36 protein-coding genes, 1 tRNA gene and 1 pseudogene are annotated in these 45,661 nt (G+C 71.1%); 23 read left to right on the forward strand and 15 right to left on the reverse strand.

Translation table 11 applies throughout. The annotated features are described in order from the left end of the window. Window positions 1–204: 204 nt before the first annotated feature. Entirely contained in the window at window positions 205–3,669 is a 3,465-nt protein-coding gene (locus VFW79_RS00265; RefSeq protein WP_329675322.1) for an error-prone DNA polymerase, read from the forward strand. A 12-nt stretch (window positions 3,670–3,681) separates the two neighbouring features. On the opposite strand, the gene VFW79_RS00270 is transcribed toward VFW79_RS00265, so the two are convergent. Then, window positions 3,682–4,923, reverse strand: a complete 1,242-nt coding sequence (locus tag VFW79_RS00270; RefSeq protein ID WP_329675323.1) for an AI-2E family transporter — start codon at window positions 4,921–4,923, stop codon at window positions 3,682–3,684. A 125-nt stretch (window positions 4,924–5,048) separates the two neighbouring features. Here VFW79_RS00270 and VFW79_RS00275 point away from each other — a divergent pair. After that, window positions 5,049–5,131 (forward strand) — tRNA-Leu (locus VFW79_RS00275). A 187-nt stretch (window positions 5,132–5,318) separates the two neighbouring features. Here VFW79_RS00275 and VFW79_RS00280 read toward each other — a convergent pair. The 4 genes from VFW79_RS00280 to VFW79_RS00295 form a co-directional block, all read right to left on the reverse strand. Continuing rightward, on the reverse strand, window positions 5,319–6,686 hold the full coding sequence (locus tag VFW79_RS00280) for a sugar ABC transporter substrate-binding protein (RefSeq protein WP_329675324.1): 1,368 nt from the start codon (window positions 6,684–6,686) through the stop codon (window positions 5,319–5,321). A 62-nt stretch (window positions 6,687–6,748) separates the two neighbouring features. After that, window positions 6,749–7,696, reverse strand: coding sequence for a carbohydrate ABC transporter permease (locus VFW79_RS00285; RefSeq protein ID WP_414647832.1), 948 nt, complete (start codon window positions 7,694–7,696; stop codon window positions 6,749–6,751). Further along, window positions 7,693–8,643: a sugar ABC transporter permease gene (locus VFW79_RS00290; protein WP_329675325.1), complete on the reverse strand. Its 951-nt coding sequence runs from the start codon at window positions 8,641–8,643 to the stop codon at window positions 7,693–7,695. Before VFW79_RS00290 ends, VFW79_RS00285 begins: the two co-directional genes overlap by 4 nt. 52 nt (window positions 8,644–8,695) lie before the next feature. Next, window positions 8,696–10,867 carry an alpha-galactosidase gene (locus VFW79_RS00295; protein ID WP_329675326.1) on the reverse strand — a complete coding sequence of 724 codons (2,172 nt, stop codon included), beginning with the start codon at window positions 10,865–10,867 and terminating at the stop codon, window positions 8,696–8,698. A 214-nt stretch (window positions 10,868–11,081) separates the two neighbouring features. Here VFW79_RS00295 and VFW79_RS00300 point away from each other — a divergent pair, with 214 nt between their 5' ends. The 5 genes from VFW79_RS00300 (at window position 11,082) to VFW79_RS00320 (ending at window position 16,339) form a co-directional block, all read left to right on the forward strand. Beyond that, window positions 11,082–12,221, forward strand: coding sequence for an ROK family transcriptional regulator (locus tag VFW79_RS00300; RefSeq protein WP_329675355.1), 1,140 nt, complete (start codon window positions 11,082–11,084; stop codon window positions 12,219–12,221). 230 nt (window positions 12,222–12,451) lie between these two features. Continuing rightward, window positions 12,452–13,972, forward strand: coding sequence for an aldehyde dehydrogenase family protein (locus VFW79_RS00305; protein WP_329675327.1), 1,521 nt, complete (start codon window positions 12,452–12,454; stop codon window positions 13,970–13,972). 8 nt (window positions 13,973–13,980) lie between these two features. Continuing rightward, window positions 13,981–14,340: a DUF779 domain-containing protein gene (locus VFW79_RS00310; protein ID WP_329675328.1), complete on the forward strand. Its 360-nt coding sequence runs from the start codon at window positions 13,981–13,983 to the stop codon at window positions 14,338–14,340. Window positions 14,341–14,679: 339 nt separating this feature from the next. After that, window positions 14,680–15,081, forward strand: a complete 402-nt coding sequence (locus VFW79_RS00315) for a DUF1003 domain-containing protein (protein WP_329675329.1) — start codon at window positions 14,680–14,682, stop codon at window positions 15,079–15,081. 31 nt (window positions 15,082–15,112) lie between these two features. Further along, window positions 15,113–16,339 carry an MFS transporter gene (locus VFW79_RS00320; protein ID WP_329675330.1) on the forward strand — a complete coding sequence of 409 codons (1,227 nt, stop codon included), beginning with the start codon at window positions 15,113–15,115 and terminating at the stop codon, window positions 16,337–16,339. 88 nt (window positions 16,340–16,427) lie between these two features. On the opposite strand, the gene VFW79_RS00325 is transcribed toward VFW79_RS00320, so the two are convergent. The 7 genes from VFW79_RS00325 to VFW79_RS00355 form a co-directional block, all read right to left on the reverse strand. After that, window positions 16,428–17,264, reverse strand: coding sequence for a universal stress protein (locus tag VFW79_RS00325; RefSeq protein ID WP_329675331.1), 837 nt, complete (start codon window positions 17,262–17,264; stop codon window positions 16,428–16,430). Window positions 17,265–17,395: 131 nt separating this feature from the next. Then, window positions 17,396–20,014 carry a cation-transporting P-type ATPase gene (locus tag VFW79_RS00330; protein ID WP_329675332.1) on the reverse strand — a complete coding sequence of 873 codons (2,619 nt, stop codon included), beginning with the start codon at window positions 20,012–20,014 and terminating at the stop codon, window positions 17,396–17,398. A 51-nt stretch (window positions 20,015–20,065) separates the two neighbouring features. Beyond that, complete coding sequence (locus tag VFW79_RS00335) at window positions 20,066–20,998, reverse strand: ABC transporter permease (protein WP_329675333.1); 933 nt, start codon at window positions 20,996–20,998, stop codon at window positions 20,066–20,068. Further along, the gene (locus tag VFW79_RS00340) at window positions 20,998–21,933 is read right to left on the reverse strand and encodes an ABC transporter permease (RefSeq protein ID WP_329675334.1); all 936 of its coding nucleotides are present in this window, start codon (window positions 21,931–21,933) and stop codon (window positions 20,998–21,000) included. The genes VFW79_RS00335 and VFW79_RS00340 overlap by 1 nt, the downstream gene beginning before the upstream one ends. After that, window positions 21,930–23,072: an ABC transporter ATP-binding protein gene (locus VFW79_RS00345; protein ID WP_329675335.1), complete on the reverse strand. Its 1,143-nt coding sequence runs from the start codon at window positions 23,070–23,072 to the stop codon at window positions 21,930–21,932. The genes VFW79_RS00340 and VFW79_RS00345 overlap by 4 nt, the downstream gene beginning before the upstream one ends. 2 nt (window positions 23,073–23,074) lie before the next feature. After that, a complete protein-coding gene (locus tag VFW79_RS00350) occupies window positions 23,075–24,325 on the reverse strand; it encodes an extracellular solute-binding protein (RefSeq protein ID WP_329675336.1) in 1,251 nt (416 codons plus the stop codon). Window positions 24,326–24,390: 65 nt separating this feature from the next. Further along, window positions 24,391–25,404 carry a LacI family DNA-binding transcriptional regulator gene (locus VFW79_RS00355; protein ID WP_329675337.1) on the reverse strand — a complete coding sequence of 338 codons (1,014 nt, stop codon included), beginning with the start codon at window positions 25,402–25,404 and terminating at the stop codon, window positions 24,391–24,393. Between the two features lie 283 nt (window positions 25,405–25,687). Here VFW79_RS00355 and manD point away from each other — a divergent pair, with 283 nt between their 5' ends. The 9 genes from manD (at window position 25,688) to VFW79_RS00400 (ending at window position 36,594) form a co-directional block, all read left to right on the forward strand. After that, a complete protein-coding gene (gene manD / locus VFW79_RS00360; protein WP_329675338.1) occupies window positions 25,688–26,914 on the forward strand; it encodes a D-mannonate dehydratase ManD in 1,227 nt (408 codons plus the stop codon). Between the two features lie 67 nt (window positions 26,915–26,981). Then, window positions 26,982–28,535 carry an altronate dehydratase family protein gene (locus VFW79_RS00365; RefSeq protein ID WP_329675339.1) on the forward strand — a complete coding sequence of 518 codons (1,554 nt, stop codon included), beginning with the start codon at window positions 26,982–26,984 and terminating at the stop codon, window positions 28,533–28,535. A gap of 53 nt (window positions 28,536–28,588) precedes the next feature. Continuing rightward, window positions 28,589–30,010, forward strand: coding sequence for a glucuronate isomerase (gene uxaC, locus VFW79_RS00370; RefSeq protein WP_329675340.1), 1,422 nt, complete (start codon window positions 28,589–28,591; stop codon window positions 30,008–30,010). A 17-nt stretch (window positions 30,011–30,027) separates the two neighbouring features. Then, on the forward strand, window positions 30,028–31,368 hold the full coding sequence (locus VFW79_RS00375) for a mannitol dehydrogenase family protein (protein ID WP_329675341.1): 1,341 nt from the start codon (window positions 30,028–30,030) through the stop codon (window positions 31,366–31,368). Window positions 31,369–31,417: 49 nt separating this feature from the next. After that, window positions 31,418–32,059 (forward strand): bifunctional 4-hydroxy-2-oxoglutarate aldolase/2-dehydro-3-deoxy-phosphogluconate aldolase, encoded by a 642-nt coding sequence (eda, locus tag VFW79_RS00380; protein ID WP_329675342.1) that lies wholly within the window; start codon window positions 31,418–31,420, stop codon window positions 32,057–32,059. Window positions 32,060–32,076: 17 nt separating this feature from the next. Beyond that, complete coding sequence (locus VFW79_RS00385; protein ID WP_329675343.1) at window positions 32,077–33,180, forward strand: sugar kinase; 1,104 nt, start codon at window positions 32,077–32,079, stop codon at window positions 33,178–33,180. Between the two features lie 103 nt (window positions 33,181–33,283). Then, a complete protein-coding gene (locus VFW79_RS00390; protein ID WP_329675344.1) occupies window positions 33,284–34,672 on the forward strand; it encodes an MBL fold metallo-hydrolase in 1,389 nt (462 codons plus the stop codon). 363 nt (window positions 34,673–35,035) lie between these two features. Then, entirely contained in the window at window positions 35,036–36,004 is a 969-nt protein-coding gene (locus VFW79_RS00395; protein WP_329675345.1) for an aminoglycoside phosphotransferase family protein, read from the forward strand. Window positions 36,005–36,042: 38 nt separating this feature from the next. Further along, window positions 36,043–36,594 carry a dihydrofolate reductase family protein gene (locus VFW79_RS00400; RefSeq protein ID WP_329675346.1) on the forward strand — a complete coding sequence of 184 codons (552 nt, stop codon included), beginning with the start codon at window positions 36,043–36,045 and terminating at the stop codon, window positions 36,592–36,594. 15 nt (window positions 36,595–36,609) lie between these two features. Here the strand turns inward: VFW79_RS00400 and VFW79_RS00405 are convergent, their stop codons facing one another. Beyond that, window positions 36,610–37,146, reverse strand: coding sequence for an Lrp/AsnC family transcriptional regulator (locus tag VFW79_RS00405; RefSeq protein ID WP_414647833.1), 537 nt, complete (start codon window positions 37,144–37,146; stop codon window positions 36,610–36,612). A gap of 126 nt (window positions 37,147–37,272) precedes the next feature. Here VFW79_RS00405 and ald point away from each other — a divergent pair, with 126 nt between their 5' ends. From ald to VFW79_RS00425, 4 genes are all read left to right on the forward strand, one after another. Further along, window positions 37,273–38,394, forward strand: coding sequence for an alanine dehydrogenase (gene ald / locus VFW79_RS00410; RefSeq protein ID WP_329675347.1), 1,122 nt, complete (start codon window positions 37,273–37,275; stop codon window positions 38,392–38,394). Between the two features lie 54 nt (window positions 38,395–38,448). Then, on the forward strand, window positions 38,449–39,015 hold the full coding sequence (locus VFW79_RS00415; protein WP_329675348.1) for a GNAT family protein: 567 nt from the start codon (window positions 38,449–38,451) through the stop codon (window positions 39,013–39,015). Between the two features lie 66 nt (window positions 39,016–39,081). Continuing rightward, on the forward strand, window positions 39,082–41,172 hold the full coding sequence (locus VFW79_RS00420) for a M3 family metallopeptidase (RefSeq protein WP_329675349.1): 2,091 nt from the start codon (window positions 39,082–39,084) through the stop codon (window positions 41,170–41,172). Window positions 41,173–41,193: 21 nt separating this feature from the next. Further along, window positions 41,194–42,570 carry a M20/M25/M40 family metallo-hydrolase gene (locus tag VFW79_RS00425; protein ID WP_329675350.1) on the forward strand — a complete coding sequence of 459 codons (1,377 nt, stop codon included), beginning with the start codon at window positions 41,194–41,196 and terminating at the stop codon, window positions 42,568–42,570. Between the two features lie 2 nt (window positions 42,571–42,572). Here VFW79_RS00425 and VFW79_RS00430 read toward each other — a convergent pair whose 3' ends face one another. Continuing rightward, window positions 42,573–42,824, reverse strand: a complete 252-nt coding sequence (locus VFW79_RS00430; RefSeq protein WP_329675351.1) for a DUF5703 family protein — start codon at window positions 42,822–42,824, stop codon at window positions 42,573–42,575. A 95-nt stretch (window positions 42,825–42,919) separates the two neighbouring features. Here VFW79_RS00430 and VFW79_RS00435 point away from each other — a divergent pair, with 95 nt between their 5' ends. Then, complete coding sequence (locus tag VFW79_RS00435) at window positions 42,920–43,234, forward strand: primosomal protein (RefSeq protein WP_329675352.1); 315 nt, start codon at window positions 42,920–42,922, stop codon at window positions 43,232–43,234. 3 nt (window positions 43,235–43,237) lie between these two features. Here the strand turns inward: VFW79_RS00435 and VFW79_RS00440 are convergent, their stop codons facing one another. Then, window positions 43,238–44,200 (reverse strand): aldo/keto reductase, encoded by a 963-nt coding sequence (locus tag VFW79_RS00440; RefSeq protein ID WP_329675353.1) that lies wholly within the window; start codon window positions 44,198–44,200, stop codon window positions 43,238–43,240. A gap of 86 nt (window positions 44,201–44,286) precedes the next feature. Between VFW79_RS00440 and VFW79_RS00445 the strand changes: the two genes are divergently transcribed. Together VFW79_RS00445 and VFW79_RS00450 are read left to right on the forward strand one after the other, a co-directional pair. After that, window positions 44,287–45,180 (forward strand): undecaprenyl-diphosphate phosphatase, encoded by an 894-nt coding sequence (locus tag VFW79_RS00445; protein WP_329675357.1) that lies wholly within the window; start codon window positions 44,287–44,289, stop codon window positions 45,178–45,180. A gap of 88 nt (window positions 45,181–45,268) precedes the next feature. Beyond that, a pseudogene (locus tag VFW79_RS00450) lies at window positions 45,269–45,661 on the forward strand (cysteine--1-D-myo-inosityl 2-amino-2-deoxy-alpha-D-glucopyranoside ligase); the annotation flags it as partial.

The following is a 45,661-nucleotide window of genomic DNA, read 5'->3' on the forward strand; positions in this document are numbered from 1 at the left end:
GGTGGTGGTCGGACGAGCCGCGGTGCCGCACCCACCTCCAGGTGGCTCTGGAGGACGGCTCGGCGCTGCTGCTGGCGCACACCGCGGAGACCTGGACGTGCGAGGCCGTCTACGACTGACGGCGCGACGCGAGGCGTTTGACAACGCCGAACCACCGTCGTTCACCGATTCGAACACCTGTTCGAGCAAGAGAGGAACGTGACGATGAGCTCGTCCTCGGCGCCCCGGTACGCGGAGCTGCACGCCCACTCGGCGTTCAGCTTCCTCGACGGAGCAAGCCACCCCGAGGAGCTCGCCGCCGAGGCGGCCAGGCTCGGCCTCGCCGCGCTCGCCGTGACGGACCACGACGGGCTGTACGGCGTCGTCCGGTTCGCCGAGGCGGCCCGGGCGGTCGGGCTCCCCACGGTGTTCGGGGCGGAGCTGCACCTGCCGGCGCCCGGACGTCTCGGGTCACGGACCTCGGGTGCGACCGCAGGCGACGGCGTGACCTCCGGCGCAGCCCGGGCCACCCGGCCGGCGCGGCCCGGCCCTGATGTGCTCGATGCCCCGACGGGCGTCCCGGACCCCCGAGCCACACACCTGCTCGTCCTCGCGCGCGGACCCGACGGCTACCGCGCGCTGTCGAGCGCGATCGCGACCGCGCACCTCGCGACCGGGACCAAGGGCGCCGCGCGCTACCGCCCGGAGGAGCTCGCCGAGCAGGCCGCCGGGCAGTGGCTCGTGCTCACGGGCTGCCGCAAGGGGGCGGTGCGACGTGCGCTCGCGGGCGGGTCGCCCACCGGCGCCGCTGTCACGCCCGAAGGCTTCGTCGCGGCGCGCGGAGAGCTGGACCGGCTCGCCGCGCTGTTCGGTCGGGACAACGTCGCGGTGGAGATCACGGAGTCGGGGGACCCGCTCGACGGCGAGCGCAACGACGCCCTCGCAGCCCTGGCGGCCGCGACGGGGCTCCCGCTCGTCGCGACAGGCAACGTCCACTACGCGACACCCCGCGACGCCGACCTCGCGGCTGCGCTCGCGGCGGTGCGGGCGCGTTCGTCCCTCGAGGACCTCGACGGCTGGCTGCCCGGCGCCCCGACGGCGCACCTGCGCTCGCCGGCCGAGATGCTCGCGCGGCACCGTCGCCACCCCCAGGCGGTCGCGACGGCTGCGGAGCTGGGTGCCGAGTGCGCGTTCGACCTCGCGCTCGTCGCACCGAAGCTCCCGCCGTACCCCGTCCCGGCGGGCCACACCGAGGCGACCTGGCTGCGCGAGCTGGTCCGGCGCGGTGCCCTGGAGATCTACGGACCCCCCGAGGCCGAGCGGGTTCCAGGCGCGTATGCGCAGCTCGAGCACGAGCTGCGCATCATCGAGGACCTCGGCTTCCCGGGGTACTTCCTCGTCGTCTACGACCTCGTCGACTTCTGCCGTCGCAACGGGATCCTCGCGCAGGGCCGCGGCTCGGCCGCCAACTCCGCGGTCTGCTACGCGCTGCGGGTCACGGCGGTCGACGCGGTCAAGCACGGGCTGCTCTTCGAGCGCTTCCTCGCCCCCGAGCGGGACGGTCCGCCGGACATCGACGTCGACATCGAGTCGGAGCGGCGCGAGGAGGTCATCCAGTACGTCTACGCCACGCACGGTCGTACACATGCCGCGCAGGTCGCGAACGTCATCTCCTACCGGCCCCGCTCGGCGGTCCGGGACGCCGCCCGCGCGCTGGGTCACGACGTCGGGCAGCAGGACGCGTGGAGCAAGTCGATCGACCGGTGGGGGAGCCTGCGCGGACCGGACCCGGTCACCGCGGACGGGCGGGACGCCGTGACCGGCCGGGAGGAGCGCGCTCAGCACCGGGACGAGATGTGGGGGGCGGCACCCGAGCCTCCTGCGCACGACCTCGACGAGATCCCGGCGCCCGTGATCGACCTCGCCCAGCGGTTCCTGCGGCTGCCGCGCCACCTCGGCATCCACTCGGGGGGCATGGTCATGTGCGACCGGCCGGTCATCGAGGTGTGCCCGGTGGAGTGGGCCCGGATGCCCGGCCGCACGGTGCTGCAGTGGGACAAGGAGGACTGCGCCGACGCGGGACTCGTGAAGTTCGACCTGCTCGGGCTCGGCATGCTCACGGCGCTGCGGATCGCGTTCGACCTGATCCGGGAGCACGAGGGAGTGAGCCTCGACCTGCACGGGCTGCCGCACGAGGACCCGCTCGTCTACGACCTGCTGTGTGCGGCGGACACGGTCGGGGTGTTCCAGGTGGAGTCGCGCGCCCAGATGGGGACGCTGCCACGTCTGGAGCCCCGACGCTTCTACGACATCGTCGTGGAGGTCGCACTCATCCGGCCCGGACCGATCCAGGGCGGGTCGGTGCACCCGTACATCAACCGTGTCCACGGCCGCGAGCCGGTCACGTACCTGCACCCGAAGCTCGAGAAGTCCCTCGCGAAGACCCTCGGCGTGCCGCTGTTCCAGGAGCAGCTCATGCAGATGGCGATCGACGTCGCCGACTTCACCCGGACGGAGGCCGACCAGCTGCGCCGCGCGATGGGGTCCAAGCGGTCGACCGAGCGCATGGAGGCGTTGCACGGCCGCCTGCTCAAGGGGATGGCAGCCAACGGCATCACGGCCGCGGTCGGCGAGCAGATCTTCGACAAGCTCAAGGCGTTCGCTGACTTCGGGTTCCCCGAGTCGCACGCCTACTCGTTCGCCTACCTCGTCTACGCGAGCGCCTGGCTCAAGGTGCACCACCCGGCGGCGTTCTATGCGGGTCTGCTCGCCGCGCAGCCGATGGGCTTCTACTCCCCGCAGTCCCTCGTGGCCGACGCGCGGCGGCACGGTCTGACGGTGCTGCGTCCGGACGTGCAGGCGTCCGCGGTCCAGGCGACCGTCGAGCGCACGGCGCCGGCGTCGGGCGACGGTGAGCCCCGGCTCGTCCCCGCCCCGTCGGGCACCGCGCCGAGCGACCAGCACGCCGACGGGTCGGCGGGTCGGTCGCTCGGGGTGCGGCTCGGTCTCGCGTCGGTCCGCAACGTCGGCACGGAGGTCGCGGAGCGGCTCGTCGCCGAGCGCACGCAGGCCGGTCCGTTCACCGACCTGCGCGACCTGGTCCGCCGGGTGCGGCTGTCGACCAGCCACCTCGAGGCGCTCGCCACGGGTGGTGCGCTCGACAGCCTGGGTGCGACGCGTCGCGAGGCGCTGTGGGCCGCGGGGGCGCTCGCACAGGAGGGCCCCGACACGCTCCCGGGTGTGTCGGTCGGGGTCAGCGCACCCACGCTCCCCGGCATGAGCGACGTCGAGCTCGCGGTCGCGGACGTGTGGGCGACGGGCATCTCGGTCGACTCCTACCCCACGCAGCACGTCCGTGCCGGGCTCGACGCCGCGGGGGTCCTACGGGTCGAGCAGGTGTACCGCCACGAGGCGGGCCGACGGGTCGCGGTGGCGGGAGTGGTCACGCACCGCCAGCGCCCGGGCACCGCGGGCGGGGTCACCTTCCTGTCGCTCGAGGACGAGACGGGTCTGCTCAACGTGATCTGCACGACGGGCCTGTGGCAGCGGTTCCGCAAGGTGGCCCGCACGTCAGCGGCGCTCGTCGTGCGCGGGCGGGTCGAGCGGGCCGACGGTGCGACGAACCTGCTCGCCGAGCACCTGGCCCCGCTCTCGTTGCGGGTCCGGGCGACGTCGCGCGACTTCCGTTGAGCGGTCCTCGTGCTACTCGGCGTCGGCGGGCGCCGCGCGCCCGGGGTACTCGACGTCCTCGTCCGACTCGGCCTCCTGCTCCTCGTCCATCGGCGGGTCCATCCGCCGGAGCTTGGAGAACACGGCCCACGCGACCGCGACGAGCGGCACAGCGATGACGGCACCGAGGATGCCCGCGGTCAGCGTCCCGGCGGTGACGGTGACCGCGATGACGACCGGGTGCAGCGAGACCTGCCGGCCCATGACGAGCGGCTGGAGGACGTGGCCCTCGAACTGCCCGATGAGTGCGATGCAGATCCCGACGATGCCGGCCGAGATCGGGCCGTTGGCCGCGAGAGCGACGATCATCGCGACGACCATCGCCGCGGGTGCGCCGACGAGCGGGATGAACGCGCCGATGAGGACCAGCACGGCGAGCGGTGCGGCGAGCGGGACGCCGATGATCGACAGTGCGATGAACGCGAGGAAGCCGTCCGTCGTGGCGATGATCACCGTCCCGCGCGTGTACCCGGAGAACGTGTACCACCCCGCCCCCGCGGCGACCTGCCAGCCCTCGCGCACGCGCACGGGCAGCTGGTTGAGGAACCAGGTCCACAGCTCATGGCCCCGCGCGAGGAAGAACACGGTGCAGAAGACGGCGAGGGCGAGGGCGGTGAACACCTGGACGACGGAACCGGCGCTGGCCGCCGCCTGACTCGCGAGGTCGCCCGCGTGCTGCTGCACCCACGCCCGGCCGGTGTCGATCCACTGGGCGATCTGGGCGTTCGTGATCGTGAACGGGAGCTGGCCGTTCTCGAGGAACTTCGTGATCTCCCCGATGCCGTTGCCGAACTGCTTGGACAGCGCGTCCCACTGGCTCGCCACCGAGTACCCGACGTACGTGAGCAGGCCGGCGAAGACGCCGATGCCACCGAGCAGCGCGATGGCCGTCGCAAGGCCGCGCGGCATGGCCCGGGTGAGGAGGTCGACAACGGGTCGCAGCACGGCAGTGAACACGAAGGCGATGAAGACGGCGATGAAGAGCAGCGTCACGCGCGACGTCGCGTAGAACACGACGGCGATCGCGGCGGCGACGACGAGCAGCCGCCACGACACCCCGGCCATCTCGCGCAACCACTTGGGGGCGGTCTGCTCGTAGCCGACGACCGACGGGTTGCGGCGCGCACCTGCGACCTTCCGGGCTGCCGGACTGGCCCCTGCGAGGTGACGCAGCGATGCCGCGGCCTTGTCGCCCTGGTTGTCCTGATCCGTCATGGCGGCAAGTCTGCCCTGTCGTGCGAATTCCTGTCCGGCAGCGACGCCGTGCTATCTTTACCGCCGCACCTGACAGGTCGACAGGCAGTGCTCAGCACCGCTTGGCCAACCCGTCTGGTCCACCCGTCCGGGTGGCGGAATGGCAGACGCGCTAGCTTGAGGTGCTAGTGCCCGAAAGGGCGTGGGGGTTCAAGTCCCCCTCCGGACACTCGTTGAGACAGCGAACACTTGGGCCATGATCTGCGGAGACGCCGGTCATGGCCCTTCGTGTGCCCGCCAGTGCGTGCCGGTCGCAGACGCACGCGGCGTGTCTGCGCGCACCTGTCGGCGGGTCAGACAGGTGTGGGGGCGGTACCGGGTGACCCGGTACCGCCCCCACGAGCGCTGGCTCAGTGCTACTTGTCGTTGGCGAACAGCGCGTTGACCTGCTTGTTCGCTTCGGTGTAGACCTCGGTGCCGCCCTTGAAGGACAGGAACGTCTCGCCCGCGGCCTTCATCAGCGCATCGAGCTCAGGCCAGTGCTTCGCGATCGGCGCCAGGTGCGTCGTGCCGTCCGTGACGTGGACCGTGAACGCTGACATGTCGTAGCCCTTGGCAGTGAAGGCGGCCTCCGCCTTGGCGAGAGAGCTCTTGACGGCAGGGAAGACGACGGCTTCACCGGCGACGATGTCCTGGCACTGGGCGGATCCGAGGAACTTGACCCACGCCCACGACTCGTTCGGGTGCTTGGTGCCGACGTAGATCGAGTCGGCGAGGCCGTTGAAGACGCTCGCGCGCTTGCCGTCAGGTCCGACGGGTGTCGGGGCGACCGCGGACTTCACTCCCTTGAGGGTCATGTACGCGTTGGTGTTCCAGTCGCCCTCGGTGACCATGGCCGATCCGCCCGCGCCATAGGTCTCCTGCAGGCTCACGCCGGAGCTCGCGACCGCGAGGGACGGCATGTAGCCCTTCGTGATGAGGCTGCGCCACCAGGTCATCGTGTCGGCGAGCGCTGTGGAGTCGTAGTTCCACTTCGTGCCCCAGGGGTTCTTGTCGGCGTACTGGAACCCGTTGCTCATGGCGTACTCGGACCACTCGGTCTGTCCGAACCCAGCCCCCGAGCTGGCCAGGCCGAGGCCATAGGTGGCGACGTTGGTCTTGTCGAACCCGGGCTGGTTGCCGTGCACGCCGTTCTTGTCGATCGTGAGCGCGGCGATGGCCTTCTCGTACGTGCCGCCGTCGGTGGGGTTCCATGCGAGGTTCTTCATGTCGTCGGCCGTGAGGCCTGCGGCGGTGGCCATGTCGGTGTTGTAGAAGAGGCCGACGGTGTCCCAGTCCTTGGGGAGGCCGTAGCGCTTGCCGTCCGCGGTGACCCACAGGTCGGCAAGGCCTGGCTGGTAGATCGACAGGTCGACGTTGTCCTTCTTCACCAGAGGGGCGATGTCCAGGATCTGCTTCTGGTCGGCGAAGGTCGGGTACTGCGAGAGGTGGTCGGTGAAGACGTCGGGCGCAGTGCCGGCGACGAAGTCGTTCGTCAGCGTGCTCCAGTAGTCGTCCCAGCCGTACTGCTCGACCTTCACGTTGATGCCGGACTCAGCCGTGAAGGCATCAGCGCACTTCTGGTAGGCGCCGAGCTGGTTGGTGTCCCACAGCCAGTAGGTGAGGGTCGTGCCCTTGACGAGCGTGCTCGAGTCCGCGGCGGTGCCCGAGCTGGCGCTCGAGCAGGCGGCCAGCGCGAACGGGATGACGGCGAGTGTGGCGAGCGCGCGGAGATTTCGACGCATGAGGATTCCCTTTCGGTGGGGTGGTGCGTTCGTGCGGCCAGGGCGACGGTGCCGACCCGGTGTCATTTGATGCCGGTGAAGCCGATGGAGTTGATGATTCGTCGCCCGATCACGGCATAGAGGACGAGGATCGGGAGGGCCGCGATGAGGGTCGCCGCCATGAGGCCGGCCCAGTCGGGACTGCCTTGCGGCGTCTGGGAACGGAAGATGCCGAGGGCGACGGTGAGCACGCGCACCGACTCGGCCTTGCCGACGAGGAGCGGCCAGAAGTAGTCGTTCCACGCCGCGATGTAGGTCAGCAGCGACAGCGTCGCGATGGGCGCTGAGGACATCGGGATGATGATCGTGAAGAACACCCGGAAACGGCCGGCGCCGTCGATCATTGCGGCCTCCTCGATCTCCTTCGGGATCCCGAGGAAGAACTGCCGAAGGAAGAAGACCGAGAACGGGGTCATCAGCAGCGTCGGCAGCACGATGCCGGCGTAGGTGTTGAGCAGGCCCAGATTCTTGATGAGGATGAAGTTCGGCAGCATCGTGAAGATCGGCGGCACCATCAGGGCCGTGATGAAGGCGAAGAAGAGCTTGTCCCGGCCAGGCCAGGTGAGCCGTGCGAACGCGTACGCGGCGAGCGAGCAGAAGAAGACCTGACCGACCGTCGTCGTGGTGGCCACGATCAGGGAGCTCTTGAGGTAGAGCCAGAAGCTGACGCTCGCGCCGGAGCCTCCCTCCGCGATCGCGTCGGCCTTCGTCGCCAGCCCGAAGACCCGCTCGAACGCCCCGAAGGTGAAGTCGGCCGGCAACAGGGAGCTCGAGTGCGAGGCCAGCGAGCGCGTGTTGGAGAACGCCGTCCGGAGCATCCAGTAGAACGGGAACAGGGTGAGCAGCACGGCGAACGCCATGAAGGCCCAGGCGGCGATCCTCCCGTACGGGAACCGGCGGAACCGGCGGGGCCGGCCGGACAGCTGGACGGCACGGGGGGTGACGGCCATCGACGTGCCCTGGCCGTTCATGACAGGTCCGACTCGCCGGCGCGCAGCAGCTTGATCTGCGCGAAGGCCACGGCGGCGAGGATGACGAACAGGACGACCGAGATCGCGGACGCGTAGCCGAACTCGAAGCGGGTGAAGGCGAGATCGTAGATGTAGTAGTAGATGACCCGGGTGGCGTTGATGGGACCGCCAGCCGTCGTCACAGCCACGGTGTCGAAGAGCTGGAACGACCCGGTGACCGTGATGACAAGCACCATCGCGAGCACCGGCCGCAGCAGCGGGACGGTGATCTTGAAGAATGACCTGACCTCGCCCGAGCCGTCGAGCGCTGCGGCCTCGTAGAGCTGGTCCGGGATGGTCTGCAGCCCCGCGAAGATGAGCAGCGCGGTGTAGCCGACGTGTCGCCACACATTGACCATGGCGATGGTGGGGATCGCCCAGGCGGAGTCGCCGAAGAACGCGACCCGGTCGATCCCGACCCACTCGAGCATCTGATTGACGATGCCGATCTGGTAGTCCAACATCCAGAACCAGGTGAGTGCGACGACGACGTTGGCCACGAGGTAGGGCAGCAGGAGTGCGCCGCGGACGGCCATCGACTTCGCGAACCGGTGCATCAGCACCGCGATGGTCAGCGCGAGCACCGTCTGGGCGCCGATGTTGATGACGACGTATTCCAGGGTCACCTTGAGCGCGTTCCAGACGAGGTCGTCCTTGAGCAGCGCCTGGTAGTTCGCCGTCCCGACCCACTTCTCTGGTGAGAGCACGCTGAAGTCGGTGAAGCTGTAGTAGATGCCGCGCAGAGCTGGCCAGACGTAGAAGACGGCGAAGCCGATGGTGGCAGGCAGGACGAAGACCAGGGCGACCTTGAGGTCGTTCCGGGCACGCCTGGATGTCGGGCGGATGGCGGTGTCGGGAGCGGGTCGTGCTCGATCTCGCGCACGGGCCGGTGCTGGGGTGGTGGTCATGAGTCCTCCGAGCGCTTCGTTGCGGTGGGGAATCGGGAAGGGATTGAGCGGGTCAGAGCCGGTTGGCTGCCAGGAGCACGAGCGAGTCGGGCAGCAGGTTCGGCGCCTGAACCCCGACCTCGGCCAGGACGCGTCCGGTCAGGACGACACCGACCGCCCACCACGGTGGTGGGGTGTGTCCGCCGAGCGACGGGACGGCGGTGGCCGGCTCGAGCGGGGCGAGGCGGTAGCTGGCGTCGGGGTCGAGGCCCACCAGCCGGACGTGCCCGGGCGGGTACCAGGCAGAGGTGGCGATCGCGACCAGCGCGTAGATGCCCGCCGAGCCGTCCTCGGCGACGACGCCGTGCACGAGCAGGGCGGGGTCGGGGTGGTCGACGTGCACGACCCGGCCGGTGTGGAGGAGCCCGCGGGTGGCCTTGTAGAGCGCGATCCAGCCGGCGAGCTCGGCGAGGTCGGAGGGCGAGGCCCTGCGAAGGTCCCACTCGACGCCGAGATGGCCGAACAGTGCGGTCCCGGCGCGGAACGTCAGGGTGTGCGCGCGGCCTGTCGAGTGCGACACCGGCGAGCCGACGTGCGCCCCGACGAGCTCGGGCGGCAGCAGCAGCCCGGTCCAGCGCTGAATCTGCTGGCGCTCCAGGGCGTCGATGCAGTCGCTCGCCCAGATACGGTCCGTGCGTTCGAGGATGCCGAGGTCGGCTCGGGCGCCACCCGAGGAGCAGGACTCGATCTCCAGATCCGGGTGGCGCGCCTTCAGCTCGTCGATCAACCGGTAGACCGCAAGCGTCTGGTCGTGCACCCCGGGCCGGCCGTGCGACGTGCTGCCTGCCTCGACGAGGTCGCGGTTGTGATCCCACTTCAGGTAGTCGATGGCGTACTCACGCACCAACGAGTCCAGTCGCTCGAGGATGTGGTCGTAGGCCGCCGGGTTCGCGAGGTCGAGGACCTGCTGGAAGCGGGCCTCGGGGGGTAGCCGGTTCCCGGTGGCGAGGATCCAGTCGGGGTGCTTGCGTGCGAGGTCGGAGTCGACATTGATCATCTCCGGCTCGACCCACAGCCCGAACTGCATCCCGGCTGAGCGGACGTGCTCGACGAGCGGGCCGAGCCCGTCCGGCCACACCACCTCGTCGACGTACCAGTCGCCGAGGCCGGCGTGGTCGTCGCGGCGATGGCGGAACCAGCCGTCGTCGAGCACGAAGCGCTCTACCCCGACCTCCGCGGCGCGGTCCGCGAGCGCCGTGAGGGCGCCAAGGTCCTGGTGGAAGTACACCGCCTCCCACGTGTTGAGCACGACCGGTCGCGGTGACACAGGGTGCTGCGCGCGGGAGCGCAGGTACCCGTGGAACCGCGCAGCCATCTCGTCCAGACCACGCCCCCACGAGCCGTAGACCCACGGCGTCGCATAGGCGGCGCCCGGAGCCAGGGTGCCCTCGCCCGGCAGGAGGAGCTCGCCGCCGCCGAGGAAGCCGTCGCCGCCCGGGGTCCGTTCGGCGAGCGTGCGGTGGTTGCCGCTCCATGCCACGTGCAGCGCCCAGACCTCGCCGGTCTCGAACGAGAAACCCGGTGCCCCGGCGATGAGCAGCAGGGTGGCGTCCGCACCGGTGCGCCCGCGTCGGCCCTCACGGAGGTGGGTGCCCAGGGTGAAGGCGTGGCGTTGGGGTGAGCGCTCGCGCAGGTGCCGACCGGTGAAGTCCAGGATCTCCTGTGCCCGGGTGGGGACGGGGAGGGCCAGCAGGACGGCATCGAGCGTGTAGCCGGTCGTCTCAGACGTGTTGGTCAGGGTGGCGCGGGTGCGGACCAGGCCCGAGACGGTCAGCTCCAGCTCCACCGTGAGGCCCAGGCCGGCGTCGGCGTCTGCGCCGGAGACGGTGAGCCGGTGCGCGACGGTGCCGTCGAGGGAGTCCAGGGCGGGCGTGTCGACGACGAACGCGGGCGAGAAGTCGTGTCCGTCGCGGTGCCCTTGCACCCCGGGGGTACCGAGCCATCCTCGCGACTGCTCGGGAAGCAGGCTGAGGGGGACGACGCGGTCGACAGTGCTGGAGACGACCTGCGGGATCGACGAGAGGCGGAGTGCCACGAGGGCTGAGTCAGACAGCTCACCGAGGTCGCTGCCCCAGTGCAGGACTCGTGGCAACCCGGCTCCCGCGGTGTCGACGACGAGACTGGTGCCACCGGCCCGGAGGTGGACGACGCCGTCAGCGCCGAGCGGTCCGAAGGCGTGTTCCATCGCGGCGACTCCCTTGTCATGAACGTGTGTGGTGCTGGTCCCCATCCGAGAGTTAGTGTTGCAGTGGAAGTTAGTAGCCGTCAAGACCGCCAGGTATCACCTTGGTAACGGACATCGCGGTGACAGTTGCGATGGTCTAACTTTCGGAAGAGAAGTAACTGCTGGCCTGACAGACTGGGACCGACCGCACTGGGAAGGATCTTCCGTGACACTGATGGCATCGAGCTGGACGCCGCTCAGCGGTCCGAGCCACGCCATCGCGCTCGACGTGCTCATCAACGGTCCGCTGTCGCGCGCCGAGCTCTCGCGCCGCCTGGATCTCTCTGCTGCCAGCCTCACCCGCCTCGCGCGACCCCTCGTGGAAGCGGGCTTGCTCATCGAGGTCGATCCCCACAACGGCGACACCCACATCGGGCGTCCTGAGCGGCCTCTTGACGTCGTTCCCACGTCGCACCACTTCATCGGCATCAAGCTCACGGGTGACGCTGCGTACGGAGTCATGACCACGTTGCGCGCGGAGGAGGTCGCGTCCGCGCGCATGCCACTGACGGACCGCGACCCGCAGGTGGTGTGCGCGGTCATCGCCGAGCTCGTGTCGCGCCTCGCTGACAGCGGTCCCGCCGTCACGGCTGTGGGGATCAGCGTCGGCGGGCAGGCCGCGGACCATGCAGTGGTGACGGCGGCGCCCTTCCTGCACTGGGCCGATGTCCCGCTCGCGGTCATGGTCGAGGACCTCACCGGGCTGCCCACGGTCGTCGAGAACGACGTCATCGCCCTCACCCAGGCCGAGCACTGGTTCGGGGCGGGGCGGGGCCTCGGGCGGTTCGCGGTCCTGACCGTCGGTGCGGGCGTCGGCTACGGGCTGGTCGTGGGTGGTCACCAGATCACGAGCCCCGACGCGGGTCTCGGGCTGGTCGGCCACGTGCCGCTCGACCCCATGGGGCCGATCTGCTTCGCGGGACACCGAGGCTGTTCGACCGCGATGCTCACCATGCCCAGCATCGAAGCGGCAGCGTCAGTCGCGCTCCGCCGCTCCGTCGACTACGACGAGGTCCTGGATCTCGCCGTCGCGGGGGACCCGGCGGCGGGGCGGATCGTGGCAGACGCGGGCCACGCGCTCGGTCGCCTCATCGCGCTCGCGGCCAACCTGACCATGCCCGAGCAGGTGGTGCTCTCCGGTGAGGGCGTCCGACTCGTCGACGTCGCGCGCGAGCAGATCGACGAGGCCCTCGCCGCGGACCGCGACCCGCATGCCTCGCACCTCCACCTCGAGGTGCGACCGGGCACCTTTGCGCAGTGGGCTCGCGGTGCCGCCGTCTCCGCGATCCAGACCTTCGTCCTCGGCCAGGACTGAGCCAGAGCCCGGCCTTCCCTCGCCCGGTAACAGCTCAGCATCGCGTCGTCGCCACCTGCTTCGGCAGGGTCAACGGGGTCAGGCGTGCAACGGTCGTGCAACGTCCATCTGCCTAGCCTGCTCGTCGTGGCGCGCCGCAACGGGGCGGCGACCTGGGTCAGGCGGTGCTCGCCGTAGACGGCCGACGCGGCACCGGCACGAGGTCCACTGCCGTGCAAAGGAGCAACGACATGAAGTACGTCGCACCCGGACAGCCCGGAAGCATCGTCTCGGTCAAGCCGAGGTATGAGAACTTCATCGGTGGCAAGTGGCTTGCCCCGACGCACGGCAAGTACCGCGTCGACGTGACGCCGGCCACCGCGGGGCCCATCGCCGAGGTCGCCGAGTCCACGCAGGAGGACGTCGAGCTCGCACTCGATGCTGCACATGCCGCGAAGGACGCGTGGGGTGAGGCGACGGCGACCGAGCGCGCCGCGGTGCTCAATGCCGTCGCCGACGCGATCGAGCAGAACATGGAGATGCTGGCGGTCGCCGAGAGCTGGGAGAACGGCAAGCCGGTCCGGGAGACCCTGGGCGCCGACATCCCGCTGGTCGTCGACCACTTCCGCTACTTCGCCGCAGCGGCACGTGCGGAGGAGGGCAGCTCCACGGAGATCGACAAGGATCTCGTGGCCTACCACTTCCGTGAGCCGCTCGGTGTCGTCGGGCAGATCATCCCGTTCAACTTCCCGCTGCTCATGGCGGCCTGGAAGCTCGCACCAGCGCTCGCGGCGGGCAACTGCTCGGTGCTCAAGCCGGCCTCCCCGACCCCGTGGTCGATCCTGAAGCTGATGGAGGTCATCGAGGACGTCGTCCCGCCGGGAGTGATCAACGTCGTGACCGGGCCTGGTGCGGAGATCGGCAAGGCGTTGGCCGCCAACCCGCGGATCGCGAAGATCGCGTTCACCGGTGAGACGGTGACGGGGCGGCTGATCATGCAGTACGCGGCGCAGAACCTGATCCCGTCGACCACCGAGCTCGGCGGCAAGTCGCCGAACATCTTCTTCAGCGACGTGATGGCCCACGACGACGAGTTCCTCGACAAGGCGATCGAGGGTCTGGTGCTCTACGCCTTCAACAAGGGCGAGGTGTGCACGGCGCCGTCCCGAGCGCTGATCCAGGAGGACATCTACGAGGAGTTCATGGCGCGCTGCCTCGCACGGATCGCCAAGATCAGGCAGGGCGACCCGCTGGACACCGAGACGATGATCGGGCCGCAGGTCTCGAAGCAGCAGATCGAGAAGATCGCCTCGTACGTCGACATCGGCCGCGCCGAGGGCGCCGAGGTCCTGATCGGAGGCCACCGGGCATCGATGGAGGGCGACTTCGCCGGCGGCTACTTCTACGAGCCGACGGTGCTCAAGGGTCACAACAAGATGCGGGTGTTCCAGGAGGAGATCTTCGGCCCGGTGCTGGCCGTCACCACCTTCAAGGACGACGAGGAGGCATTGGCGATCGCCAACGACACGCTCTACGGGTTGGGCGCCGGGGTCTGGACACGTGACGGGAACCGGGCGTACAAGATGGGTCGCAAGATCAAGGCCGGTCGCGTGTGGACGAACTGCTACCACGCGTACCCGGCCGGCGCGGCCTTCGGTGGCTACAAGATCTCCGGCGTCGGCCGCGAGAACCACCGGATGATGCTCGACCACTACAGCCAGACCAAGAACCTCCTGGTCAGCTACAGCACCAAGCCGCTCGGCTTCTTCTGAGGAGTGTGATGTCCGAGCCAGTCACTCCGGCACGCATCACGGCCACCCCGGCGGCGCGCGAGGCGATCGTTCGCCTCCGCGCCGCGCGGGGCGCACCGGTGATGTTCGTGCAGTCCGGCGGGTGCTGCGCCGGCAGCACACCGATGTGCTATCCCCTCGGGGAGTTCATCCTCGGCGACGTCGACGTGCTGCTCGGCGACGTCGACGGCTGCCCGTTCTACATCGACAGACGCCTCGACGAGGCCTGGCACCAGGACGTCTTCCTGCTCGACGTCGAGGAAGGCGAGCCCGAGGGCTTCTCGCTACCGGCTGGCGACAACCTGCACTTCGTCACGCTCTCTCCCGCCTGCGCTGTGACGACTGACTGAGGTTCCCCGACTCGAACGAGCCCGGCCGAGGCGGTCCACCACGCGCTGCGGTGCTCCGTCGCCCCCGGTACGCAGGGCACCTCTGTCGCCGGGTACAGGGGGAGCGCAGGTCTGTACGACGCCCGTCGTCGGCGCACACGAAAGGCCCGGGATCTGGCGGGATCAACCGGGCCTCAAGTGCGTCGAGAACCGCGAACGGATTCGACGCACCCAGCATCTCACACCCGCGAGCACCTCGTCGGCCTCGTCGCACGGAGTCACGACGCCCGCACCGGCATGATGGGCGGCGCACGTTCCGTGCCCGCGCGAACCGGTCGCGCGACGACCCCGGAGGCTTCGATGACCACCACCACCCAGGCTCCGCCCGCGCATCATCCGGTCGTGTCGGCGTTGGCGAAGCGCCGAGCGGAGGACCTCCAGCTGCGGGTCGCGGACAAGATCACCGCGTTCGCGGGATCGATGACGTTCCTGTACCTGCACGCCGCGGTCTTCGCGGTCTGGATGCTGGCGATCGAGAAGAGCCCGTGGCCGACGCTGACGCTGGTCGTCTCCCTCGAGGCGATCTTCCTGTCGACCTTTGTCATGATCGGCCAGAACCGGCAGGCAGCGTTCCAGCAGGCGAAGGCGGACCACGACTTCGTCGAGCAGGAGCTCGAGCTCAAGACCAACACGGACATCACCCGCGAGATCCACGCACTGACCACCGAGCTCCACCGCCGGCTCCTCGCCGACCCGTCCTGAAAGCACCGGGGGGAGTCGTCGTGAGGCAACCGTGAGCCGCCCGGCCGGGTCGACCCGCAACCCGTTCCGGTCGTTGCCGCCCGAGGTGGCGGTGCTCACCGCGGTCGCGTTCTCCGTGGCGCTGGGCTTCGGGATCGTCGCCCCGGCGATCCCGCTGTTCGCCAAGGACTTCGGCGTCAGCAACTTCGCGGCAGGAGCCGTCGTCTCGGTGTTCGCTCTGGTGCGCTTCGCCTCGGCGCCGGTGGCCGGCCGGTTGGTGGACCGCCTCGGGGAACGGCTCGTGCTGGCGAGCGGGATCGGGATCGTCGGGGTGTCGAGCCTGCTGGCCGGCCTGTCGCACAGCTACGTCCAGCTACTGGTGCTGCGGGGCGTGGGCGGTTTCGGTTCGGCGATGTTCACGGTGTCGTCGTTCGCGCTGCTGCTGCGGGTCGTCGCTCCCCACGAGCGAGGCAGGGCCACCGGTGTCTACCAGACCGGCTTCCTGCTCGGCGGCATCGCTGGTCCTGCCTTCGGTGGACCCCTGACGGCCTGGTCCTTGCGCGCGCCGTTCGTCGTGTATGCCGCGACGCTGCTGGTGGCCGGCGCGGTCGCGACGGTCTTCCTTGCCCGGACGGCTCTGACCGAGCACGAGCGCGCCGCGGGCACGGCCGACCACGTCCCGACGTCGCTGGGCACCGCGCTGCGCAGCTCGGCGTACCGGGCCGCGGTGGCGAACAACTTCGCGGTGGGCTGGGCGATCTTCGGAGTCCGTGCGTCGCTCGTCCCGCTGTTCGTCGTCGAGGGCCTGCGGCTCGGTCCGTCGTGGACGGGCGCGGGGCTGGTCCTGTCGGCCGTGGTGCAGGCACTCGTCCTCATCCCGGCCGGCCGGATGGTCGACAGCCGCGGGCGTCGGCCGTTCCTCCGTGCAGGCGCAGCGTTCGCGCTCGCCGCAGGGCTCACGATGGCGTTCGCAGGCAGCGCGCCGCTCTTCCTGGTCGGGATGGCGCTGTACGGGACCGGCTCGGCCCTGCTCGGGGTGTCGACGGCGGCCGTCGTCGGCGACGTCATCGGCGGACGGGGCGGCGCGCCCGTCGCGGCCTTCCAGATGGCGTCGGACGCGGGTGCGTTCATCGGCCCGCTCGTCGCCGGCGTGCTCGCCGATGCCGCGTCGTTCGAGGTGGCGTTCCTCGCGACGGCGGCGGTGTCCGGCCTTGCCTTCGTCACGACCGTGGCGATGCCCGAGACGCGGGCTGTGGCGCGAGACACGGTTGCGCTGTAGCTGCGGGATCGCGCCGACCTGCGGGGGAGTGCGGGGTTGGGCGTCTACAACACGACCCGGCAGGTCGGGGCGGTCGCCTGACTCGAGATCAGGTGCGCATGACGAGCACCGGGCACGGCGGGTGCAGCACGAGGGTGTGGCTCACCGAGCCGAGCAGCATCCGGGCGACGCCGCCGAGCCCGCGGCTGCCCACGACCAGGAGCCGGGCGCCCTTGGCCGCGTCGAGCAGTGACTGCGCAGGCTGGCTCTGGACCAGCTGCTGGTGGACGACGAGGTCCGGGTAGCGCTCGCCCAGGCCGGCGACCGATTCAGCCAGCGCCACCCCTTCGCCCTCCTCGACCCGCTCGTCGCGGTACCCGCGCCCCGTGTCGCCGGCCAGGAACAGGTCGGGCGAGCGCCAGGCGTGCACGACCGTGAGCTCCTGCCCCAGCCGGTCGGCCTCGGAAGCGGCAAGGGCGACGGCCGCGACCGAGTCGGGGGACCCGTCCGAGCCGACGACGACGCCGGAGCCGCCCTCGCCGGTCTCCTGCGGCACGACCAGCACCGGGCAGTGCGACCCCGCGGCGACCTGGTAGGCGAGTGACCCGGAGAAGACCCGCTCGAGCAGGCTGTACGGGTGTGTGCCGATGACGACCAGGTCCGCCTGCTCGGACGCCTCGGTGAGTGCCTTCCCCGGCGTGTCGCGGGTGAGCGTCGTCGTGACGGTGAGGTTCGGTTCTGTCGCGAGCGCGCGCTCGCGCTCGTCCTGCAGAAGCGTCTGGGCGCTCTGCTCGAGCGCGTCGTCGTACAGCTCGACGTACGGCACCCCGGTCGCGTGCACGATCTCGAGGGTGTCGTTCCGCGCTGCGGCGGCTGCGGCCGCCCAGCTCAAGGCGTCGTGGCTCGAGCCCGTCCCCTCGACCCCGACGACGACCGTGCGTGCCATGGCGTCTCTCCTTCTCGTCGATGTCCTCGCCAGAACTCGCTTCCACTCTCACTGTCCGCCGCCCACCTGGGGCTGTCCACCGGTGGCGACGAGCGCGGTCGTGCCGCCGACCCCGCCCGGTCGGCGCGGCGTCACACGCGGTCCAGGTGCCGCCAGGATCGGCTGTCGGGCTGAGTTGGTCGTCGCATCGCCGGGACGCTCCGGGACCGTCGCCGCAGCCACTTGTCGGCGGCGTCGACGGTCCAGACCGCGGGGATCGCCAGGAGGGCGAGCAGCCATCCGGTGGCGGCGGGCAGCGTCCCGCCGAGCAGACGGGACAAGGGCGGCACGACGAGGTAGACGATCAGGACGGCAGCCTCCGCGGCGACCGCGAGCTGCAGGAGCCGGTTGCCCGTGAACCCCGTCGCGCCGATCCAGCGACTCTCGCTGCGGCACGCGAACGCGTTGGCGAGCTGGCCCAGGACGATCGCCGCGAAGGCCGTCCCGGACGCCGCGGCGAGCAGCTGGGGACCGGGGTCGGCGCCGACCGACCAGCCGCCGAGCCGGAGCGTCACCACGAAGGCCACCATCGAGACGAGCGACTCGGTGGGACCGAGAACGCCGAACGCCCGACGCAGGACCCGGCGGTCGATGAGCGAACCGAGCCGGAACGGCCCGCTCATGGTGCGCTTGCTGGGACGTTCGGCGCCCAGCGCGAGCGCCGGCAGCAGGTCCGTGCCGATGTCGAGGGCCAGCACCTGCAGCACCGTGAGCGCGAGCGGGATCGAGCCGCCGGAGAGCGCCCACACGACGAACGGCGTGAGCTCGGCGACGTTGTCGGTCAGGTGGTAGGTGAGGAACTTGCGGATGTTGGCGAACGTGGACCGGCCGAGCTCGACAGCGGCCACGATGCTGCCGAAGTGGTCGTCGAGCAGCACGAGGTCAGCCGCCTCGCGTGCGACGTCCGTGCCCGAGGCGCCCATGGCGATGCCGACGTCCGCGGTGCGCAGCGCGGGGCCGTCGTTGACCCCGTCACCTGTCATGGCGACCACGTGGCCGCGGGACTGGAGGGCACGGGCGATCCGCAGCTTGTCCTCGGGGGCGACCCGGGCCACCACGACCTCGTCGCGGTCGAGCAGCTCGCCCAGGGCCGCGTCGTCCGCGGGGAGGTCCTTGCCCTCGACCACGAGCGCCTCGCCCCGCACGAGCCCGACCTCGCGCGCGATGGTCAGGGCGGTCACCGGGTGGTCACCGGTGACCATGGCGATGCGGATCCCGCCCGACCGGCACGACGCGATGGCGTCCGCGACGTCGTCGCGTGGCGGGTCCTCGAGCCCGAGAAGCCCGAGGAGGCGCAGGTCGCGCTCGACATCAGCCGCCCTGCCTGCGACGTTGCCAGTGCCCGCTGCCCGCACCGCGACCGCGACGACTCTCAGCCCGCGGGAGGCCATCGCTGTGACGGCGTCATCGGCCGCGCCCGGCACGTCGTGGCACAGCGGCAGCACGGAGTCCGAGGCCCCGACGACGTGCACCCCGTCCGGGTCCACGACCGACGACCGCCGCCGTCGGGGGTCGAACGGGTGGCGCGCGGTCCGCTCGGGGGCCGGGGGAGCATCGACCCTGCTCGCCAGGACGTGGATCGCGACGTCCATCGGGTCGCCTACCGGAGCCCAGTCGTCGCCGTGCTGCGCCGCGTGCGCGTCCGGGGAGCAGCGTGCCGCGCTGGACGCCGCGAGGCGGAGCGCGTCGAGCGCCGCGGGGGAGCCGTCCAAGGTCGCCGTCGGCGCGTAGCCGAGGCCGACCACGTCGACGACCCCCGCGGGTGTCCAGGCGTGCACGACCGACATCTGGTTGCGGGTCAGGGTGCCGGTCTTGTCCGTGCAGATGTACGTCGTCAGGCCGAGGGTCTCGACGGCCTCGAGCCGGCGGACCAGGGCGTGCCGGACGGCCATGCGCTGCGCGGCCCGCGCGAGCGACAGCGTGACGGTGGGAAGCAGCCCCTCGGGGACGAGGGCGACCGTCACCCCGATGGCGAACAGGAAGCTCTCGTTGCCCGTCCGGCCCAGCAGCAGGGCCGTGACGAAGAAGACCACCCCGACCCCGATCGCCACGAGCGCGACGACCCGGACGACGCGGTGCAGCTGCCGAGCGAGCGGGCTGCGCGGCCGGACCGCGCTCTGGGTGACCGCCGAGATCCCCGCCAGCCGGGTGGCGACCCCGGTGGCCCGGACAACAGCCTCGCCGTGGCCCTCCACGACGTACGTCCCCGCGAGGAGGTCGCTACCGGCATCGCGGGTGCGCGTGGCGCTCTCGCCCGTGAGCATCGACTCGTCGACACCGACCTGCCCGCCGGGCTCGAGGGTGAGGTCCGCCGAGACGCGGTCGCCGGCCTCGAGGATCACGACGTCGCCCACGACGAGGTCGGCGGCGTCGACCACCTGGGCGCGCCCGTCCCGTCTCACCGTCGCGTGCGCCGGCAGCAGGTCCCGCAGGCGCTCGGCGGCCCGGTCGGCGCGGTACTCCTGCGCGAACGCGAAGACGCCGTTGATGACGACGACCACGGCGATCGCGACCGCGAGCGCGGGCATCCCCGCGACCAGGGCGAGCCCGGCCGCCACCCACAGCATGACGGCGAAGAAGCTCACCATCTGACGCGCGAGCTCGCGCAGCGGGTGCGGCCGCGCGGGCTCGGGCATCAGGTTCGGACCGTCGGTCGCGAGCCGGACCGCGGCCTCGACCGACGTCAGACCCGAGCCGGAGCGATACCCCACGGCACCCAACGTATCGACACGGCTCGGGTGCCGCTGGGGCGTCGCGACCGGTCAGTCCTCGCGCGACTCCTTGACCCGGGCGACGAGCTGTGTCGGGCTCACGAAGCGCAGGGCGATGATGAGGATGACCATCATCGTGAGCGTGTAGACCACGGCCATCGACGAGATGAGCGGACGCTCCGTGCCGCCGCCCGCGGCCGTCATCGCCCGGTACATCGCCACGACGAGCGTGTCGGACTGTGGGCCCGAGACGAGGAACGTCAGCTCGAACATCCCCACCGTGCGGACGAGGACCAGGATCGAGGCGGCCAGCACGCCGGGGATCAGCAGCGGGAAGAGGATCTTCGTGAAGACCCTCCCGATCGAGGCCCCGGACATCCGCGCCGCGTTCTCGATGGTCGGGTTGATCTGCTCGATGAACGGCGTCATCGTCATGATCACGAACGGGACCGAGGGCACGAGGTTCACGAGGATCACCGCCGTGAGCGTGCGCCCGAGCCCGAAGTTGTACATCACGGTGGCCAGCGGGATGCCGTAGGTGATCGGCGGCATCATGACCGGCAGCAGGAACAGCAGGGTGACGGCCTTCTTGAACGGGAAGGTGCGCCGTGCGAGCAGGTAGGCGGCCGGGACGCCGATGAGCACGGCAATGACGATGACCAGCAGGGCGACCGTGAGCGTGACGCCGATGATCTGCGCCATGCCGAAGGTGTCCCAGGCCCCCGTGTACCAGCTGGTCGTGAAGGACTCGGGGAGCCACGTGCTGAACCACCCCTTGCCGAACGAGTCCACGACGACGCTGACGAGGATGCCCACCAGGAAGATGAAGAACGCGGCGGTGCCGGCCCACACGAACCAGGTCGACGGGGCGGCCGTGAGCGAGCGCTCGCCGGGCGCGCGGGCTGCGGCGTTGCGCGCGTTCCGCGCCGCGCGTCCGCGCTGGATCGGCTCGCGCGTACCCAGCGGAGCAGTCTGTGTCGCCATCAGCCCTTGCCTCCAGTCGAACCCTTGTACATGGACGACCTCCACAGGAGGACCAACGCGATCACGACCAGCTCGACGACGCCCATCATCACGGCGATCGTCGAGGCCATCGGGTAGTCGTTCTGCTCGCCGAACGCCCGGAACGCCATGAGCGACATGACACGGGTCGAACCCATGGCGTCACCGACGAGTCGGGCGGACGGGAAGACGCTGAACGCGAGCACGAACGTCAGGATGAAGGTCGTCGCGAGGCCGGGGGCGAGCAGCGGGAGGATCACCCGCCGGAATCGCTGGACCCAGTTCGCGCCCATCGTCCTGGCGGCCGCCTCGATCGAGGGATCGATGCCGGACAGGTAGGACGAGATGAGCAGGAAGGCGAACGGGAACCCGGAGATGACCAGTGAGAAGACCACACCGAGGTAGTTGTTCACGAGGGCCAGCGGCTGGTCGATCACGCCGATCTGGATGAGGAACCGGTTGAGCCAGCCCTGCCGTCCCGCGAAGATCAGCAGTCCCTGCGCGGTGAGCACCGTGCCGAGGGTGATGGGCAGGACGAGGAGGGTGGTCAGCAGCTTCTTGCCGCGGAACCGACGACGGAGCTTGAAGGCCATCGGCACCGAGGCCAGCACGTTGAACAGCGCGACCGGCAGGGCCAGGCGCATCGTCAACCAGATGGAGTCGAACACGAACGAGTCCTTGAAGAACCCGACGTAGTTCGACCAGACCCCTGCCCCCCACTTCTCCTGCATCGCGGGCGACGGCTGGAACGTCAGGCCGATCCCGTAGGAGAACGGGTAGATGAACAGGGCCACGGCGAAGAAGAGGGCCGGGACGAGCATCCACAGGGACTTGTCGACCCCTCGCTCGGCGAGCCGGTGCCGCAGGCTCGCCGTCGACCGGGTGCGCGCACCCGCGGGAACCGTCGGCGCGCTCATGTGCGCACCTCCAGCAGCTCCCTCTCCTCGACCGACAGCGTCGCCGGGTCCAGGAGGTCCGCTGCGAAGACGAGCACGCGCGCGGGGTCCGCGGTGAGCTCGACGACGCTGCCGACGTCGGGGGCATGGTCGGCGCGCACGTGCAGGTTCCGGCCGTCGGGGCCCGTGACCCCGACCGCGAACTCGCGTCCGTGGTACTCCACCACGGACACCGTGGCGGTCACCGAGTTCCCTGGGTGCACGGGGACAGCGGGGGAGACGACCACGAGGTCTTCGGGGCGGATCGCGACGCGGACGTTCTCGCCGACCGTGACGGGCTGGGCTGCGGTCCCCCGCAGCGTGAACCCGGGCGCCCCGACCGTGACTGCTGAGCCGTCGATCGCGGTGACCTTGAGGTCCACGAGGTTGCGGTAGCCCATGAAGTCGGCGACGTGCCAGTTCGCCGGGTGGTTGTGGAGCTCCGCCGGCGTCCCGATCTGCTGGACGCGGCCCTCGCGCAGGACGACGAGCCGGTCCGCCATGGACAGGGCCTCCTCCTGGTCGTGGGTCACGTAGAGGGTCGTGAGGCCCAGCGACTGGTGCAGGCGCCGGATCTCGGTGCGCATCTCCAGCCGCAGCTTGGCGTCGAGGTTCGACAACGGCTCGTCCATGAGGACGAGTCGCGGCTCGACGACGACGGCCCGCGCGATCGCGACTCGCTGCTGCTGGCCGCCCGAGAGCTGTCCGGGCAGCTTGGACGCGTGCTGCTCGAGCTTGACCAGGGCGATCGCGTCGGCGACGCGTCGCTTGATCTCGGCCTTGGGGATCTTGCGCATCTCCAGGCCGAACGCGATGTTCTTCTCGACCGTGAGGTGCGGGAACAGGGCGTAGTTCTGGAAGACCATGCCGAAGTCACGCTTCTCGGCAGGCAGGAGGTCCACGCGCTGGTCGTCGATGAGGATCTCGCCGTGCGTGAGGGGGAGCAGCCCCGCGAGGCAGTTGAGCGCCGTCGACTTGCCGCAGCCCGACGGTCCGAGCAGGGCGATGAACTCGCCCTGCCGGATCGTCAGGTCGAGGCCGACCAGGGCGTCCTGACCACCGAAGCTGCGTCCGACGTTCTTCAGCCGGAGGGACTGGAATGCTCTGGTCGGCGTCGACATGCTTACTTCACCGTGTACTTTCCGGTACCGATCTCGCGGTCCCACATGTCGAACGCCGTCACCAGGTTGGCGGGCGTCAGCGGAGTCGCCTTGGGCATCTTCTCGATGAGGGCGTCGTACCAGTCGCGGCCGAAGTCCTTGATGGCGGTCTGGCTCGCGGCCGGTGCCTTGTCGATCGTGGCGCCCTTCACGGCGGGACCGGGGTAGAAGTACCCGTTGTCGTACGCCATGGCGTTGACGTCGGGGGTGAGCATGTACTGCAGGAGCTGCAGGATCGCCGACATCTTGTCGGCGGACTGGCCCTTCGGGACGACGGCGTAGTGCGCGTCAGTCACCCACGTGAACTTGTCGAAGGCGGCCGCCTCGATGGTCTTCGGCTCGGTGCCGAGGACTCGGGGGTTGATGTCCCAGCCGGTCGTCGTCGGGATCAGGCTCCAGGTGCCGTCGGCCATGTTGGAGATGACCTGACCGGTGCCGGTCGGGTAGTTGTCGACGTACTGACCGAGGTCCTTGAGGTAGGCCCAGGTCTTCTCCCAGCCGTTCACGGGGTCGCTCGGGTCCTTGTCGCCCAGCATGTAGGGCAGGCCCATGAGGAAGGTCCGGCCAGGGCCGGAGTTGGCCGGACGCGCGTAGCCGAACTTGCCGGGGTTGGCCTTCGCCCAGGCGAGCAGTGCCTCCGGGGTCTTGGGCACGTCCTTGACGACCGCCGGGTCGTACTGCAGGAGCGGGCCCGACGGGTAGTACGTCGTGACGACGCCGAAGTCGCCGGCCAGGTCCTGCATCTTCGCGGCGGGGTCCAGGTAGGTCTTCATGTTGGACAGGCGGTCGCCGAAGTCCTTGACGATCGGCGTCCACAGGTTCTGCCCGACGCCGGCCGACAGGCCGTCGGTGCCGGTCATCACGAGGTCGACGGACAGGTTCTTGCTGTCGACCTGCGGCTTGATGGTCCCGACGAGGTCCGGCGCGCCGGCGCTCTCCCAGGTCACGGCCGAGACGATGTCCGGGTGCGCCTTGACGAACGCGTCGACCATCGGTCCGGTGAGCTTCTGGTTCCCCGCGACATCGAGGATGTGCAGGCTGACGGGAGCCGACGGCTTGTCGGGGACGTCGCTCACGGCTCCGGTCGCTGCGCCGGTCGAGGTGCTCTCCGCCGTCTTGGCCGTCGCGCCCGAGTTCGGCGCACTGCACGCGGCGAGGACGACGCCGAGCGCGGCGACTCCGGCGACGAGCTGGAGTGGTCGGGAGATTCTCATTGACAGCCTTCTCTCTTGTCTGGTCTGGGCACCGTTGCCCGAACCGCTGGCCGCACAGGGGACGTTCAGGCCGTGCTTCGCAGGCCGTTCTCGGCTGCGAGGGGACCCGTCGACTCGCGCACCACGAGCTGGAACGACAGGTCGTGGTGGTGGGTCGCCGGTGCGGACGAGTCTCGGATGAGCCCGAGGAGCACGTCGACGCCGGCCCGCCCGCAGCTGACGAGGGGGATCCCGACGCTGGTCAGAGCCGGTGAGCTCAGCGCCGCCATCGGGATGTTGTCGACGCCCACGACGCTGATGTCGCGAGGGACTGCGACGCCGCGCTGGCGCAGGCGCTCGAGGAGCCCGAGCGCGACGAGGTCGTTGTAGGCGAGCACCGCGGTCGCACCGCTCGCGATGAGGACGTCCGCCGCGGCGACGCCTCCGGACACGTAGGGCTTGAAGGAGCCGAGGTCGATCAGCTCGGTGTCGGGGTGCTCGGCCGCGACCAGGCGCGCTGCAGCGAGCCGCTCCTGGCTCGACCAGGACGTGCTCGGTCCGCCGACGTACGCGATGGTCCGGTGCCCGAGCGCGCGCAGGTGGGCCATGGCCTTGCGGACGCCGTCGAGGTTGTCGATCAGCACCGCGGGGAGGTCGCCGCACCGTCGGTTGACGAGCGCCAGGACGCACTCCTGGGCGAGCTCGTGGATCACCGAGTCGGGGGCGCGGGGGGAGCACAGGACGATGCCGTCGACGTGGCGGCTCATCTCGCGGACGAGGTCGGCCTCCTGGCTGGGGTCCTCGTCGGAGTCGGCGATCATCACGGCGTACCCGGCGGCGCGGGCGCGGTTCTGCACGCCCTTCGTCACCGAGGAGAAGAACGGGTTCTCGAGGTCGGGGACGATCAGGCCGATCGCGCCGCGGCGCCCGGTGATGAGGCCGCGGGCCGTGAGGTTGGGGCGGTAGCCCATGCCTCGGGCCGTGTCGAGCACGCGCGCCAGGGTCTCCGGGGCGACCTCGTCGGGCTTGGCGAGAGCGCGGGAGACGGTGGAGACGGACACACCGGCAACACGGGCGACATCACGGGCGTTCACAGCCACGTGCTCACCTCCATCGGCGTCGTCGGCCACGGCGGTGTGGCACACGCCAGTATGCAAACGTGTGCGGGATCACGTCAAGGGTGCATCATGACGAGGGGGCGGCGGAGTTGCAGATCGTCGCGCTGGACGGATCAAGGTGCAGGTCACATGCCATTTCTGTCCAAGGGGCGCCCCCGGTGCTAGCCTCTGGGGAGCGTTGCAGAGACGCTCATGCTGTTTCGATGAGGAGACGGAATGTCAGCCGTTCAGCACGTCTACGGCCCGGTGCCGAGGTGAGCGCCCGATGAAGATCGAGAGCGTCGACGTCGTCGTCACGAGCCCCGGCCGCAACTTCGTGACGCTCGTCCTGACGACGAGCGACGGTGTCGTCGGGCTGGGTGATGCGACCCTCAACGGACGCGAGCTCGCTGTCGCCTCCTACCTTCGCGACCACCTCGCGCCGCTGCTCGTGGGCCGCGAGGCCCACAACATCGAGGACACCTGGCAGTACCTGTATCGCGGCGCGTACTGGCGGCGCGGCCCGGTCACCATGGCGGCCATCGCCGCCGTGGACATGGCGCTCTGGGACATCAAGGGCAAGGTCGCGGGTCTTCCCGTGTACCAGCTGCTCGGCGGCCGGAGCCGTCGCGGTGCGCTCGCCTACGCCCATGCGTCGGGCACCACGCTCGAGGCGCTCTTCCGGTCGATCCGCACCAACCTCGACGACGGCTTCCGGGCCATCCGGGTCCAGACCGGTGTGCCGGGACTGGGCAAGGTCTACGGCGTCGGACGTGACCTGGCAGCCGGCGAGCGCTACGACTACGAGCCGGCAGGCCGCGTCGCGGTGCCGGTCGAGGAGAGCTGGGACACGGGCGCGTACCTGCGTCACATCCCCGGTGTCTTCGAGGCCGTCCGTGCCGAGTTCGGATCCGCACTCCCGCTCCTGCACGACGCGCACCACCGGCTCACCCCGAACCAGAGCGCGCAGCTCGGCCGATCACTGGAGCCCTACGACCTGTTCTGGCTCGAGGACTGCACGCCCGGGGAGAACCAGGAGGGGCTTCGTCGGGTCCGGTCGCAGACCACGACCCCGCTGGCGATCGGTGAGGTGTTCACGGGTGTCTTCGACTACCAGACCCTGATCACCGAACAGCTGATCGACTACGTGCGGTCGTCCGTGACCCACGCCGGCGGGATCTCGGCGGTGCGCAAGCTCATGGACTTCGCGGCGATGTACCAGATCAAGTCCGGGTTCCACGGTCCGACGGACGTGTCGCCGGTCGGGATGGCAGCCGCACTGCACCTCGACGTCGCGATACACAACTTCGGGATCCAGGAGTACATGCGGCACAACGCCCAGACGCTCGAGGTCTTCCGGACGAGCTACACGTTCGTCGACGGGCTGCTCGACCCGGGCGAGCTGCCAGGGCTGGGCGTCGAGCTCGACCTCGAGGCGGCCAGGTCGTTCGCGTACGCACCGGCGTACCTGCCGGTGAACCGGCTGCTCGACGGCACCGTCCACGACTGGTGAGCGTGATGAGCAGCCACGAACCGCCGACGGGCCCCGCCGGCGCGGCCCACGAGGAGAGGCACCCGTCATGACCCCGAGCACAGCGCCGGAGATCGCGCTCGCCGACTGCGCACTGCTCCTGCGCGGCGACGACGACGTCGTGGTCGTCACACGCGAGCTGCCCGCCGGCACGAACGTCGTCACGGCGACCGGGAAGGTCGTCGTGCGCGACGACATCCCGCGCAGTCACAAGCTGGCCGTGCGCAGCGTGCCCGCGGGGTCACCGGTGCACAAGTACGGGCAGTCGATCGGGCTGGCGACGGTCGACATCGCCGCGGGCGACCACGTCCACGTGCACAACCTCGGGATGGACAGCACGGAGCGCGCCCACGAGCTCGGGACCCAGCGGACCGTGCTGCCGGCTCCGGTCGGCCCCGAGCGGACGTTCCTGGGGTACCACCGCGCGAACGGCCGGGTCGGCACCCGCAACTACGTCGGCGTCCTGACGTCGGTGAACTGCTCGGCGTCGACCGCCAAGATGATCGCGGAGCAGTTCCGGGGCATGGCTCTTGACGCGTTCCCCCACGTGGACGGTGTCGTCGCCCTCACGCACCAGAGCGGGTGCGGGCTCGTGCCGGGCAGCGACGGGGCGAACACCCTGCTGCGCACGCTGCGCGGCTACGCCCGGCACCCGAACTTCGGCGGCGTGCTCGTGCTCGGGCTGGGCTGCGAGATGGTGCCGGTCCAGTCGCTCGTCGACGGCCTCGGCCTGCCCTCCGACACGCTAGTGCAGACCCTGACGATCCAGGACACGGGCGGGGTGCGGGCGACGGTCAAGGCCGGGGTCGAGCGCATCAAGGCCATGCTTCCGGAGCTCGACGCGCGCCGTCGTGAGCCGGCCCCGATCAGCGAGCTGGTGCTGGGCCTCAACTGCGGCGGCTCGGACGGCTACTCGGGCATCACCGCCAACCCCGCGCTCGGCTACGCGTCCGACCGGCTCGTCGCTGCCGGCGGGACCTCGATCCTCGGCGAGACCCCCGAGGTGTTCGGTGCCGAGCACCTTCTGACGCGTCGAGCGGTCTCCGAGGGCGTGGGCCGCAAGCTGCTCGACCGGATCGACTGGTGGCAGGGCTACGCGCAGGCCGGCGGGGGGACTCTCGACAACAACCCGTCGCCCGGCAACAAGGCAGGGGGGCTGACCACGATCCTCGAGAAGTCGCTCGGCGCGGTGGCGAAGGCGGGCCAGGCCGACCTGGCCGCCGTCTACGAGTACGCGGAGCCCGTCACCGAGCGCGGCCTCGTGTTCATGGACACCCCCGGCTACGACCCCGTCTCCGTGACCGGCATCGTGGCCGGCGGCGCCACGGTGGTCTGCTTCACGACCGGCCGGGGCTCCGTCTTCGGGTGCCGGCCGACGCCGTCCATCAAGCTCGCGACGAACACCGAGATGTACAAGCGGATGAGCGATGACATGGACATCAACTGCGGTCGGATCGTCGACGGCACGGCGAGCCTCTCGGACGTCGGGAACGAGATCTTCGAGCGCATCATCGCGGTCGCGTCCGGGGAGCTCACGGCGAGCGAGGACCTGGATATCGGCCAGGAGGAGTTCGTCCCCTGGCAGCTCGGCACCGTCACGTGACCGCCGCCTGCCGACGATCGCCGCCCGTCCGACCACATGAAGAGAACGGAACCATGTCTCCCCAGCCAGCTCCCCTCGCCCTGCACCCTGACCGCCTGCTGCCCGTGGACCCCGCGGTCCGCGCCGTCGCGAGGCGCCTGTACGACGAGGTACGCGACCTGCCGATCCTCTCGCCGCACGGTCACGTCGACCCGGCGATGCTCCTGGACGACGTGCCGTTCCGGGACCCCGCGCAGCTCTTCGTGACGCCGGACCACTACGTGACGCGCCTGCTGCACGCGTCGGGAGTGCCGCTCGAGGAGCTCGGCGTCGGCCAGGGCCCGCTGTCGGAGCCGGCCGCGCGCGAGGTCTGGCGCCACCTCTGCTCACGCTGGGACGTCTTCCGGGGCACGCCCGTGCGCTACTGGCTGGAGTCGGAGCTCGCGGACATCTTCGACGTGACGGTCCGGCCCTCGGCTGACACGTCGGACCTCATCTACGACCACCTCGCCGAACGGCTCGGCCAGGACGCCTACCGTCCGCGCGCGCTGTTCGAGCGGTTCAAGATCGCCGCCCTCGCGACGACGGACGACCCGTGCGACGACCTCGCGGTGCACGCGGCGCTCGCGGCGGACGACACGTGGCACGGACGGGTCATCCCGACGTTCCGCCCCGACCTCTACCTCGAGGCCTCCGAGCCCGACTGGCCTGCTGCCGTCGCGCGGCTGGGCGCGACCGCAGGCGTCGACACGTCCGGCTACGCGGGCTGGGTCACGGCCATGGAGGACCGGCGCCGGTACTTCGTCGAGCACGGCGCCCGGTCGGCCGACCACGCGCACCTCGACGCGGGCACCGCGCCCCTCGCCGCGGCCGACGCCGAGCGGATCTACCGCTCGGCGCTCGCGGGCACGGCGACGCCGGTCGAGGCGGTCGCCCTGCGCCGTCACATGCTGCTCGAGATGGCGCGGATGTCGACCGAGGACGGTCTGACGATGACCCTCCACACGGGCGTCCTGCGCGGTCACCACGAGCCGTCGAAGCAGCGCTTCGGTCCGGACACCGGGCACGACATCCCGCTGCGCGGCGACTTCACCGAGCCGCTGCGCCCCCTGCTCGAGCGGTTCGGGACCCACCCGAACCTCAAGCTCGTACTCTTCACGCTCGACGAGACCGTCTTCTCCCGCGAGCTCGCTCCCCTCGCCGGCTTCTACCCGTCCGTCTACATCGGCGCACCGTGGTGGTTCCTCGACGCCCCGGACTCGGTACGCCGCTGGCGGTCGGCGGTCACGGAGACCGCAGGGTTCTCCCGGACGTCCGGGTTCATCGACGACACGCGGGCGTTCTGCTCGATCCCGGCGCGCCACGACATGTCGCGGCGCCTCGACAGCGGCTATCTCGCCCAGCTCGTGGCGGAGCACCGTCTCGACGAGGACGAGGCGGTCGCGGCGGCGGTCGACCTGGTCAGCGGTCGCCCCCGCGCGGTCTTCGGGCTGTGACCGAGCTCAGCAGGACCGTGAGCGCACCGCCCGTGCGTCACGTCCACCTCGGGCTCGGCAACTTCTTCCGCGCGCACCAGGCCTGGTACACCGACCACGCCGGGGACGGCGCCGAGTGGGGGATTGCGGCGTTCACCGGTCGGTCGCCCGATCTCGCCACGGCGCTCGCGGCGCAGGACGGTCTCTACACGCTCGTCACCCGCGCCGCGGACGGCGACCGGTTCGAGCTGATCCGGAGCGTCGCGCGACCTCTCGCGGCGGACGACCAGGCCGCGCTCCTCGGGTACCTCGCCGATCCGGAGGTCCGCATCGTCACCACGACCGTCACCGAGGCCGGCTACGTGCGCCGCGCGGACGGTGGGCTCGACGTCGATCGGCCTGAGATCGTGGCCGACGTCGCGACGCTGCGCGCGGACCCGACCGCTCTGGTGCGGACGGCCCCCGCCAAGCTCGTCGCCGGCCTGGCCGCACGCCGCCGGGCGGGGGTCGGAGGGCTGACCATCGTGCCCTGCGACAACCTTCCCGACAACGGCTCGGCCGTCGCGCGCGTCCTGGCCGACCTGGCCGATCTCGTCGAGCCCGGCCTCGCCACGTGGATCGCCGACAACGTCGGCTTCGTCACGACGATGGTGGACCGGATCACCCCCGAGCCCACGGCGGAGGACCTCGCGACCGTCGAGGCTCAGACGGGTGTCCACGATCGCGCTCCCGTCGTCACCGAACCGTTCACCGAATGGGTGCTCAGCGGCCAGTTCGTCGCCGGCCGACCCCGGTGGGAGGACGCCGGGGCGACGTTCACCGACGACGTCGGCCCGTTCGAGGAGCGCAAGCTGTGGCTGCTGAACGGGGCGCACTCGATGCTCGCGTACGCCGGGTCCCTGCGTGGTCACGTCACCGTGGCCGACGCGATGCGCGACGCGACCTGCCGCGTGTGGCTCGAGGAGTGGTGGGACGCGGCGTCGTCCCACCTGAGCCTGCCGCCCGCAGACATCGCTGCCTACCGCGCCGCCCTGACCGAGCGCTTCGCGAACCCGCGCATGCGGCACAGGCTTGACCAGATCGCCTTCGACGGGTCGCAGAAGCTGCCGATCCGCACGCTGCCGACGCTCCGCCGCGAGCTCGCCGCAGGCCGGATCCCGCCAGGAGCCACGCGACCGGTCGCCGCCTGGGTGTGCCATCTGCGCGGCCACGGGGCAGCGGTGACCGACGCGCGGGCGGCCGAGATCCTGCCGCTCGCGACCGGTCCGCTGCCCGACGTTGTCCGGCGCGTGCTCGAGGCTCTCGATCCCGAGCTGGCCGGCAACGTGGCGCTCGTCGCGGCGGTCCTCGCCCAGGCGCGCGAGCTCGAGAGCCCCTGATCGTGCTGTTGACCCGTCATCCTGTTGCTCCGAGCGAAGAGGTCTCTCCATGGACATCCTGTCGACACTGAGTGCGGTGCGTCTGCTGCCCGTGGTGGTGCTGGACGACGCGTCTGCTGCCGATGCGCTTGCCGGCGCGCTGGTCGCGGGTGGTCTGCCGGTCGCGGAGGTCACGTTCCGGACCGCCGCCGCGCAGGACGCGATCCGCGTGATGGCTGACCGGGGCGATGTCCTGGTCGGGGCGGGCACGGTGGTGACGGTGGCTCAGGTCGACCAGGCGGTCGCGGCCGGCGCGCGGTTCGTGGTGTCGCCGGGGCTGAGCCGCGCCGTCGTCGAGCGCTGCCAGGAGCTGGGGGTGCTCGCGGTGCCCGGTGTGGTGACGGCGACGGAGATCCAGGCGGCGCTCGAGCTGGGCCTGACGACGGTGAAGTTCTTCCCCGCGGGGACCTCGGGCGGTGCGGCTGCGATCGCGGCGCTCGCGGCCCCGTTCGCCGGTGTCCGGTTCGTGCCGACCGGGGGTGTGGGGCCGGCCAACCTGCACGAGTACCTCGCGCTGCCGTCCGTGCTGGCCGTGGGCGGTTCCTGGATGGTGGCCCGTGACCGGATCGCGGCCGGCGACTTCGCCGGCATCACCCAGCTCACGGCTGCGGCAGTCGCGCTCGCTGCCCCGCCCGTGACCTCGATCGCCTGAGCCGAAGGAGTCCGACGATGGCTGCGCTCACTGTTCGTCCCGCCGCGGAGTGCCGGTATGACGTCGTGTCCCTGGGGGAGGTCATGTTGCGACTGGATCCGGGCGAGGGCCGGATCCGCACCGCCCGGTCCTTCCGGGTCTGGGAGGGCGGTGGGGAGTACAACGTGGCGCGCGGGCTCCGGCGCGCGTTCGGTCTGCGTGGGGCGATCGTCACGGCCCTCGCGGACAACGAGATCGGTCGACTCGTCGAGGACCTGATCCTGACCGGTGGCCTCGACACCCAGTTCATCCGGTGGGTCGCGTACGACGGGATCGGCCGCGCCGCGCGCAACGGCCTGAACTTCACCGAGCGCGGCTTCGGTGTACGGGGGGCGGTCGGCGTGTCGGACCGTGGCCACACGGCGGCCTCGCAGCTGGGGCCCGGTGACGTCGACTGGGACCACCTGTTCGGTGACCTGGGCGTCCGGTGGCTGCACACGGGTGGCATCTTCGCCGCGCTGTCCGAGACCGCCGCCGCCACCGTGATCGAGGCGGTCACGGTGGCGAAGAAGTACGGAACCGTCGTCTCCTACGACCTGAACTACCGGCCCAGCCTGTGGCGGGCCATCGGGGGGCAGGCCACGGCGCAGGACGTGAACCGGGCCATCGCCCCGTTCATCGACGTGATGATCGGCAACGAGGAGGACTTCACGGCGAGCCTCGGCTTCGAGGTCGAGGGTGTCGACGAGCACCTGTCGGCGCTCGACGTCTCGGGTTTCTCGGCGATGATCGAGACGGCCGCGGCGGCCTACCCGAACTTCGCCGTGATCGGCACGACGCTGCGCACGGTGCACTCGGCGACCGTGAACGACTGGGGTGCGATCGCCTGGTCGCGCGAGACGGGGGTGGTCCGGTCCACCTACCGCGAGCGACTGGAGATCCTCGACCGGGTGGGCGGCGGTGACTCGTTCGCGTCCGGCCTGATCTACGGCCTGCTCGACGGGCAGCCGTTGCAGACCGCGGTGGAGTACGGCGCCGCGCACGGGGCGCTGGCGATGACCACGCCCGGCGACACCACGATGGTGAGCGCAGCCGACGTCCTCAAGCTCGCCGGCGGTGGCGGCGCGCGCGTCGACCGCTGACCGGCCGACGAGCTGACCCCGTCCCTCGGTGCTCCACGCCGGCAGTCCGCTCGCCGCGTCGCGGCCGGTCGCGGCACACGTCGGTCCGCGGGACGCTGAGCGCATGAGCCAGCACGAGTCGGCCACCCTGACGTTCCTCGGCGCCGTCGGGACCGTGACAGGCAGCAAGTTCCTCGTCGAGCACGCCGGCAGGCGGGTCCTCGTCGACTGCGGGATCTACCAGGGCGACCGCGAGTGGCGCCGCCGCAACTGGGACCCGTTCCCGGTGCCGCCGTCGGACATCGACGACGTCATCCTCACGCACTGCCACCTCGACCACAGCGGCTACCTGCCCGCGCTGGTCCGCGACGGGTTCGCCGGGCCGATCTGGATGACCGAGGGCACGGCGGCGCTGACCGCGATCGTGCTGCGGGACAGCGCGCACCTGAACGAGCGGGACGCCGAGTTCGCCCAGGCGGGCGGCTGGTCCAAGCATGAGGTCCCGCTCCCGCTGTACCGCGAGGTCGACGCCGAGAAGGCCATCACCCAGTTCCGCACCATCGCCTACGACGCCCCGACCGAGCTCGGCGGGGGAGTCGGCGTCACGCTCGTCCGGGCGGGGCACGTCCTGGGCGCGGCGAGCGCGCTCGTGACGGCAGGCGCCGCCCGCGTGCTGTTCTCGGGCGACCTCGGCCGCACGACCCACCCGGTGCTTCGGTCTCGCTCGGCCCCGCCCGCCGCCCGCACCGTCGTCATGGAGTCGACCTACGGCGACCGGTCGCACCCCAAGGTCGAGGGGCGGCCTCACGCGGCGCTGGCCGACGCGATCCTCCGGACCGTCGAGCGCGGAGGCTCCGTGCTCCTGCCGGCGTTCGCCGTCGACCGCACCGAGCTCGTGCTCAAGGCGCTGTCGGAGCTGCGGCGCAGCGGCGACCTGCCGGTCGTCCCGGTGTTCGTCGACAGCCCGATGGCGCTGGCGGCGCTCGACGTCTACCGGCGACCCAGCCTGCGTGGCGAGCTGCGCGACGACGTCTCCCCGGACCTCGTGGACCTGCCGACGCTGAAGGCGGCCCGGACGTCGGAGGAGTCGATGGCGTTGAACAACCCCCGGGTGCCGTGCGTGGTCATCTCGGCCTCGGGGATGGGGTCGGGGGGCCGGGTGGTTCACCACCTGCGGCACATGCTCCCGGACCGGCGCAACACGGTGGTGCTCACCGGGTACCAGGCGGTGGGAACGCGCGGGCGGGCGTTGCTCGACGGCGCGACCGAGCTGAAGATGCACGGCCAGTACGTCCCGGTGCGAGCCGAGATCGTCTCCGACGAGGAGTTCTCCGTGCACGCGGACGCCGACGAGCTCGTCGGGTGGCTCCGCGAGATGCCCGAGCTGCCCGAGACGGTGTACGTCGCGCACGGCGAGCAGGGGTCCACCGAGGCCCTCGCCGCCCGGATCCGCCGGGAGCTCGACGTGACGGCCGTGGTCCCGCGACTGGGCGAACGGGTCCGCCTCAGATGACGTCTGGTCGGGGTCCGGAATAACTCATGTACTGTGGACGCTGAGTAGGACAAGATCAAGAGCTCCCGATCTGCGTGGTGGTGTCAGCATCCCCCCGCGAAGGATCGGCTCGGACGCGGAGCACGTTTCCCTAGCGAGGGATGGACGGACGCGGTCCGAGTGGCTCGTGGCCGACAGCCCCGAAGCAAGGCCTGGGGCGGTTCAAGTCGCGCGTGTTGAGAACAAGCGAGCGCGGTGGACGGTGACGTACAGATGCTGACGGCGGCCGACGGCCCCGGATACCAGGCGACAACGCCGGAGTCCGGGGCCGTTGCTGTCCCCGGATGTCCCGAGTGGTCCCCAGAGCCGAGAAGGGCTGACCCCGTGCAACCAGTCGACCTCGATGTCCCGGCGATCCTGCGCGACGGCATCGGCCGCACCCACGGTGGAGCTGCCTGGATCGACCAGCTCCCGGAGCTCGTGGAGCGGGCCGTGGTGCGGTGGGGGCTCGAGTTCGGTGAGCCGTTCCGGACCGGATACGCCTCGTGGTGCGCGCCGACCACGGCAGTCGGCGGCAGGGATGCGGTCCTCAAGATCGTGTTCCCGCACGACGAGGCGCGGCACGAGTCGGTTGCGCTGCGTGCGTGGGACGGGCGAGGCGCCGTGCGCCTGCTCGACGACGCACCCGAGGACTGGGCGCTCCTGCTCGAGCACGTGCGGCCCGGCACGCCGATGACGGAGTGGGACGCGACCGCCGAGGAGCGCCTGACGGCCGGAGCCGACGTCCACCGTGAGCTGTGCGGCGCGGTGGCCGAGCCGGGCTCGCTCGTCCCGGACGACCTCCGCGCAGCACTGCCGTCGGTCCTCGAGGTGTGCCGAGGGTGGTCGGACCTGCTGGCCGACCGGGCCGCGCGCGCTGCTGTCGAGGGCGACCTCGACCTGGACCCCGGTCTGGTCGCGCTCGCTGTGACGTCGTTGCGTGACCTGCCGGCGTCGGCAGACGCCGATGTCGTCGTCCACGGCGACCTCAACCCGGGGAACCTGCTGCGCGCGCCCGACGGCCGATGGGTCGTCATCGACCCGAAGCCGATGCGCGGCGACCCCGCGTTCGACCTCTGGCCGCTGCTCAGCCAGGTCGACGCCCCGTTCCGTCGCGCCGGCGCGGCTGACGTCCTGCGCCCGCGTCTCGACCTGGTCGCGGACCGTACCGGGCTCGACGCCCAGCGCGTCGCCGCATGGTCTGTGGCGAGGGCGTGCGAGCAGGCGCTCTGGACGTGGGCTGAGCTCGGCGATCTCGCGCTCGCGGACAGGGAGCTGCAGCGCGCAGCGGTGTGGGCGTCGCTCGTCGACTGAGGGGGTGAGATGTCGGTGGCCGCGGGCACGATGGCCGGATGACACGCACGCAGTACTACGTGGCCTCGAGCATCGACGGCTACATCGCGGACACGGCCGGATCCCTGGACTGGCTGACCCCGTTCGATGCGGTCCCTGGCATCACAGCCCACTACGAGGGCTTCCTCGAGGGTGTCGGCGCGATCGCCATGGGCGCATCGACGTACGAGTTCCTGCTCGGTCTGGACATGGACGAGTGGCCGTACCCGGATCAACGCACGTGGGTCTTCACGCACCGGGACCTGCCGCGGTTCCCCGGTGCCGACCTTGAGCTCACCGCCGACGACGTCCAGGTCGTGCACGCTCGCATGGTGGACGCGGCGGCGGGGAGGAACATCTGGCTCGTGGGCGGCGGCGGCCTCGTCGCCCAGTTCGCCGTGGTCGGGCTGCTCGACGAGCTGTGGCTCGGGGTGGTGCCCGTCGTGCTGGGAGGCGGCGTGCCCGTCCTGCCGACGCGACTGCCCGGGACGTTGGCTCTCGAGGACGTGACGCGGTTCGGTGCCGGGTTCCTCGCGCTGCGGTACCGGCTGGACTCGGTCGCCGACGCGTGACCGTCTGGTCAGCGCTCAGCCTCGGGTCGAGCCGCCGGGCGTCATGTGCTCGAAGATGAGGCTTGTCTGTGTGACCGCGACCTCGGGGCGCGCGCTGAGCTGGTCGACGACGAACGCCCGGAGTGCCTCGGTGTCGCGGACCGCGACGTGCACGAGGAAGTCGTCGGCGCCGGCGAGGAAGTACACGTCGAGGATCTCGGGCCGGGCGGCGATGTGTCGGGCGAAGGCCGCGAGCTGTTGACGCGACCCCGGCTGCATCCGCACCGCCACCATGGCACGCAGACCCCGTCCGAGCGCGGCCGGGTCGATGTCCGCATGGAAGCCCCGGATGACGCCGGACTCCCGCAGCAGCCGTACGCGCGCCAGGCAGGTCGACGGCGCGATCCCGACGGCTTCTGCCATCGCGTTGTTGGTCATGCGTCCCTCACGTTCCAGCAGCGCGAGGAGGCGTCGGTCGATGTCGTCGAGCGGCGGTCTGCGCGCCCGATCAGTCCGCAGATCGTTCGGTGCATCGCCTCGGTCGGCAGAGGTCGACGAAGTGTGTGCGGCCATGAGGTGAATGTACCGCAGCAGATGCGGTCGTCATTCACATGAAACATTGAAAGTTCACGCTGAGCACGAGACGTGAGCTACGCCACACAGCCGAAGCCCCAGTGGCCGGACAACCCAGGAGTCGTCATGAGGGTCGGGATCCCCAGCGAGATCAAGAACCGCGAGTACCGCGTCGCCATCACCCCGGGAGGCGTGCACCAGCTCGTCGCGCGCGGTCACGACGTCCTCGTCCAGGCAGGCGCCGGGGAGGGGTCGGCGATCTCCGACGCCGAGTACGCCTCAGCCGGTGCGCGCATCGTCGCCACGGCGGACGATGCCTGGGCCGGAGCAGATCTCGTGTGCAAGGTCAAGGAGCCGGTCGCGGCCGAGTACGGGTTCCTCCGCAAGGACCTCGTGCTCTTCACGTACCTGCACCTCGCCGCGGACCGTCCCGACACCGACGCCCTGCTCGCCTCGGGCGTGACGTCGATCGCGTACGAGACGGTGCAGGCCGCGGACGGCTCGCTCCCGCTGCTGGCGCCGATGAGCGAGGTCGCCGGCCGACTGTCGGCGCAGGTCGGCGCGTACCACCTCATGAAGAACGAGGGCGGCTCAGGGCGGCTGCTGGGGGGAGTGCCCGGTGTCGACGCCGCCAAGGTCGTCGTGCTCGGCGGCGGGGTCGCGGGACTGCACGCCGCCGAGATCGCGCTCGGCATGCGCGCCCACGTGACCATCCTCGACCTGTCCGTGCAGCGGCTGCGCGAGCTCGACGAGGCGTTCGGCGGGACCGTTCGCACGCTCGCCTCGAACGCGTACACGCTCCAGCAGGAGGTGGCCGACGCGGACCTCGTCATCGGCGCGGTGCTGGTGCCGGGCGCGCGCGCCCCCAAGCTCGTGACGGACCAGCTCGTCGCCACGATGCGGCCAGGGTCGGTGCTCGTCGACATCGCCGTGGACCAGGGCGGCTGCTTCGAGTCCACGCACCCCACGACGCACGACGACCCGACGTTCACCGTCCACGGCTCGGTGTTCTACTGCGTGGCCAACATGCCGGGCGCCGTGCCGGTGACGTCGACCCGCGCGCTGACGAACGCGACCCTCCCGTACCTGACGGCGCTGGCCGACCGCGGCTGGGTGGGTGCGCTCCGCGCCGACGCCGCCCTCGCACGCGGTCTGATGACCCACGCGGGTGCCCTGTGCAGCTCCGCGGTCGCCGAGTCGCACGGCTACGCAGCGACGTCGGTCGAGGACGTCCTCGCGCTCGCCTGAGCGGGTCGCGTGAAACGCGATGACGAGCCAGGGGCCGACGTGCCACCCTGACGCATGGATCTGATCGAGTTGACCGATGGCGTCGTCCACCTGCGCGCACCCGACGCGCGTGATGTCGACGCGATCGCCGAGCTGTGCCAGGACCCGGCGATCCAGGAGTTCACGACCGTGCCGAGCCCGTATGGTCGCGCCGACAGCGAGGCGTTCGTCGAGCAGATCGCCTCGGCCGGCTGGGCGTCCGGAACGAACCTCAACTGGGCTGTGCGCAATGCGTCGAGCGACCGGCTGGACGGGATGATCGGTCTCGCGATGCAACCGCCCGGCTCTGCCGAGATCGGGTTCTGGCTCGGTGCGCACGCTCGCGGACGAGGTGTCATGTCGCGCGCGACGGCTCTGGTCGTCGATCTGGCGTTCGACCCCGAGCGGCTCGGGCTCGAGCGGTTGAGCTGGACCGGGTTCACCCGGAACTTGCCGTCGCGGCGGGTCGCCGAGCGTGCGGGCTTCCACGTCGAGGGCCACATCCGGGGGTACGCCGTGCAGCGCGGCGGACGCCGGGACGCGTGGGTCGGCACACTGCTCGCGATGGATGCGAGGCCGGCCGGCCCGGCCGCCGACGGCTGAGCGCGGGGGTCGGCATGCGCCGCGGCGGCGCGCAGGCGAGGCCGGGTGGTCGGCGATGATGAGGGCATGACCTTGAGCTCCCTCGACCCGGCCAACCCGTTCGCGACCCTCTCGACGCTGCCCTACGGACTTCCGGACTTCACGGCGATCAGCGAGGAGCACTACCTGCCGGCGCTGCTGGCGGGCATGGCCGAGCAGCGCGCGGAGATCGAGGCGATCGCGACCGACCCCCAGGCGCCGACGCCGGAGAACACCCTTGACCTCCTCGAGCGGTCGGGGCGCCTGCTGCACCGCGCGGCGACGGCGTTCTTCAACCAGTCGAGCGCGGACGCGAGCGTGGGGCTCGACCAGATCGAGGAGCAGGTCGCCCCGCTGCTCGCGGCGCACCACGACGCCATCCACCAGGACTCCCGGCTGTTCGCGCGCCTCGAGGCGCTGCACGCCGCGGCACAGGCCGGCGACCTGGACCTGGCACCCGACACCGCCTGGCTGCTGCACCGCCAGCGCATCGCGTTCGAGCGTTCCGGCATCGCGCTCGACGCCCCCGCGCAGGCGCGCCTGCGGAAGCTGAACGCCGAGATCACGTCGCTCGAGACCATCATCGGCCGGGAGATCCTCGCGGGTGCGAATGCCTCGGCAGTCCTCGTGACCGACGCAGCCGAGCTCGACGGGATGCCGTCCGACGCGCGCGCCGCAGCGGCCCAGGCCGCGACCGAGCGCGGGCACGACGGGCAGTGGCTGATCGAGCTGCAGCTGCCCACGCAGCAGGGCGCGCTCGCCGCGCTGCGCGACCGTCGGTTGCGTGAACGCGTCCACACCGCCTCGGTCCTGCGTGGATCGGGCGGTGACGACCACGACACCCGCGCGACCGTCCTCGCGCTCGCACGCCTGCGGGCCGAGCGCGCGCAGCTGCTCGGCTACCCGCACCACGCCGGGTACGTGGCTGCCGACGCGACTGCGCGCACCGCCGACGCGGTCGAGGCGCTCCTCGGTCGCCTCGCGCCCGCCGCCGTCGCGAACGCGCGGGCCGAGGCCGCTGATCTCCAGCGCGCTCTCGAGCGCGACGCACCGGGTGCCGACCTCGAGGCCTGGGACTGGGCGTACTACGCCGAGCGGGTCCGCAGCGAGCGGCGCTCGCTCGACGACGCGCTCCTGCGCCCCTACCTCGAGCTTGACCGGGTCCTGCGCGACGGGGTCTTCCGTGCGGCCCGAGAGCTGTACGGCATCACCTTCAGCCCACGGCCCGACCTCGTCGGCTATCACCCGGACGTCCGCGTCTTCGAGGTCCATGAGGAGGACGGGACCGGGCTCGGGCTGTTCCTCGGCGACTACTGGACGCGCGAGTCGAAGCGGGGCGGTGCGTGGATGAACACGCTCGTCGACCAGTCCGACCTGCTCGACGAGCGTCCCGTCGTCGTCAACAACCTCAACATCCCCAAGCCGCCGCCCGGCGAGCCGACGCTCCTGTCGTGGGACGAGGTCATCACGCTCTTCCACGAGTTCGGCCACGCGCTCCACGGCCTGTTCTCGGACGTGCGATACCCGTCCCAGTCAGGCACCGAGGTGCCGCGCGACTTCGTCGAGTACCCCTCGCAGGTCAACGAGATGTGGGCGTGGGACCCGGCGATCCTGCGCTCCTACGCCGTCCACCACGTGACGGGCGAGCCGATGCCGTCCGAGTGGGTCGACACGCTGCTTGCCGCCCGCCAGGACGGCGAGGGCTTCGTCACGACCGAGTACCTCGCCGCCGCGCTCCTGGACCAGGCGTGGTACCGGCTCGCGCCCGACGAGGTCCCGACCGACCCGGCCGACGTCGAGGCGTTCGAGGCTGCGGCGCTCGAGCGGGCCGGGGTTGCGTTCGGACCCGTGCCGCCGCGGTACCGCACCGCGTACTTCAACCACATCTTCGCGGGCGGCTACTCGGCCGGGTACTACTCGTACATCTGGTCCGAGGTGCTCGACGCGGACACGGTGCAGTGGTTCGGTGAGCACGGCGGGCTGTCTCGGGCGAACGGCGAGGAGTTCCGGCGTCGGCTGCTGGCCCGCGGTGGGTCGACCGACCCGCTGGGCGCCTTCCGCGACCTGCGGGGACGCGACCCCGAGATCGCCCCGCTGCTGGCCCGCCGGGGTCTGCTGGCGGTCACGACCGACGTCTGAGCGGCGGGTACGGTGAACGCCATGCCCACCGGCCCCGCCCGCCCGTCGTCCGCCGCCCCCGCTCGGCTCCCCGCTTCGCTCGCTGCGGGGTCGAGCGCCGCTGAGGACGAGGTCGTCGGCCTGTGCCAGGACCTGATCCGGATCGACACCTCGAACTACGGCGACGGCTCGGGACCGGGGGAGCGCGCCGCGGCGGAGCACGTCATGGGGCTGCTGACCGACGTCGGCCTCGAGCCCGAGCTCTTCGAGAGCGAGCCGGGCCGCGCGAACGTGGTGGTGCGGCTCGAGGGCGCAGACCCGAGCCGCCCTGCGCTCGTCCTGCACGGCCACCTCGACGTCGTGCCGGCCCACGCGCCCGACTGGCAGGTCGACCCGTTCGCGGGCGAGCTGCGCGACGGGCTGGTGTGGGGCCGCGGCGCGGTCGACATGAAGGACATGGACGCGATGATCCTGGCGGTCGTGCGCCAGATGGTCCGCGAGGGCCGGCAGCCGGCGCGTGACGTGGTGCTCGCGTTCTTCGCCGACGAGGAGGCTGGCGGCGCCAAGGGGGCCCGCTGGGCGGTCGACCACCGCCCCGAGCTGTTCGCCGGCGCTACGGAGGCGATCAGCGAGGTCGGCGGCTTCTCGGTGGACCTCGACGGCCGGCGGGCGTACCTGCTGCAGACTGCCGAGAAGGGCATCGGCTGGCTGCGGCTCGTCGCGGACGGCCGGGCGGGCCACGGCAGCCAGGTGAACGCGGACAACGCTGTGACGCACCTCGCGGCCGCGGTCGGGCGGATCGGGCAGCACCCGTGGCCGCTCTCGCTCAGCCCGACCGTGCGCACGTTGCTGCAGGGCGTCGCCGACCTCGTGGGCCTGACGTTCGACCCGGAGGACGAGAGCTCGATCGACGCGATCCTCGCGGCACTCGGGTCGGCCTCGCGGTTCGTCGGCGCGACGACCCGCAACACCGCGAACCCGAGCGGCCTCGCGTCCGGGTACAAGGCCAACGTCATCCCGGGCCACGCCGAGGCGACGGTCGACGGACGGTTCCTGCCAGGGCAGGAGGACGAGTTCCTCGCGACCCTCGCCCGGCTGGCCGGTCCGGACGTGACGCTCGAGCACATCCACCGCGACGTGGCCCTCGAGGTGCCGTTCTCGGGCGGTCTCGTGGACGCCATGGTCGGCTCGCTGGTCGCGGAGGACCCAGGCGCGGTCGTGCTGCCGTACATGCTCTCCGCGGGGACGGACAACAAGTCGCTGTCGCGACTGGGCATCGCCGGCTACGGCTTCGCGCCGCTGCGGCTGCCCGCCGAGCTCGACTTCGCCGGGATGTTCCACGGCGTCGACGAACGTGTCCCCGTCGACGCGCTCCGCTTCGGGGTGCGCGTCCTCGACCGGCTCCTGCGGACCTGCTGAGGTCAGCCGATCGTGTAGTCGAGGGTGCTGCGCACGCGGATGATCCTGCGCCGCAGGGTCACCTTGCGCTCGCCCCCGACGTAGAGGACGACGCGGGCGAGCTCCCAGCGGCCGTACTCGGCCTCTTCGGTCAGCCGTCTGCTCGCGTCACCCTGGCTCGTGGACCTCGGGATGCTCAGCACCCGGAACTCGTACTGGGCACTCTGCGCGCCCAGGTCGCCCCGCAGGCTGCGCACTGCTGCTGTCTCTGTCACTCGTCACCGTCCGATCTCGCCACAGACCGGGCGACGCTGGCGTCGTCAGGCCGATTGCAGTGCCATTGTGCACGGTGCGGAGATACCGTCATGCCATGACCGTCGACCCGCGCGCCGCCCTGGACCGCCTGATTGCTGCCCTCGAGGCCCACTTCAACGCCGTCGCCTCCCGTCGGGGCGAGGACGATCCCGGTGTCGACGACGCCTATGACGTCCTCGCGGACGCCTTCGAGGCCTATGACGACGCCCTCGGGACCGTGTACAGCGAGGCCACGCCGTTCTACCTCGCCGAGGAGGACGAGGACGAGGACGACGAGTCCGACGGCGAGGACGCCGAGGAGTCCGACGACGCGGACGACGAGTACGACGACGACGTGCTCGTCGACGAGCTCACCACCGAGGACCGCTGAGGCTCAGCGCCGCTCGGGGTAGCCGAGCTCGGGTGCGCTGATCTCGTCGAGCGCGCGCACGATCTCCGCGGGCAGCTCGACGTCGTCGGCGGCGAGCGACCCGCGCAGCTGCGCGGCGGTGCGCGCCCCGACGATCGCGGAGGTGATCGGCGTGCGCAGGCGCAGCCACGCGAGCGCGACGTCGAGCGGCGTGCAGTCGAGCCCTGCGGCCGCCGTCGCGACCGCCTCGACCACCGCGAGCGACTGCGAGCCGAGATAGGGCTGGACGAACCCGGCCAGGTGCGGGGACGCGGCGCGCGAGTCGGCGGGGATCGTGCGGCGGTACTTGCCGGTCAGCACCCCGCGCCCGAGGGGTGACCAGGCCAGCACGCCGACGCCCAGGTCCCCGGCCGCGGGCAGCACCTCACGCTCGATGCCGCGTTCCAGCAGGGAGTACTCGACCTCGACCGCGGCGAGCCCGACGTCGTCGGCGAGGAGCGTCGCGGCGCGCGCGACCTGCCAGCCCGGATGATTGGAGAGGCCCACGTACCGCGCGCGCCCGCTCGTCACCGCCAGCCGCAGCGCTGAGACGGTCTCGGACAGGGGCGTGTGCGGGTCGGGGACCTGGACGAGCCAGAGGTCGACGTGGTCCGTTCCCAGCCGGCGCAGCGACGCGTCCAGCGTGCTCAGCAGCCCACCACGCGAGGCGTCCGCGCCGCCGCCCGACGCCGCGCTCCGCACGCCGGCCTTGGTGCACAGCACGACGTCCTCACGGGCGACGACGTCGCCGAGCAGCGAGCCGATGAGCTCCTCGGCGCCACCGTCGGCGTACGACGCGGACGTGTCGAGCAGCGTCCCGCCGGCGTCGACGAAGTCCCGCAGCTGCTCGCGGGCCTCGTGCTCGTCGGTGTCCCGGCTCCAGGTCAGCGTGCCGAGGCCGAGGTGGGAGACCCGCAGGCCGGTACGGCCGAGCTGACGCAGTTCCATGACGCGAAGGTTAACCGGCGAGTGTGCTGCGCACCTGACTCTGGCGCGCAACCCGCTCGGCTATCGTTCGGCACGTGACAGCAGGCATGGGTGCAGCGGAAGCCATCTTCCTCGGATTCGTCCAGGGACTGACCGAGTTCCTCCCGGTCTCCTCGAGCGCGCACCTGCGCATCGTCGGCGAGCTCATCGGGCAGACCGATCCCGGTGCCGCATTCACCGCGATCACCCAGATCGGCACCGAGACCGCAGTCCTGCTGTACTTCCGGCACGACATCGCCCGGATCTGCACGGCCTGGTGGCGGGCGGTCCGCGGCGACCACGGCAGTGACCTGCGCTCGCGGATGGGCGCCCCGACGGGGTCGCCCGTCGACCGGGACGCGCTCATGGCGTGGTTCATCGCGCTCGGCAGCATCCCCATCGTCGTGCTGGGGCTCGCGTTCAAGGACTCGATCGAGAGCTCGTTCCGCAACCTGTGGCTCATCGTGCTCACGCTCGTCGTGTTCGGCCTGATCCTCGGCTGGGCGGACCGGGTGGGGGCCAAGCACCGCACGCTCGACGAGCTGTCGCCCCGCCATGCGGTGGCGTTCGGGTTCGCCCAGTCCCTCGCGCTCATCCCCGGCGTCTCGCGCTCGGGCGGCACCATCACCGCGGGCCTGCTGCTGGGCTACACGCGGGAGGCCGCAGCCCGGTACTCGTTCCTGCTCGCGGTCCCGGCCGTGCTGGCCTCGGGCTTCTACGAGCTTGCGAAGAGCGTCGGGGACTTCGGCAAGGCGGGCATGCCCGGTCTCGGTGTGACGCTCATAGCGACGGTCGTGGCCTTCGCCGTCGGCTACGTCGTCATCATCGCGTTCCTGCGCCTCATCTCGACGCGCAGCTTCATGCCGTTCGTCATCTACCGGGTCGTGCTGGCCCTCGTCGTCGTCGTGCTCCTGCTCACGGGTGCCCTCGACGCGGTCGCGGCTGCGCCGGTCGCAGGCTGAGCCCGCGCCTTCCTCGGCTGCCACGACCACGGCGCTCGCGTGCCGGACGCTCACGGTGCCGCAGACCGGTGCCCGTTAGGCTGGGGGTGTGCTCACCTGGCCGACCCCGCAGATCCCTCGACTCCCCGGACGTGGCGGTCCCGTCCGGGTCCGGGACACCTCGACCGGTGAGCTCGTCGTCGCAGCGGCCGGTGACACCGCGACCCTGTACGTGTGCGGCATCACACCGTACGACGCGACCCACCTCGGCCATGCCGCGACGTACATCGCCTTCGACCTGCTCGTGCGGTCGTGGATCGACGCCGGTCAGCGCGTGCGGTACGCCTCGAACGTCACCGACGTCGACGACCCGCTGCTCGAGCGTGCGCTCGCGACGGGTGTCGACTGGCGCGAGCTCGCGATCGAGCAGACGGCACTGTTCGCCGAGGACATGACGTCGCTCGGCGTCGTCCCGCCCGACGTCTACACGGGCGCCGTCGAG

Source organism: Cellulomonas sp. (assembly GCF_036279715.1).
In the GTDB taxonomy this organism is placed as follows: Bacteria; Actinomycetota; Actinomycetes; order Actinomycetales; family Cellulomonadaceae; genus Cellulomonas_A.

Excerpts from the sequence above, each read along its gene's own strand:
- VFW79_RS00265 (WP_329675322.1), top strand. The coding sequence starts at position 205 with ATGAGCTCGTCCTCGGCGCCCCGGTACGCGGAGCTGCACGCCCACTCG.
- VFW79_RS00270 (WP_329675323.1), bottom strand. The coding sequence starts at position 4,923 with ATGACGGATCAGGACAACCAGGGCGACAAGGCCGCGGCATCGCTGCGT.
- VFW79_RS00280 (WP_329675324.1), bottom strand. The coding sequence starts at position 6,686 with ATGCGTCGAAATCTCCGCGCGCTCGCCACACTCGCCGTCATCCCGTTC.
- VFW79_RS00285 (WP_414647832.1), bottom strand. The coding sequence starts at position 7,696 with ATGAACGGCCAGGGCACGTCGATGGCCGTCACCCCCCGTGCCGTCCAG.
- VFW79_RS00290 (WP_329675325.1), bottom strand. The coding sequence starts at position 8,643 with ATGACCACCACCCCAGCACCGGCCCGTGCGCGAGATCGAGCACGACCC.
- VFW79_RS00295 (WP_329675326.1), bottom strand. The coding sequence starts at position 10,867 with ATGGAACACGCCTTCGGACCGCTCGGCGCTGACGGCGTCGTCCACCTC.
- VFW79_RS00300 (WP_329675355.1), top strand. The coding sequence starts at position 11,082 with ATGGCATCGAGCTGGACGCCGCTCAGCGGTCCGAGCCACGCCATCGCG.
- VFW79_RS00305 (WP_329675327.1), top strand. The coding sequence starts at position 12,452 with ATGAAGTACGTCGCACCCGGACAGCCCGGAAGCATCGTCTCGGTCAAG.
- VFW79_RS00310 (WP_329675328.1), top strand. The coding sequence starts at position 13,981 with ATGTCCGAGCCAGTCACTCCGGCACGCATCACGGCCACCCCGGCGGCG.
- VFW79_RS00315 (WP_329675329.1), top strand. The coding sequence starts at position 14,680 with ATGACCACCACCACCCAGGCTCCGCCCGCGCATCATCCGGTCGTGTCG.
- VFW79_RS00325 (WP_329675331.1), bottom strand. The coding sequence starts at position 17,264 with ATGGCACGCACGGTCGTCGTCGGGGTCGAGGGGACGGGCTCGAGCCAC.
- VFW79_RS00335 (WP_329675333.1), bottom strand. The coding sequence starts at position 20,998 with ATGGCGACACAGACTGCTCCGCTGGGTACGCGCGAGCCGATCCAGCGC.
- VFW79_RS00340 (WP_329675334.1), bottom strand. The coding sequence starts at position 21,933 with ATGAGCGCGCCGACGGTTCCCGCGGGTGCGCGCACCCGGTCGACGGCG.
- VFW79_RS00345 (WP_329675335.1), bottom strand. The coding sequence starts at position 23,072 with ATGTCGACGCCGACCAGAGCATTCCAGTCCCTCCGGCTGAAGAACGTC.
- VFW79_RS00350 (WP_329675336.1), bottom strand. The coding sequence starts at position 24,325 with ATGAGAATCTCCCGACCACTCCAGCTCGTCGCCGGAGTCGCCGCGCTC.
- manD (WP_329675338.1), top strand. The coding sequence starts at position 25,688 with ATGAAGATCGAGAGCGTCGACGTCGTCGTCACGAGCCCCGGCCGCAAC.
- VFW79_RS00365 (WP_329675339.1), top strand. The coding sequence starts at position 26,982 with ATGACCCCGAGCACAGCGCCGGAGATCGCGCTCGCCGACTGCGCACTG.
- uxaC (WP_329675340.1), top strand. The coding sequence starts at position 28,589 with ATGTCTCCCCAGCCAGCTCCCCTCGCCCTGCACCCTGACCGCCTGCTG.
- eda (WP_329675342.1), top strand. The coding sequence starts at position 31,418 with ATGGACATCCTGTCGACACTGAGTGCGGTGCGTCTGCTGCCCGTGGTG.
- VFW79_RS00385 (WP_329675343.1), top strand. The coding sequence starts at position 32,077 with ATGGCTGCGCTCACTGTTCGTCCCGCCGCGGAGTGCCGGTATGACGTC.
- VFW79_RS00390 (WP_329675344.1), top strand. The coding sequence starts at position 33,284 with ATGAGCCAGCACGAGTCGGCCACCCTGACGTTCCTCGGCGCCGTCGGG.
- VFW79_RS00400 (WP_329675346.1), top strand. The coding sequence starts at position 36,043 with ATGACACGCACGCAGTACTACGTGGCCTCGAGCATCGACGGCTACATC.
- VFW79_RS00405 (WP_414647833.1), bottom strand. The coding sequence starts at position 37,146 with ATGGCCGCACACACTTCGTCGACCTCTGCCGACCGAGGCGATGCACCG.
- ald (WP_329675347.1), top strand. The coding sequence starts at position 37,273 with ATGAGGGTCGGGATCCCCAGCGAGATCAAGAACCGCGAGTACCGCGTC.
- VFW79_RS00415 (WP_329675348.1), top strand. The coding sequence starts at position 38,449 with ATGGATCTGATCGAGTTGACCGATGGCGTCGTCCACCTGCGCGCACCC.
- VFW79_RS00420 (WP_329675349.1), top strand. The coding sequence starts at position 39,082 with ATGACCTTGAGCTCCCTCGACCCGGCCAACCCGTTCGCGACCCTCTCG.
- VFW79_RS00425 (WP_329675350.1), top strand. The coding sequence starts at position 41,194 with ATGCCCACCGGCCCCGCCCGCCCGTCGTCCGCCGCCCCCGCTCGGCTC.
- VFW79_RS00435 (WP_329675352.1), top strand. The coding sequence starts at position 42,920 with ATGACCGTCGACCCGCGCGCCGCCCTGGACCGCCTGATTGCTGCCCTC.
- VFW79_RS00440 (WP_329675353.1), bottom strand. The coding sequence starts at position 44,200 with ATGGAACTGCGTCAGCTCGGCCGTACCGGCCTGCGGGTCTCCCACCTC.
- VFW79_RS00445 (WP_329675357.1), top strand. The coding sequence starts at position 44,287 with ATGGGTGCAGCGGAAGCCATCTTCCTCGGATTCGTCCAGGGACTGACC.